This window comes from Rhodococcus shunpengi, assembly GCF_048381395.1.
Classification (GTDB): Bacteria; Actinomycetota; Actinomycetes; order Mycobacteriales; family Mycobacteriaceae; genus Rhodococcus.
In genome coordinates this window covers 637,622-695,292 of sequence record NZ_JBLWIU010000034.1, presented here as the reverse complement: position 1 = coordinate 695,292, position 57,671 = coordinate 637,622, and the positions used below count along the sequence as shown (strand labels likewise).

Here is a 57,671-nt window from a genome sequence, read left to right as displayed (position 1 = left end):
ATGTTGCTGTCGAGCTGATAGAAGATGTGTGCGACGATCGCGGGGCCCGACTGGCGGACGGTCGCACCGATGAGCACCTGCATCCGGGTGGCGCCACCGGCCAGTACCGCCTGCTGAACGCGCACGTCGGTTTCCTCCACCGAGTCGGCGATCAGTTTGGACAGCAGTCCGATGGCACCGACGGACAAGGCGATCGCGCCGGCGGTGGCACCGAGACCGGTGACGACGATGACGATGATCGCGAAGATCAGGTCGGGGATGCCGCGGACCGCGACGATGAAGATACGGAAGCCTTTGGCGATGCCCGGCGTCGGTGCGACGTTGCGGGCGGCGAGCAGGCCGACGGGGACCGCGACCACCAGACCGATGAACGTTGCGGCCAGAGCGATCTGGACGGTGACGAGCAGCTGCTCCCACAGTTCCGACCCGATGCCGCCGGTACCGGGCGGGAAGAACAGCGACAGGGTGTTGAACATGGAGCCGAAACCGTCGGCCATGCGCGACAGGTCGATCTGCGCACCCCACGTCGCGAACACGAGCGCGAGTGCGAAGAGCACCACGTAGATCGTGCGGCGGATACGTTCGCCGGTCCACGGCGGGCTGACCCGGTAGTTTCCGTCGGCGGTGCGGGCGGCGGCCGTGCGTGCCCGGGCCTCGGAAGTGGCTGCGGCGCCGCGGTCGAGCCAGCCGTTCTGCGCGGTGGCGACCTTCTCGCGCATCCGCGTCCAGATGGTGCGGTGTGCCGGTGCCTGATCGCCGAGCACCATCTTCCGCAGCGCTCCGGAGATGAGTTCGACGACGATGCACAGTGCGACGACGAACAGCGCCAGCGCCATGCCGCGCTGATAGTTCATGGTGCGCAACGCACCCGACAGTTCGAGGCCGATGCCGCTGACGCCGACGTATCCGAGGATGACCGACGCGCGCAGGTTGATGTCGAAACGGTGCAGGGCGGTGGCGACGAAGGCCGGCATGGCCTGCGGGAACACTCCGCCCACGATCTGCTGCCACCATGACGCACCGGCCGCACGCAGTGCATCGCGGGGTCCGGGGTCGGTGTCCTCGATCGCATCCGCATAGAGCTTGCCGACCATGCCGATCGAGTGCAGGCCGAGCGCGAGAATGCCGGCGACCGCTCCGAGTCCGAACAACCGCAGGAACAGGATCGCCAGCACGAGTTCGGGAATGGTGCGGGTGACGACGATGATCGCACGGGCACCCCAGCGCAGCGCCGTGCCGGGGGTGGTGTTGTGGGCCGCAGCGAGGGCCACGAACATGCTGAGTATCACCGACAGCACCGTCGCGAGGAGCACGATGCCGAGGGTCTGTGCCGTCATCGTGACGAGTTCGCCGATCGGCGGGAAGTCGAGCGGGAAGATGCGCCCGACGAAACTCACCGCATTGTCGGCACTGTCGATGATCGTGGCCACATTGATCTTCAGGTCCGCCACCGCCCACAGGGACGCGGCGAACAGGCCGAACAGGATGACGTTCACGCTCACCGTCTGCCACGTCGGGCGTGGCAGCGTCGAGCGCGGTGGGTTGGTCAGAAGAGTCATGGAGGCGCTACACCGGCTGTCCGACGGAGACCGGTTCGACGGCCGAGTAGATCGACATCGTCTCGTTCTTGTCGATCTGCGAGACCGGCTTGTCGAGAACCAGTGAGCCGCCGCGCAATCCGACGAGTCGATGTCCCCACGACAACGCGAGGTCGACCTGGTGCAGACTGCACACCACGGTCAGCGAATCCTCCGACGCGATGCGGGAGATCAAGGCCATCACCTGAGCCGAGGATTCCGGATCGAGGGAGGCGACCGGTTCGTCGGCGAGCAGGATGCGCGGCTTCTGGATGAGTGCGCGGGCCACGGCGACTCGCTGCTGCTGGCCCCCGGAGAGGGTGTCGGCGCGCTGGAACGGACGGTCGGCGAGGCCCACACGGTCGAGTTGTTCCATCGCGGCGAGCCGCACCGACTTCGGATAGCTCATCAGCCCGAAGCGCGGGCCGCGCAGCGACCCGAGGGCGCCGGTGCACACGTTCTCGAGCACCGTCATGTTCCCGACGAGATGGAACTGCTGGAAGACGAAACCGACCTTGCGGCGCAACGCCCGAAGTTCTCGTCCGCGGGCGGTGCCGACGTCCTGGCCGAGAACCTGCACCGTGCCCGAGGTGGGCAGGTGCAGGCCGTCGAGCAGACGCAGCAGGGTGGATTTTCCGGAGCCCGACAGGCCCAGGAGCGCGACAACTTCACCCGGGTACACCTCGAGCGACACGTCGTCGAGCGCCCGCAGATCGGGACCGAACTGCTTCGTGACGCCGCTGAGCGAGATGGTGGGCCGGAGGATCTTGTCGATGGATGCGCCGAGGCGCGAATGATCGGAGTCGGTCATGTCGGGCTCCAAGAGGGTCGGGGTTCGTGGGGTCAGCTCGCGCAGGACGGCGACTGGGTGATCTCGCAGACTTTGCGGACGCCGTCGTAGACGTCGTCGGTCACCGGGATGTATCCGTACTCGGCGCTCTCCGGCAGTTCGCACTCCTCCGCGGTGCTGCAGTAGCCGGCCTCGACGAGCGCCGGACGGTTGAGCTTGTTCTGGAAGATGTCGCTGAGCTGGTCGACGAGGTCCTGCGGCAGAGTGCTCAGCACCGCGGTCGGGCTGGACGCGATGGTCTCGGATTCCCAGACGACGTCGAGGTCACCTTCGGCGAGATCGCCCTTCTTCACGAGGGTCTCGGTGACCATCGTGTCGAACGCGAAGCCCGCGTCGCACTGGCCGCTCTTCACGGCGAGCGCCGACGCGTCGTGACCGCCGGCGAAGACCGGGGTGACGTCGTTCTCCGGGTCGATTCCGGCCTCGATGAGACCGGCCGAGGGATACAGGTAGCCGGATGTGGAGGTGGGGTCGACGAAGCACACCGTCTTGCCACGGAAATCTTCGAGCGAGCGGATGTCGGAACCGGCAGGCACGATCGCGTACGACTGGTAGCCGGGCTTCTCGTCGGGGGCATCGGCGAAGCTCGCGAGAGGCTGCACGGGCACACCGCTGTCCCGTGCCGTGACGTAGGAGAACGGGCCGTAGTGGCCGATGTGCACCTTTCCTGCGCGCTGCGCCTCGATGACAGCGGCGTAGTCGGTGGCATTCTGGAATTCGGTCTTCAGGCCGGTCTCGTCCTCGATGACCTTCTGCACCAGCGCGAACTGCTGCTGGAGACTGGAGCTCTCCTCGCTGGGGATGGCGGCGATCACCAGGGTGTCGGGGGCGCCGTCACCGGCGGACGTGCCGCCGGCGGAGTTGTCCTCGTCGGCGCTCGACCCGCAGGCGGAGAGGGCGAGCGCCGCGGCGGCGGCCACGGCGGCAGCCGTCAGGGAACGTGATGAACGAATACGCATGGGAAGAACTCCTTGTCGGGGCGTCGCGTTCAGACTGTCTGCATGGTGTATCCGGGTATCGAACTGGAGATGAACCGTTCATCTCGCCCGAGCGACGATCCGTACGCCTTGTGCGGTAATTCGGATCACACCGCGCGCAGCACGGCGCGGGTGACGGGATGCCCGTGCTCGACGGCGACGAGCACCAGATCAGCGCGCTGACCTGCGTCGAGAGCCCCTCGGTCGGCGAGCCCCACGGCCGTGGCAGGGCCACTGGTGACCAGCGCGACGGCGGCCGGAAGGCCCATCCCCCGCTCGGCGAGGACGAACGCTGCACCCAGCAGCGACGACGGAAGGTAATCCGACGCCAGCGCGGTCACCAGTCCCAGGTCGGCCAGCTCACCGGCGGACACGTTGCCGGAATGCGACTTCCCGCGCAGCACGTTCGGTCCGCCCATGACCACCGACATCCCGCGATCCCGCGCCTCTCGTGCCGCCTCCACCGTCGTGGGGAACTCGGCGACGTTGCCGCCGCGCGCAGCGAGGTCGGCGATCTCCACGGCCGACTCGGGGTCGTGCCCGAAGATGCGGACGAGCCCGGTACGGGACTGCTCGGCGAGCCAGCCCATCGTCGTGTCGCGGATGCCGGCGTTGGCTTCGCGTTCGGCTGCCAGTTCGTCGACGTAGGCGCGGGCGGCCTCCGCGGAGATGCCGCGAACACCTGCGATGTGATTCTCGTAGTAGGCGCGGTCCGCGTACTGCCCGATGCCGGGGGTGTGGTCCTCGTGCGAGATCACCGCGGGCGTTTCGGTGGTGACCGCACCGGTGGCGACGAGCCGCTCGAATTCGGCACGCATGGCCTCGAACCCGGCCTCCGACCGGACGTCCAGGCGGTGCAGTACCCGGTGGTCGACGAGCCCGCAGTCGGTCTCGCGCAGCGACCACTGCTCGATGGACTCGCACATGCGTTGCGCGACGTGCACGCTGCGGCCCGACGTCGCGGTGGCCCGGTCGGAGAACGACGCGCCGTGGAAGACCGTGGTCACGCCGGCGGCGCGAACCTTGCCCTCGAACGACATGAGCGCGAACGACCAGGGCAGTTCGACGCCGGGTCGCGGCATCCGTTCCTTCTCGAGGCCGTCGGAGTGCACGTCGACGAGCCCGGGCAGGCACAGCAGTCCCCCGCCGTCGACGTCGGCGCGGACACCGGGCACCGACGGGCCGACTTCGGCGATACGACCGTCGCGCACCACGATGCGGGCGTCGTCGAGGACCCGGTCGGGCAGCACGGCCCGCACGTGCCCGATCACGTAGTTCTGCGGTGCGCGCTGCAACGTCCAGGGCAGCGCGTCGGTGGTCTCGGGGGCGAGTTCGATTCCGGTCATGCTGCGTGTGCTCCCAATACGTCGGCGGGGGGACCGATTTCGGCGATGTCACCGTCCGCGAACCGGACGACACGGGTGGCAAGGCGGTGCATGGCGTCGAGGTCGTGGAAGACCGCGAGAACGGCGACGCCGGAGGCGGACAGCGAGGCGATCAGCTCCAGGGCGCGCTCCCGGTTGACGGGGTCGAGCGCCGAGACCGGTTCGTCGAGCAGCAGCAGGCGCGGCGGGTGCACGGTGCCCGCGGCGATGTTCACACGCTGACGTTCACCGCCCGACAGGACGCTGCAGTCGACGTCCCACAGTGCCTCGTCGAGGGCCAGGCGCTTCAGCGACTCCGCGGCGGCGTCGCGGGCCTCGGTGCGGCTCATCCCGCGGCGACGAGCGGCGGATGCCACCACCTCGAGCGGTGCGGTGCGCGGCGGCGCCGACAGGAACTGGGAGACGTAACCGAGTTCGCGGCCGCGGAGGCGGGCCATCTCCCGGTCGGGCAGGTCGGTGAGTTCGACCGGGCCGTCGTCGGTGTGCAGCACGACGGACCCGGAGTCGGGCAGGTAGCTGCGGTGCACGCAGCGCAGGAAGCTGGACTTTCCTGCACCGGACGGCCCGGCGAGCGCCACGTGCTCGCCGGCGGCCACGTCGAGGTCGACGCCGTGCAGCGACGTCACCTTCCGTCCGTCGATGGTGTGGAGGGTGAACGACTTTCGCAGGTCGCGCACGGTCAGAACAGGTGTGGTCTGCATGGTCATCTCCGGGCGGCGGCGACGAGCCGCTGAGTGTAGGGGTGGTGGGGGTCCTGGAACAGCTGGTCGGTGAGGCCGGTTTCGACGGCGCGTCCCACGTTCATCACCAGCGTGCGGTCGGTGAGCGCTTCGATGACCGCGAAGTCGTGGCTGACCACCACGGCTGCGGTGTCGCGTTCGGCGAGCAGGTTGCGCAGCAGGTCGAGCACACCCGCGGCGACGGACGCGTCGAGACCGGTGGTGGGCTCGTCGAGCAGCAGCACCCGCGGATCGGTGGCGAGGGCCTTGGCGATCTGCACGCGCTGGCGCATACCGCCGGAGAAGGTGTGGACCGGATCGTCCATGCGGTCGAGGGGAACTTCGACCTTCTCGAGCAGATAGGCGGCGCGGTCGCGGATCTCGTAGTAGTTGCGCCAGCCCGCCGCGGTGAGCCGCTCGGCGATGTTGCCACCGGCCGACACCGTCATGGTGAGTCCGTCGGCGGGGTTCTGGTGGACCAGCCCCAGGGTGTCGATCCGCAGAGCACGACGCTCGGTGTCGTCGAGGGTGAACACGTCGGTGCGGCCCTCGTCGAGCGTGGTCAGGAACATCGAACCGGCCGTGGCCTTCTCGTCGCCGATGAGGCAGCGCAGCACGGTCGACTTGCCGGATCCGGATTCGCCGATGATGCCGAGTGCCTCACCGGGTGCGACGTCGAAGCTGACGTCCCATGCCGCGACGACCGCTCCGGTACGGGGACTGATGGCCGTGCCGGCCTCGGGTCCGGTGCCGGGAACTGCGTCGGCGCCACCGGGGCCGTGCACCTTGCCGACTCCGCGGACGGCGAGCGTCCAGCCTTCGGCATGGGCCGGGACGGGCCGGTCGACGAGTTCCTTCGGGTCGCGGTGATCGGCGGCAGCGGCGACGCGGACGCGACGCTGCGGATCGGGCAGGTACTGCAGCGGGGCGTTGTTCGCGTGCCGGTCGAGGTCGACGTCGGCGTCGGTGACGCGGGTGCACCACTCGACGTCACTGCACATCATGCGGCCGGGGGCGGCCTCGACGAGGAAGGTGTCGGTGGAACCGCACCGCTCGCACTGCTGATCCTTCGAACCCTCCACCTCGAAAGGCACGTCGTCGAACGTCAGCGGGCGCACGTCGGTGTACGGGGGGACGGCGAAGATGCGCTTCTCACGACCCGCACCCAGCAGCGTCAGGAACGGCGAGTCGTGAAGCTGCGGCACGTCCCAGCGCGGGATGGGCGAGGTGATCATCACGTAGCGGCCGTTGACGAGCACCGGGTAGCCGGTGGTCTTGGTGATGACGCCGTTGCGGACGAGGTCCTCGTAGAGGCTCACCCACATCATCGAGTAGTCGGCCTCGGCGTGCATGCGCGCGCACTCGGTGACGGACTTCTGCACGGCGCGAAGAGGTTCGGAGTTGGGGACCTGCAGGACGAGGATCTGGTCCTCCCCCATCGGTTCCTCGGGGATCCGGTGCCGCGACTGGATGATCGTCGCCTCGCGGGTGTCCTTGGTGCTCGCGCACTTCTCGCTGTCCTCGATGAGGCGGCGCAGGTTGGTGGCGTTGACGCCGTCGTCGTCACCCTGGTCGATGACCTTGACGACGTCGTCGGCGGTCACCAGACCGAGCGTGACCTGCAGGCCACCGGAACCCCAGCCACGTGCCACCGGCATCTCGCGGGACCCGAACGGCGTGAGATAACCGGGCACGCAGACCGCGGTGAGGGATGCGCGGCGGATCTCGCGCTTGGAACCTTCGTCGAGGATGCCGCGGCCGGGGGTGGCGGCGTCGATCGCGTCGAGGGTGTGGGTCAGGCGGGACGGCGCAGCGCCGGGAGCGTGCGTCGTGAGGGTGTCGGTCATCAGCAGATGCCTCCGAGAGGTTCGGCAGCGCGGGCCGGAGCGTCGTCCTCGCCGGCCTGGACTGCGAGTTTGCGGTCGATCATCGATCGGAAGGTGACGTAGTGCGGAAGCTTGAGGTGCTCGAGGAAGCCGCAGGAGTCGAGGCCGTCCGTGGTGAGAAGCAGGGTCTGTTCGAGGCCGGTGCTGTCACCGAAGCGACGGCACGCGATGTCGAGGTTGGCCATGGCGATGGCCTTGCGTTCGTTGTGCCCGAAGCACAGGCCGTAGCCGACGTCGAAGCGGCCGCGGTCCTCGTCGGGACCGTTGAGGTCCTCGATCGCTTCGCACTCGCTGGCGCGGATCTCGCCCATGACGAAGGGATTACCGGTGTGCGGGTGCCGGATCCGGACCGGGATACGCCCGTGCCGGACCTCGCCGAGGGTGGTTTCGTGGATGTTCCCGTCGGTGCCGCGGACCGAGCGGTACCAGGTGCCGACGAGCGCACCGGTTTCGGCTCGCGCCATCGAGGCGAGCACCGCCGAGCGCGGCGCCGGGGGAACGGGCAGGTGACGGGAGATGTCGAACGGTTCCAGGTCGGAGCCGTCCTTGGGCCGACTGTCGACCATCAGGTTCATGTCGCGCAGCAGGTCGGAGAAGCGGCGCGGGTGCCGTTCGGCCTCGGTGCGCTCGACGGACGGATCGGTCTCGGACGGCACCGTCACGATGTTCGTGCCCTCACGCACCAGCATGCGTCCGGTGTAATCACTTGTGCGACCGAGCAATTGAGGTCCGTCCGGGGTCCGCCACGCCGGCACGATGCGGCGCAGCACCGTCATCTCGTCGGGGTCGACCGGTTCGCTGGTCGCCAGTCGCGGCAGGGTGGACTGGTGGGCGCGGACGAGGTGGGTGGCTTCGATGACGTCGCCTTCGGCCTGTCGCAGTGCATCGGCGGCGGTGGCCTCGTCGTACAGCGAGCCCTCCCCCATCACGCGGTCGACGGCGAGTCGCATCCGGCCGGTGATCTGCGCGGTGGTCAGCGCGGGCGAATCGTCGGTGTCGCGGGCGGTGCGGACGAGTTCTTCGGCGGCGAGGATCGCGTCGAGTCCGCCGCGTGCTCCCGAGTACCCCATGTCAGTTCTCCTCTGCGATCGGAACGACGCGTGTCGTGCGGGGAATGCCGACCATCGCACCGTCTTCGGCGACGATCAGCAGGTCGATACCTGCGGGAAAATCCGCGGTGGCCTCGTTGCGGGCCCGCCACAGCTGCTCGTCGAATCCGGACGGCGAAACACGTTCGGCTTCCTCGACTCCCGGTCCGGTCAGTTCGACCGGGGTACCGCCGCGCAGCGAGGTCACCTCGACCACGACGGTCGCGGCCGATTCGGGTGACAGGGCGCTGCCGCGGGTCGCGGTGAGCAGATCGTCGGCGGTGGGAGCTCGCAGCACCGTGAGGTAGCGGGCACGGTCGGCCGATGTCGCGGGAGCACCAGTGGCGACGGTGAGCACCTCGAGCCAGTGGCGGCCGTCGGATTCGAGGACCTCGACGCCGGTATCGAGATCGGCGAGGGCGAGCGCCGGCAGCAGCGCCGCCGGGAAATCGGTCGAGGGCAGCATCTGCTCGAGGCCGGGGCGCGTGTACGCGGCGAGGACGTCGCGGTAGATGCGTCCGGCGGTGGCGGGGTCGAGTCCGATACCGACGATCGGGTCTGCGATGGTCACGTGAGCTCCTCGAATTGCACGATGGTGGGGGCGATCCGGGCCCATTCCTCCTGATCGGCGCGGTCGAGGTCCTGCTCGACACGGGCACACAGATCGCGGACGACATGGGCGTGCGGACGATCGGCGGCGACCTCGGCGTCGCACACCGCGGCGGCGAGCACGGCCGCGCGGTCGTCACCCATACGCAGAGCCCAGCCGCGGGTTCCGGCCACGCGCACCTCGGCGTGGCAGGCCAGGACGTTGCCGAGATAGAAGCGGTCGTGGGCGATGGGTTCGCGTACCTGTACCGCAACGCATCCCACTTCGGGAGCGGTCAGGACGGTGAGGTCGGCGCCGTCGGACAGACACGCGTCGGCGGCCGCGACGAGGTCGGGTTCGGGTGCCGCCGCGAGCAGTTCGGCGAGCCGCTCACGCGTGTAGTCGGCTGTAATCATACGAATGTCCCTGTTCTCCTCTGAGATTCGAGTGGGTTCGATACGGAGCGGTCGCCTATTTCCATGACCACGCGGATCATGTCGGCGCGCATCCACGACATGCTGTAGGTGACGGCGACACCGGTGTCGGCGTCCCGATTGATCGATTCGACCGTCCACACGGGCGTCACGAAGTTCATTTCGAGTGCGTCGGCGATCTCCGGTGCCGGCACTTCCGTTCCGATGCGGCACCACGACCGCACGACGTCGACTCTTCCCATCTGACGGAGCAATTCGTCGAGAGACTCTTCGACTCGCAGAGCGGAGCCGAGTTCCGTGAGCGCTTCACGGGTGACCCATTCGTCGCCGATCGCCGCGACGTTGCCGTCGACGAACCGCAGGCGACGCATATGGTGCACCTCGGTTCCGGGCGCGACCCCCAGGTACGCGGCTTCGCGTGCCGAGGCCGGCCGGACGTCGGAGGACAGCACCGTCGACCGGGGCGTTGCACCTGCGGCCTCGACCGTGCGGTGCCACGACGGTCGCTGTTCGTGCGAGATGAGGTAGTCGATGGGCCGGTTGACGAAGGTGCCCGACCCTCGGACGCGCCGGACCAGTCCGCGACGTTCGAGTTCCTGCACGGCGGCGCGGGCGGATGCCCGGCCGACTCCGAACCGGTGCATCAACTCGTGTTCGCTGGCGAGTTTCGTACCGGTTTCGAGCTCGGAGATCTCGTCGGCGAGCACACACGCGATGTCGTGGTAACCGCTACGTTCTGTCACGTCGACGACTGTCGCCGACGGAGTTGTACAGACAACTTCCCTTCAGATAAGCAGAAGGGAAACAAAGCTGAACGACTCGGGTAGTTGTATGGCCGCCAGTACCGCGTGGTACTCCCGCCTCTTCGACACCTCACCCGCGCTCGACGAAGACGACGAACCGGGCGCCGTCCATCATGCGGTCTTCACGCTCGACGGTGGCACACCGTTCGGATTGCGCACCCATTCCGATTCGCCGCCGCAGGCGTCCTTCGACGAGCGGAACACGGGGCTCGACCACATCGCGTTCGAGTTCTTCGCACCACCGAGCTGATCGACCACCCGGTCGGTGGAGCATCCGCGCGCGTGCGTGGCGATGCCCCTCAGGTGCGCGAGGTGCCGATCTCCACCACCTGCGCCCATTCCGGTGGCCGGTCCGGAACGAAGGCGGGGTTCGCTTCGCTCGGGGAAGCGAACCGGGGGAACAGGCCGACCACCGTTCGGCACCTCGGACGGCTGTTGGGCCAGGGAGTCTGCCCGTCGGTGAGGACGACCACCACGTCGGGCCGGGGTGTACTGCGCAGCACCCGGGTGAACCCGGCGCGCAGATCCGTGCCACCGCCCCCGAACAGTGGAATGTCCTCGGCCGTGCACAGCGGGTGCACGATCCGCGCCGCTGCGTCGCAGGACAGCACCGTGACGAGGTCGCGTCGCCCACCTACGGCCCGCACGATGGCGGCCACCTCGAGCAGCGCGCTGCCCAGGTCGGCATCGGAAACCGAGCCCGACGTGTCGACGATGACGCCGACCCGGGGCGGGGTCCGCCGCAGGCTCGGTAGTACCGCCCTGGGCACGGCTGCCGAGCGGCGCGCCGGTCGACGATAGGTGTAGTCGTCCCCGGCGCCGGACGATGCCGTGGCGGAGCGGATCGCCGCGCCCAGCAGGCTTCGCCAGGGCTGCGGCGGGTGCAGCGCCTCCTCCGCCCACCGACGCCAACCTCGAGGTGCGCTGCCCGGATGCCCGATGATGCTGTTCGCGACGCGGAAACGGACGGCCTCCTGTTGCTGATCGCTGAGCGCGTTCGCCCCCTCCGGACCCAGTTCCCATGCCCGAACCAGTCCGTCGGCGCCACTACCGCAGTCGAGCCAGGCCAGCCTGTCGGTGCACGGACCGAGACCCAACTGCTGCAGATAGTCCTCCATGAGCCGGCCTGCCGGCAGCTGCAGGGTCGACGGCAGAACGGCATCGTCGGGTATCGGTAATCCGTCCCCGAACGCGTCATCGTCGATCTCCGCGTCGGCGGCGATGTTCATCCGCAGCCGATCGGCGCGCGAGCCCGCTCCGTGTGCGCGGGCGTAGCGTTCGCTGCGGCCGTGATGATCGCGCAACAGATGCGACACCGCGTGGACGAGGAGCGAGGCCAATTCCGCCACCGGCCGCTGCGCGACGAAAGCCGGTGAGACGTAGCAGCGCCAGTACCGGTCCACACCGATGGTCGGCACCCGGGTGGACTCGACGATGTGCAGCGCGTACAAGGCGGTCGCGAGATACGGCCGGGCGCGAACGGCATACAACCGGGCGGCGTAGACCTTGTTCGCGTCGAATGCCGGTGACGTCGTCATCGACCGGCCTGCGCGGCGGCGTCCGCTGATCGAGCGACCGCGACGACACCGGCGAGTTCGTCGATCGAGGCCGGCAACTCCCAGCCGTCCCGGCGCAGGGCCGCCAGCGTGGTCGCCGGGACCACCACGAGGTCGGGCGGCCCGGAGTGCACCGCGATGCCCAGGAGTGTCCACGCCGCGTTCCAGCGGGATTTCTCCGGCCGTCGGCGGACAGCGGCGACCACCGCATCGAGCACTGCCTGGCGCAGATCCCCGCGCTCGGGAAGCTCGGCAGCCTCCGGATCGGCGAGCAGCGTCTCGGGATCCGGGAGATCCATACGGTCGATAGCGGCCAGCAGTTCGAAGCCGGGCCCGTCACCGACACTTCCCCGGACCAACAGCGACAGCACGTCCTTCGACGACGCGGCCGCGGTCGCAAAAGCGATCAGCCGTACGGCCATGTCCCAGCTTCGTGGCGACGGCCAGGCACTGCCGCGACGGGTCTGGCTGGTGGGCAGCTGGTGAACGAGAGCGGGTCGGGCGCTGAGCAGCTCACAGACCGCGCGCCGGGCGAAGGTCACCGCGGCAGGGAACTTCTCCCGGTCGAGGTGCGGCAGCGTCGCCCGAGGCCACGTCCCGCCGAGGCCTCGCACGACCACGTCGTGGTCGTAGGTCCAGTGCAGGTGCACGAATCGGTTGGCCAGAGGTGGGCTCAGCTCCCAGCCTTCTGCGGCCGAGGACGGTGGATTGGCGGCGGCTACGATGCGGACCTCTGGCGGGAGTTGCAAGGCCCCGATCCGTCTTTCGAGGACGAGGCGGAGCAGGGCTGCCTGCACGGCGGGCGGTGCCGTGGACAGTTCGTCCAGGAAGAGCAGTCCCTTCCCCGCCTGCACGAGCCGGACGGCCCAGTCCGGTGGAGCCATCGGGACACCGTGTGTTGCCGGGTCGTCCCCGAGAACGGGCAGACCCGAGAAGTCCGACGGCTCGTGCACGCTTGCGATGACAGTGGTCAGCGGTAGGTCCACGGCCTCGGCGAGCTGCGTCAAGGCGGCGGTCTTACCGATTCCCGGTTCACCCCACAGCAGCACCGGTAGGTCCGCGGTTACGGCCAAGGTGAGCGCTTCGAGTCGACTGTCGGGGCGAGGCTCGGTGGTGACCGCCCCCAGCATGTCCAACAGAGTTGCGGCACTGTCGAGTTCGTTGTTCGATGAACTACCGGGAAGAGGCGTGGAAGACATGTGCATCACCTGTGAGGTCGTGGAGGAACAGCAGGATGCAGCCCGACCGGCTGCCCTGCGGGACACTGTTTTTCGGGATCGAGACGGGTTCAGCGGAATCGGGTCCGGGGTGACCGTCGGGAACGTCGAGGTCGCGCTGCCGGGGGCGCTTCGACGGGTGCAGTACGGAAGCGGTCGTATGCGTCGCGTCGGTCGACCGACGCACGGAGTTCGTCCAGCAGGGGTCCTTCACGGAGGACGGCAGCGGGACCGAGCAGTCCTTCGACGACTGCCAGCGCCCCGGCGGCGTCTCCATGGTCCAGGCGTTCACGAACGCCCGGCAGACAATCCGGACGGCGATGGGCGTGATCGATGGCCTGAAGGCACGGCAGCGGGATGCCACCCAGGGCGGCGAGCAGTTCCTCGCGCCGGATCTCGGCGGGGTCGTGATCGAGGGCGGTCAGCGCACCGTCGACGAGCCCGAGCCGGTGCCGTTCGCCACGGCAGTCGACCAGGTGAATCCGCTTCTCCCGGCTCGGCATCCGGAGTGTTGTCGGCGGTGGTCGGTCCGGATCCAGAGCGGCGGCGACGAGCGGGTGCAGTCGGTCGGCGGTGATTGCTCCCGACCGGATCAACTCCAGGTCGGGCAGTACCAGAGTCGCCGCGTCCGGCAGCACGGGCAGCGCGGCGAGCCGGCCGCGAGAATAGTGGTCCACGAGTCGAAGCGCCGCGGGATCGTCGCCGCGCCCTTCGATCACGACGTCGAACCGACTCCCGGATCGCACCCGTACGGGACCGTCGCACTGCCCGGCCGCGCGGAGCAGAATGCCGGATTCGGCCGCCCAGCGGTCGACGGCGCAACCACTCGGGATCATCGCGGCCAGGGCGGGGTCGAGCGTCGTTCTGTCCGCCGGTTGTCCTGTACCACTGCGTAATCGCAGTTCTCCGGACCTGCGCGCGTCCCACAGGTGCCGGTGGAGGTCGAGCCGAAATCGTGCATTGGGACGCGGGTGCGGATGGTTCCCGGTATTCGAGCCGTCCCACAGGGTCAATACGACGCGCTGCCCGGCATCCGCCCAGGCAGGAGCAGTGCGGACAACCAGATGAACGGAACCCGTTCCGCGACATCGATTTCCAGGAACGATGTCACCGTATCCGGCCAGTGTGACGGTCAGCGCGGGGCGCAGCAGTCCATCCGGGGCCACACGTGGCAGGTGCCAGCGCAGCAGGTCGGGCGCCAGGTGGTGGAGGTCGTCCGAGACCTGCGCGGCGATGTCGGCGCCGTGGGTGCGGGCCGACACGGACAGATCGATGTCGACATCGAACCCCGCTGCGGCACAAGCGCCACGCCAATCACCCGCAAGACGCCGGTCGGTTGCGGACTCGATCATGGACGGCGGCACGGCGAACTCGCGCACACGCAGCCAGAAGAACAGTCGGGGGTCGATCCCGTTCGCGGTCGGAGGGTGCATCAGCACTCACCGTGAGCGAACTGGGCCCCCAATCTTTGATCAGAGAAGGTTGTCATCGACGCAATCGTAGCGTGTCGCGGCGCTTGCGGCCAGCGCCCGGTCCGGACGGCATGGCGACGGGTGCGAGTCCCTGCCCTCGCGCGGGATGTGGGCGCATAGACTGCCCATTCATGTCCGGAGATCCAGCATTCGACCACCTCATCCAGTCGCTGGTCACCGCGGTGGGTCGTCCTACGTTCGAACGAGGGAGGCGCTACGCCGAATCGGGCGCGGTCGTCGACTGCGGATTCGACGAGGACAATCTCGTCGGTTTCGGACAGATCGCCGGCACGCGGATGTACCAGGCGGTCGTTCGCCTCCACCCCGGGCCACGAGGCCTCGAGTTCGAGTACGGAGAATGTTCGTGCCCGGTGGGCTACGACTGCAAGCACACCGTAGCGCTTCTGCTCACGTTGCTTGTCCCGCAGGAGGATACGACCCCGGCTGCCCCCTCCTGGGAGGAGCCGTTCGAAGCGATGTTCGAGGATCACGTGACCGGTAGCGGAACGCCGCTCGCGCTGCAACTGGCGTTGACACAGCGAGCACACGCTCCCACTCCGGTGCTGTCCGCACGGGTGCTGCGTCCCGGACGCACCGGGTGGGTGTCCGGCAACATCTCATGGCAGAATCTGGCCTACACCTACGACGTGAACAAACAACACCAGCAACTGTTGCTCGAATTCGCGGCGCTGGTACACGCATCGACACGAAGTTACTACAGTTCCGCCTCGACCACCCTCGACCTGTCCGCGGTGTCGCCGCGACTGTGGTCGCTGCTCGACGATGCCCGCCGCCTCGGGATCGAGCTGCGCTACGCGAAGAAGAAGCACGGCGCGGTGCCGCCGCCGGGCGCCGCAGAGGTGCACGTCGACGTCGCAGATGTGGGTGACGGCCTGACCGTCACCCCAGCCCTGCACATCAGCGACGATTCGACCGGGGCCGCGGTCGCGTTCATCGGCGCCCCCGCCCACGGCGTCGTCTACCTCCCGTCCGGGGATCACGACGGCGGCGCGCCGGCAGATCTACCGTTCCGTCTCGCGCAACTCCGCAACCCCGTTGCCGCCGGCATGCAGCAACTGCTGCAGAGCGGCGGTGCGCTCACCGTGCCGGCAGATCAGGTGCCGCGGTTCGCGACCACCTACTACCCGCGTCTGCACCGAGCAGCGACCGTCACCTCCATCGACGGCTCGTTCACGGCACCGACCGTGACGGGGCCGGCGCTGCTACTGCACGTCGCGTTCCGCCCTCAGCATCGCGCCGATTTGCACTGGCAGTTCGTCTACACCGTCGGCGACGGCGAATATACGGTCGAGTTGTACGAACATCTCGGCGACACCGTCCGCGACCGCGACGCCGAGGACGCGCTGCTCACCGAGATCCGGCCGATGGTCGCCCCGTTCGGCTTGGACAACTCCGTCGACCGGCGGCTGGTCCCCCGCGTCGCCATCACCGACCTCGACACCGCACGACTGGTATCCGAACTGCTGCCCCTGCTGACCGGCCGTGACGACGTGCAGGTGCGCGTCGAGGGCACCCCCGCCGACTACCGAGACGTCGGCGACAGCCTGCGCATCGGACTGTCCACCAAGGCCACCGCCGACTCCGACTGGTTCGATCTGGACATCACCATCGAACTCGACGGCACGACCATCCCGTTCCGCGAGGTGTTCACCGCACTCAGCGACGGGGCGGCGTATCTGATGCTGCCCGACGGGGCCTACCTGCCGCTGGACAAGCCCGAACTGCAGCAACTGCGCCGGCTCGTCGACGAAGCCCGCGCGCTGCACGAAGACGACGATCCGGATCGGTTGCAGCTGAGCCGATTCCAGGCCGGAATCTGGGAGGAATTGGCAGCGCTCGGTGTCGTCGACAAGCAGGCCGCGGCCTGGAAGAAACAGGTACAAGGACTTCTCGACGTGAAGGCCACAGCAAAGACCCGGGTGCCGAAGGCATTACAGGCGACGCTGCGGCCGTACCAGCTCGACGGATTCCGGTGGTTGACGTTCTTGTGGACGCACGGGCTCGGCGGAATCCTCGCCGACGACATGGGCCTCGGCAAGACCCTGCAATCGCTTGCACTGATCTGCCACGCGCGCGCGAAGCGACCCGCGGATGCCCCGGTACTCATCGTCGCGCCGACCTCGGTGGTTCCGAACTGGGCTACCGAGGCACGGAGGTTCGCGCCGGATCTGAATGTCGTCGCGATCACCGAGACGTCGGGCAAACGCGGTGCGTCGCTGGGCGAACTGATCGACGGCATCGACGTCGTCGTCACGTCCTACACGTTGCTGCGCTTGGACATCGACGATTATCTCGAACGGGATTGGTCGATGTTGCTGCTCGACGAAGCCCAGTTCGTCAAGAACCACCGGGCGAAGGCGTATCAGTGCGTGCGGCAGATCGAGGCGTCACTGAAGGTCGCGATCACCGGAACTCCGATGGAGAACAATCTGATGGAGTTGTGGTCGCTGCTGTCGATCACCGCGCCCGGCCTGTTCCCCCATCCGACGAAGTTTCAGGACTACTACCGCAAGCCCATCGAGAGCGGCAGCAATCCCGAGTTGCTGGTGCAGCTACGGCAGCGCATCAAGCCGCTGATGTTGCGTCGCACGAAGGAACAGGTCGCCACCGACCTGCCGGAGAAGCAGGAGCAGGTGCTCGAGGTGGAGCTCTCACCGAAACACCGTGCCCTCTACGACCGGCAGTTGCAGCGGGAGAGGCAGAAGATTCTCGGGCTCGTCGACGACCTCGACAGCAACCGCTTCACGATCCTGCGGTCGCTGACCTTGCTGCGGCAAATGAGTCTCGATCCGACGCTGGTCGACGCCGCGCACGGCACAGTCGGCTCCGCGAAGATCGATGCGTTGCTCGAACAGCTCGACGACGTGATCGCAGGCGGGCACCGGGCCTTGGTATTCAGCCAGTTCACCGGGTTCCTCGACCGGGTCCGGACACGGCTCGATGCTGCCGGAATCGACTACCTGTACCTGGACGGCAGAACCCGAGAACGCGGAAAAGTGCTCGAGGACTTCAAGTCCGGGGTGGCGCCGGTGTTCCTCATCAGCCTCAAGGCCGGAGGGTTCGGCCTGAATCTGGTGGAAGCGGACTATTGTTTCCTGCTCGACCCGTGGTGGAACCCCGCGACCGAAGCGCAGGCAGTCGACCGTACCCACCGCATCGGGCAGACCCGCAACGTCATGGTGTACCGGCTGATTGCCCGCGACACCATCGAAGCGAAGGTGCGGGCGCTGCAAGTGCGCAAGGCCGAACTGTTCTCGTCCGTCGTCGACGACGGAGACATGTTCTCGTCGGCCCTGACCGCCGACGACATCCGCGCGCTCTTGGCGTGACCGCCTCGTGCGGGATGCCGGTAAACACCTGTTACCGGCAACCACGCACGGGCGCGTCAGCGCAGCGGCACGCCCAGCAGCGCGTCGACCGCGTCGGCGAACAGGCCCGGTGCCGCAGCATCGTCGCCGCCGCGCTCGACAGCGAAGCTCGCCCACCCGTCCAGGGCGTCGAGGGCCTTCGGGGTGTCGAGGTCGTCGGCGAGGTGCTGACGCAGGCGCGCGACCACGTCCTCGGCCGACGCCGCCGACGACAGCGCGGCCGCCTGCCGCCACAGCGCCAGACGCGCTTGCGCCTGCTCGAGTACCTCGGCCGTCCACGGACGGTCGACGCGGTAGTGGCCCGACAGCAGACCGAGACGGATGGCGGCCGGGTCGACGCCCTCGCCGCGCATCTTGGAGACGAACACCAGATTGCCGCGCGACTTCGACATCTTCTCGCCGTCGAGGCCGATCATGCCGGTGTGCACGTAGTGCCGCGCGAAGCGCCGGTCGCCGGTGACGGCTTCGGCGTGCGCGGCGGAGTACTCGTGGTGCGGGAAGATCAGGTCGCTGCCGCCGCCCTGCACATCGAAGCCGGAGCCGATGCGGTTGAGGGCGATGGCCGCGCACTCGATGTGCCAGCCGGGGCGTCCGTCACCGAAGGGCGACGGCCAGGCCGGTTCGCCGGGACGCTGCGCGCGCCACAGCAGCGCGTCGAGCGGGTCGCGCTTGCCGGGGCGCTCCGGGTCGCCGCCGCGCTCGGCGAAGAACCGCATCATCGTGTCGTGGTCGTAGCCGGATTCGTAGCCGAACTGCTCGGTGGCGTCGGTCCGGAAGTAGACATCGGGGTACTCGGCGTCCTCGACGATGTAGGCGGCACCGGAGGCGACGAGCTTCTCGACGAGTTCGACGACCTCGTTCACCGATTCGACGGCACCGATGTAGTCGCGCGGCGGCAGCACGCGCAGGGCTTCCATGTCCTCGCGGAACAGGGCGGTCTCGCGCATGCCGAGAACGACCCAGTCCTCACCGTCGCGCTCGGCGCGTTCGAACAGCGGGTCGTCGACGTCGGTGACGTTCTGCACGTAGTGGACGTCGTGGCCGGCGTCGCGCCAGATGCGGTTGACCAGATCGAAGGTCAGGTAGGTGGCGGCGTGGCCGAGGTGCGTGGCGTCGTAGGGGGTGATGCCGCACACGTACATCGTCGCGGTGTCGCCCGGGGTGACCGGACGCACCGCTCGGTCCGCGGTGTCGAACAACCGCAACGGAGGCCCCTGACCGGGGACGGACGGGATCGCGACGTCGGACCAAGATTGCATGACTACGAGCCTAATGGAGTCGCGGGAGTGCTCCGCGCGGGCACCCGGGCGTGCGGTAGGCGAACGGCTGGGACGTCAGAAGGCGGGCCAGGGAATGCGCCGGTCGCCGCGCGGATGCGGCATCACGGGATGTTCGAGCAAGCGGGTGATCCTGCGCTGCAGGGCACGCACCTCGGTGGCGGTGACGTGCTCGCACAGCTCCTCGGCGAAGCCGCCGTCGAACCGGCGTAGCAGCTTGTCGAGGTCGGCGAGGAGGACCGGATCGACCGGGTCGCCGCTCCACCCCCACAGCACGGTGCGCAGCTTGTCGTCCTGGTGCAGGCAGATGCCGTGATCGACGCCGTAGACGTGCCCGTCGCGACCTTCGAGGACGTGGCCGCCCTTGCGGTCGGCGTTGTTGAGGACGACGTCGAGCACCGCCATGCGCTGCAGGCGCGGATCGTCGGCGTGGACGAGCACCACCTCGGCGCCGTCCAGATCGCGGGCACGCAGGATCGGCAGCCACCCCTGCGCGACCGCACCGGCCGGACACAGGTCCACCAGATCCAGGCGTTCCGTTCCGCCCTGCGCGGTGTCGACCGTGTCGATCCAGCGCTGCACCATGCCGGGACCGTACGGGCCGTCGCGCAGCACGGTGAACGGGATGACGTCCCAGCCGAGTGCCTCGGAGATCAGGTACGAGGCGACCTCGCGTCCGGCGAGGGTGCCGTCGGGGAAGTCCCACAGCGGCCGCTCCCCGCGGACGGGTTTGTAGACGCACCGCACCTCGGTGTCGCCGAGCTGCGCGTCGCACACGAGGGTCGCGTTGCTCGCGTGCGCGATCTGCCCGACGACGTCGAGGTCGCCGTCGGTCAGCACGCTCCGCACGTCCGGCGTCGTCACGCGGTCAGCTTTCTTCCTCGCCGAACCACGCGGCCGGATCGAATCCGGGAGTGCGCAGGTAACCGTTGGTGCGGACGCAGATGTGTCCGTCGGCGCCGATCGGTTCGCCGCACAGCGGGCACGGCGCGCGGCCGGCCGAGACGACGAGTTCGGAGCGGGCCGCGAATTCGCGGGCCTGCACCGGGGTGAGGAACACCCGCACCGCGTCGGGGCCTTCCTCGGTGTCGTCGAGCACCACCGATTCGTCGAGTTCGGTGTCGGTGACCGCGAGCAGTTCCACCACCACCGAGCCGGCGTCGGCGTCCCAGCCCAGACCCATGGTGCCGACCCGGAACTCGGCTTCGATCGGTGTCACCAGCGGACTGACGTCGACCTCGGGCTCGTCGGGGATCACCGTGCCGAAGCGGCGCTGCACCTCTTCGAGCAACAGTCCCATCCGGTCGGCCAGGATCTGCACCTGCTGCTTCTCCAGAAGCACGCTCACCACACGGGACTCGTGCACGGCCTGCAGGTAGAACACCCGGTCGCCCGGTTCACCGACGGTGCCGGCGATGAACCGATCAGGTGTTCGAAACACGTGTATCGCGCGGGCCATCACACCTCCTCGAGTCCCCACACTCTGCCATGACGGACACTGCCATTATCCGCGTGCCGTCTCCTGTCGGTGCCCCTGCGGTGGGTCGCCGGGTTCCTCGACCGCGCCGGGCACTTCGCCGCCGGGCACGGACTTCGGTTCGGACGGGCCGGCGAGTCCGGACAGGTCCGAACCGGTGTCGTTCACGCGCAGCACGAACGGCCGGGTGTCGGTGTAGCGGACGACGCTGATCGACGCCGGCTCGGCGACGATCCGCTGGAAGCTGTCGAGATGCGTCGCGAGCGCGTCGGCGAGGATCGACTTGATGACGTCGCCGTGGCTGCACGCGATCCACACGACGTCCTTGCCGTGCGCGTCGCGCAGGCGCCGGTCGTGTTCGCGGATCGCGGCCACTGCGCGGGACTGCACCTGCGCGAGCCCTTCGCCGTCGGGGAAGACCGCCGCGGAAGCGTGCTGCTGCACGACCGCCCACAGCGGTTCCTCGACCAATTCCTTCAGTTCGCGTCCGGTCCACTGCCCGTAGTCAACCTCGGCGAGCCGCTCGTCGACGACCGGTTCGAGTCCGCGATCGATCGCCAGCGGCTGCACCGTCTGCCGGCACCGCAGCAGCGGCGACCGCACGATCTCGGTGATCTCGAGACCGGCGAACCGGGTGACGAGATTCTTCGCCTGGACGTGGCCGACCTCGTCGAGTTCGACACCGGGGGAACGACCGGCCAACACGTGCGAGGTGTTCGCCGTCGACCGTCCGTGCCGCAGCAGGATGACCGTCATGCGCCCAGCCTAGAGGTACCGCCTGTCGGCAGCCTCTCAGGTGGCGGAGACCACGCCGGTCGCGAGCAGCCCCAGCACGATCACGCCGAGGATCACGCGGTAGCCGACGAACCAGTACATCGAGTGGTTGACGACGAAGCGCAGCAGCCATGCGATCGCGGCGTAACCGACCGCGAAGGCGATCACGGTCGCGACGAGCAACTGCGCTCCCGAGGCGTTGAGCCCCTCACCGGCCGGTTCGAAGGCGTCCGGCAGGCTGAACAGACCGGAGGCGACGACCGCAGGAATGGCGAGCAGGAACGAATACCGGGCGGCGGCCTCGCGGGTGAGACCGAGGAACAGACCGGCCGAGATGGTGCCGCCGGAGCGGGACACGCCGGGGATCAGGGCCAGCGCCTGCGCCGAGCCCATGATCAGGCCGTCCTTGAGGGTGAGCTGACTCACGTCGCGCCGCTGCTTGCCGAAGTACTCGGCAGCGGCGATGACGATCGAGAACACGATGAGCATGGTGGCGACGAGCCACAGATTGCGGGCGACGGTGCGGATGTCGTCCTTGAACAGCACGCCGAGGATGCCGATCGGGATGGTGCCGAGGATGACGTACCAGCCCATCTTGTAATCGTGGTCGGCGCGGTGCTCCCTGTGGAACAGGCCGCGGAACCACGCGCGCAGGATGCGCCAGATGTCGCCGGCGAAGAACACCAGCACCGCGGCCTCGGTGCCCAGCTGGGTGACCGCGGTGAAGGACGCGCCCGCGTCCTCCCCGAAGAAGATCTCCGACACGATCCGCAGGTGGCCGGACGAGGAGATCGGCAGGAACTCCGTGAGGCCCTGCACGATGCCGAGGACGATCGTCTGCAGCCAGGTCATCGATTCGCCGATCATGCGGCGACTCCCGGCACGGAGGCTGCGGTGGGGACGGATCGGTGGTCGCGGATGCAGGGAGCAGTTCTCACTCGCCGAAGAGTACGTGGAACCCGACCGGTCGGCGCGCCGGACACTGCCGCGCACCTGTCGCGCATTAGGGTGCAGTACCGGGGTCGTGGCCGAGCGCGGCGACGTCCCGTCGTGTCGGGAGGAAACGCGGACGGTTATGGAATACAGGACAGTCGGTGCGAGCGGCCTGCGGGTTTCACGGCTCGGCCTGGGCACCTTGACGTGGGGTCGCGGAACGGACGGCGACGAGGCCGCAGCCCAGTTGTCGGCCTTCGTCGATGTGGGCGGCACGCTCGTCGACACCTCCCCCGCCTACGGAGACGGGGTCGCGCAACGGATCCTCGCCGAACTGCTCGACGACGTGGTGCCCCGCGACCAGCTGGTGCTGTCGGGCAGCTCCGGCATCGACACCTCCACACTCGGTTCCGGCCGGGTGGACTGCTCCCGCTCGGGCCTGCTCAACCAACTCGACGCGACCCTGCGCGAACTCGGCACCGACCACCTCGACGTGTGGCAGGTCGCGACGTGGGATCCGCACACCCCCGTCGACGAGGTGATGGACGCCCTCGAATTCGCCGTCACCAGCGGGCGCGTGCGCTACGTCGGGGTGCGCGGCTATCTCGGCTGGCAGCTCGCGACCGCCGCGGCGGCCGCCCGACGCCCGGCTCCGCTGATCAGCACGCAGGTCGAGTACTCCCTGCTCGCCCGCGGCGTCGAGGAGGAGTTGATCCCCGCCGCGGCCCACCACGGCGTGGGTGTGTTCGCGGCCGTGCCGCTCGCCGGCGGTGTGCTCACCGGTAAGTACCGGTCGGGGGTGCCGGTGGATTCGCGCGGCGCCGACGACGTGCACACCGAGGAGGTGCGCCGCTATCTCACCGAATCCGCGGTGCGCGTCGTCGACGCGGTCGCCACAGCTGCCGACGGTCTGGGCACCTCGCCGCTGGCCGTCGCACTGGCGTGGGTGCGCGACCGGCCGCACGTGGCCTCGACGCTCGTGGGTGCCCGGGATCTCGCGCAGCTGACCGGAGTGCTGGTCGCGGAGGAGTTGGCGTTGCCGCCGGCGATCGCCGCGGCACTCGACGACGTGAGCGCGTGATCTCGGCGACACCGCCCGCACCCTGCCCTTTTCCGGAAGGTTAGGCTAGCCTGCCGAGTACATTCGGTACAGGCAATGTGAGGGGAGGTCGGTCGATGGCCACGACCGAAGTCGTCGGATTCGCCGAGCGCATCCGGCTCGAGACCCAGCAGGCGCACAGCGACACCGAGAACTCGGTGTTCGTCGCGGAACTGCTCGGCGGCACGCTGTCGACCGAAGCCCACGCCGCGCTCATCGCGCAGACGTGGTTCGTCTACGACAGCCTCGAGCGGATCGGCCGCGGCTACGCCGACGACCCGATCGCCGGCCCCTTCCTCAGCGACGAACTGCTCCGCACAGCCGCGCTCGAAGCCGACCTCGACTTCCTCGTCGGCTCCGACTGGCGCGACCGCATCGCGCCGCTGCCTGCGACCGTCGCCTACGTCGACCGGCTCCAGCAGGTCGCGGCAGTGTCCCCGGAAGCCTTCCTCGCGCACCACTATCTGCGTTATCTCGGCGACCTGTCCGGCGGCCAGATCATCCGCCGCATGCTCGAACGCGCCTACGGCTACGAGCGCGACGGTTTGCGCTTCTACATCTTCGACGGGATCCCGAAGACCAAGCCGTTCAAGGACGCCTACCGCGCGAAGCTCGACGCCGCACCGCTCGACGGCGACCAGCAGCAGGCCGTCATCGACGAGGCGAACCTCGTGTACGGGCTCAACGGTGCCCTGTTCGCCGACCTCGCACGCGATATCGATCGTTACCGGGTGCGTGCCTGACCGATGTTCCGTTCCTTCCTCCGCCTCCCGGTCGCGCTGATCGCGGTGCTCGGTGTCCTCGTCGTCGCGGCGTGCAGTGCGCCGACCACCGACGGCACGACCGCCACCGACGTCGCGACCGGTCCGCGCACCGCCGTCGTCGACTCCGAACCCGAGCCGATCACCACCGACCCGGCACCCGTGCTGCCGGCCACGGTGCGTGGCGTGGACGGGGTCGAGACCACGATCACCGACATCTCCCGGATCGTGGTGGCCGACCGCTCCGGCACCCTCGCGCAGACCGTGTACTCGCTCGGTCTCGGCGACAAGCTCGTCGGCCGCTCCACCGCGTCCTTCCCTGCGATCGAGGACGTCCCCAACGTCACCCCCGGTGGGCACGGTCTCAACGCCGAGGCGATCCTCGCGCTGAATCCGACCGTCGTGCTCACCGACACCTCCATCGGTCCGCTGGCGGTGCAGGAACAGGTCCGCGCGACCGGTGTGCCGGTGGTGTTCGTCGACCCGGAACGCTCCCTCGACACCGTCGCCGACGACATCGAGGCGGTCGCGGTCGCGCTCGGCGTCCCCGAGGCCGGTGCGGCGCTCGCGCAGCGGACGCTCGACGAGATCGCCGCGGCAAAGGACTCGATCCCCGCCGATCATCCCGAACCCACCGTCGCTTTCCTCTATCTGCGCGGTTCGGCGATCAAGATGCTCGGAGGCCCCGGCTCGGGGGCCGATGCGCTCGTCGCAGCTGCCGGTGGTCGCGACGCCGGCATCCTCGCCGGCCTGGACTCACAGTTCGTGCCGATCACCAGCGAGGCGATGATCGCCTCGGCGCCCGACATCATCCTGGTGATGACGCACAGTCTCGACTCGGTGGGCGGACCGGACGGGCTTGCGCAGCTCCCGGGCGTCGCGCAGACCCCGGCCGGGAAGACGGGCACCATCGTGGACATGGACGATTCGACCCTGCTCAGCTTCGGCCCGCAGACCGGCAAAGTCCTGGCCGCTCTGGTGGAGGCGTTCTACCCGCCGGACCGGTCGTGATCGCCGGATGTCCGTGAGCGAAGAAGTCACCGAGGCCACCGGACTGCCCGAACGGGCACTGCGGAAGGCCGGACGGGGACGCACCACCGTCGTCCTCGTCGGTCTCGTTGTCGCCCTGCTCGCCCTGGCCGTCGCGTCGGCGTGCCTCGGTCAGGTGCCCACGAGTCCCGCCGAGGTGGTCGGCAGTCTGCTTCACCGCATCGGGCTGGACCTCGGCCCAGTGCCCGCGCACCCCGCCGGGGAGGTGACCCTGTGGGAGGTGCGCTTCCCGCGCGTGGTGCTCGCGATGCTCGTCGGTGCCGCCCTCGGCTGTTCCGGAGCGCTGTTGCAGGGCATCTTCGCGAATCCCCTCGCCGAACCCGGCGTGATCGGGGTGTCCTCCGGCGCCGCCGTCGGCGCGTCCGCGGTGATCGTGCTCGGCGGCGCCTTCACCGCCGGCTGGGCGCTGGCCGGTGCCGCACTCGTCTCCGGTCTGATCACCACTGTGCTGGTCTACGTGCTGTCCCGATCGAACGGACGCACGGAGGTGGTCACGGTGATCCTCACCGGCGTCGCCGTCAACGCCGTCGCCGGCGGGCTCATCGCGTTCTTCACCTTCGTCGCCAGCCCCGCCGCCCGCGACCAGATCGTGTTCTGGCAGCTCGGCAGTCTCGGGGGCGCCACCTGGGACATCGTCGCGGTGGTCGCGCCGCTGACCCTCGCCGGTGTGCTCGTCGCGGTCCTGCTCGCCCCGAAACTCGACCTGCTGGCGCTCGGCGAGAGCGTCGCCCGGCATCTGGGTGTGGACGTCGAACGGGTGCGGCAGCTGTCGATCCTGGCGGTCGCGGTGCTGGTCAGCGGCGCCACCGCCTTCACCGGCATCATCATGTTCGTCGGCCTGGTCGTGCCGCACCTGATGCGCCTGGCGCTCGGCCCCGCCCACCGGGTGCTCGTCGTGGCGAGTGTGCTCGCCGGCGCGGTCGTCCTGCTCGCCGCCGACCTCGGAGCGCGCGCCCTGGTCGAGAACGCCGACCTGCCGCTCGGCATGATCACCGCCCTCATCGGCGGTCCGGTCTTCTTCCTGATGCTGCGCCGCACCCGCGCGAAGCAGGGCGGGTGGGCATGAGGCTGCTCCCCCGCTCCCCCGGATCCCCGGCGACCACCGTCCCGGCCCGATCGGCGCCCGGCACCGCGACGATGCGCGCGGTGGGGGTGCGACTACGGCGCGGCGAGCGGGAGATCCTGCACGGCGTCGACTTCGAGGTGCGCACCGGTGAGGTCGTCGCGCTCGTCGGCCCCAACGGAGCGGGTAAGTCCACCCTGCTCGCGGCGTTGTCCGGCGACCATCCGATCAGCGGTGGCACCGTCGAGGTCGAGGGCCGTCCCCTCGAGCGGTGGTCGTCGATCGCGCTGGCCCGCCGTCGGGCGGTGCTGCCGCAGCAGCACACCGTGGGTTTCCCGTTCACCGCCCGGCAGGTCGTGCGGATGGGGCGGGCAGCGTGGGCGCGCACCCCGCGGCAGGACGACGACGATCGCATCGTCGCCGAGGCGTTCGCGACCTCCGACGTCGCCCATCTGGCCGACCGGCCGTTCCCCGCGCTGTCCGGCGGCGAACGGGCCCGGGTCGCGCTCGCACGAGTGCTGGCCCAGGACACCGAGACACTGCTGCTCGACGAACCCACCGCGGCACTGGACCTCGGCCACCAGGAGGCGGTCATGCAGGTCGTGCGGGCCCGCGCCGACGACGGGCACGCCGTGGTGGTCGTGCTGCACGATCTCGGGCTCGCCGCCGCCTACGCCGACCGCGTCTGCGTGCTCGAACAGGGCCGCATCGTCGCCGACGGCGCACCCGGCGACGTCCTCACCGAAGAGCTGCTCGGCCGCGTCTACCAGTACCCGGTGGCAATCGGCCGCCACCCCGAGACCGGCACCCCACTCGTGTTGCCGCGACGCCCGAACCCCGACAGGTCCGCCCCGGCGCAGACCTGAGCAGCAGGTCACATCCGGCCCGTCGGACGACCCACTGATTTCTTCCCCGCGACCGGCATCAGGAACACTGAAGGTCGGCGCGCCGGGCGCCGGAGCGCGTCCGGCAAGTGCGAATCGAATCCGAGGACGAGGAGCAACGATGGGCAGAGCGGGGATCCGAGCGGTCACGATGGTGGGCGCGATCGCGATGGTCGTGCTGGCCGGCTGCTCGTCGGAGAGCACCCCGGACGTGCTGCAGACCATCGAACCCGCCACTCCCGCGGCCGCCCCCGAGGTCGGCCCGTCCCCCGCCGGCGACGTCCGTCCACTCGACCTGCAGGTCGACGCGCTGGTCGTCGAACCGTCCACGGGCACCTTCGCCGCGCTCGTCGACGACGGCGCACGGCTCGCGTTGTTCGACGACACGGCCTTCGACGGTCCCGGGGTGGAACCGCGCCTGGTCGACCTGCCGTCGTCCGCCGCGACCGTCGTGACCGGCCCCGAGGGCAGTGTGCTCGCCCCCGTGTCCGGGGCCGTGCTGCGCATCGACGTCGCCGACGGCACCATCACCGAGGTCCCGGTCGACGGCAATGCCGCGTCGGCCGCCGTGCTGTCCGATGGCCGCTGGGCGGTCGGCACCGACAACGGCCGCGTGCTCGTCGTCGACCCCGAATCCGGCGAGGTGGCCACCACCGTCGGTGGCCTCGCCTCCGTCGACGCCCTCGCCGTCACCGGTGACGCCGTCGCGGCGCTCGACCGTCGGCAGACCTCCCTCACCGAGCTCGACCTCGCCGACGCCCATCTCGGGCCCGCGCTGCGTGCCGGCGAAGGTGCGACACAGCTGACCACCGACCCCTTCGGACGCGTCGTGGTCACCGACACCACCGGCGACGAACTGCTCGTCTACACCCTCGACGCGATCGTCCTGCGGCAGCGTTATCCCGTCGGCCCCGCCCCGTACGCTGTGACCTACGACGAGACGCGGGACCTGATCTGGGTGACTCTGACCGGCAGCAACGAGGTCGTGGGCTACGATCTTTCGACCGGGATCCCGCGAGAACGCCACCGCTTCGCAACGGTGCGGCAACCGAATTCGATCGCCGTCGATCCGGCCGATGCGGCACTGGTGATCGCGTCGGCAACCGGTGACGGACTGCAACGGATCCCGATCGAAGGACAGTGATGGCGAACGAGCGACTCGGCCGGTTGACCCGGATGCCTGTCGGTTGGGACACCAGCAACGACGAATACGAATACGTGCCGCTCAAGCTGCCCCGGGACGTGTCCCGGGTGAGCGCGTCGATGCGTCTGGCGATCTCCGCCGAATTCCACGGCTGGGAACTCACCCGGGTGCGTCTGTATCCGGACGGGAGCCGGCGGGTGCTGCTGCGCCGCCGCAAGACCGCCCATCACGTCCCCGAACCCACCGTTGGTTGATAACAGATCCCGGACCGTCGTGGACCGGGCTTGCAGGGAGTAGTTCGTGTACCGCTATCTTCTTCGGCTCATGTTCCTGTTGCCGCCGGAACGAGCCCACCACCTCGCCTTCCTCGCGATGCGCTGGTCGACTCGCTTCGGGCCGCTGCGCGCCCTGGTGGCGAAGGTGCTCGTCACCGACGACCCCATCCTCCGCAACACCGTCTTCGGCGTGCAGTTCCCCACGCCGGTGGGTCTGGCGGCCGGTTTCGACAAGGACGCGACCGGTGTCGATGTGTGGGGGCCGCTCGGTTTCGGGTTCGCCGAGATCGGCACCGTCACCGCCCAGGCGCAGCCGGGCAATCCGCAGCCGCGACTGTTCCGACTCCCCGAGGACCGGGCGATCGTGAACCGGATGGGCTTCAACAACCACGGTGCCGGGGAGGCCGCCAACCGGCTGCGGCAGCGTCGGCGCACCGTCCCCATCGGCGCGAACATCGGCAAGACGAAGGTCGTGCCGGCCGAGCAGGCCGCCGAGGACTACACCGAGAGCGCACGGCTGCTCGGCCCGCTCGCCGACTTCGTGGTCGTCAACGTCTCCTCTCCCAACACCCCGGGCCTGCGGGATCTGCAGGCCGTCGAGTCGCTGCGCCCCATCCTGGCCGCGGTACTGGACACCGTGACGGTGCCGGTGCTCGTGAAGATCGCCCCGGATCTGTCCGACGAGGACGTCGACGCGGTGGCCGATCTGGCGCTCGAACTCGGGCTCGCCGGCATCGTCGCCACCAACACCACCATCCGCCGCGACGGGTTGAACACTCCGCAGAGCCGTGTCGAGGAGATCGGCGCGGGCGGCCTGTCGGGCGCCCCGGTCGCCGAGCGGTCCCTCGAGGTGCTGCGCCGGCTGCGCACGCGGGTCGGTGATCGCCTCACCCTGGTCTCGGTGGGCGGCATCGAGACCCCGGAGCAGGCGTTCGAGCGCATCCTCGCCGGCGCGTCGCTGGTCCAGGGTTACACCGGCTTCATCTACGGCGGTCCGTTCTGGGCGCGGCGCATCAACCGCGGCATCGCCCGCAAGCTGCGCGCACACGGCTACCGCTCCATCGCCGACGCGGTGGGTGCCACCGCACGGGTCTGACCTGCAACGGACGGGGCCCGGGTCGTACTCGACCCGGGCCCCGTCCGTCACGACCTGTCAGCGCACCTCGTAGGTGCCGGTCAGCAGACCGCGGGCGATGGCGTGCCCGAAGACGTTGAAGCCGAGGAAGGCCGGGCTCGACTCGGGCGTGACGCCCTCGAGCACCTCGACGTCGAGTGCGTGCACCGCGACGATGTAGCGGTGGTGGCCGTGGCCGGCCGGCGGAGCGGCACCGATGAACCCGTGGGCGCCGCCGTCGTGGCGCAGCGTCACGGCCTGCTCCGGAAGAGCATCCGAGTCGGCGCTACCCGCACCCGCCGGCAGCTCCGTGATCGAGGTGGGGATGTTCGCGACGGCCCAGTGCCAGAAACCCGACGCCGTGGGGGCGTCCGGATCGAACACCGTGACGACGAAGCTCTTCGTCTCGGCGGGGAAACCCGACCAGGACAGCTGCGGGGAGACGTCGCCGCCCCCGGGGATTCCGAACGCACCGCTGGCCTGCGGGAGTTTCCATTCCTCGCCCTCGGCGAAGTCCGCGCTGGTCACCTCGAAGGTGGGCAGCTCGGGCAGGAACTTGTACGGGTCGTAATCGAAAGCCATTCCGGTCCTTTCGTGACGGTTTCGTGTGTTCTAGGCGTGCATGAGGAAGTGTTCCATGACCCGGGTGCCGAAGCGCAGTGCGTCGACGGGGACACGCTCGTCGACACCGTGGAACAGCGCGGCGAAGTCCAGATCGGGCGGCAACTGCAGCGGCGCGAAACCGAAGCAGCGGATGCCGAGCTTGGCGAACGCCTTGGCGTCGGTGCCGGCCGAGAGCATGTACGGCACCGTCCGGCCGATCGGGTCGTGCGCGAGGATCGCGGCGTTCATTGCGTCGACGAGCTCGCCGTCGAAGGTGGTCTCGTACGGCTCGAGGCCGGTGATCCACTCGCGGGTGACGTTCGGGCCGATCAGCTCGTCGACGGTGCGTTCGAATTCGGCGAGCCGACCCGGCAGGATGCGGCAGTCGACGACGGCGTGCGCGGTACGCGGAATGACGTTGGCCTTGTACCCGGCGTCGAGCATCGTGGGGTTCGCGGTGTCGCGCAGGGTCGCGCCCACGATGCGGGCGATCGACCCGAGCTTGGCGAGGGCACCTTCGAGATCGGGCGAGGCCGGGTCGAAGTCCAGCCCGGTCTCCTCGCTCACGACGGAGAGGAACTCGGCGACGGAATCGTTGACGACCAGCGGGAAGGTGTGGGATCCGAGCCGTGCCACCGCGCGGGAAAGGACGGTGACGGCGTTGTCCTCGTGCAGGAACGAGCCGTGCCCGGCGACACCCGTGGCGGTCAGGCGCATCCAGCGCATGCCCTTCTCGGCCGTCTCGACCATGTACAGGCGACGTTCGGTGCCGTCGGGGCGCGGCACGGTCAGGGAGAACCCGCCGACCTCCCCCACGGCCTCGGTGACGCCCTCGAACAGGTCGGGCCGGTGCTCGACCAGCCACTGCGAACCGAACTTTCCTCCGGCCTCCTCGTCGGCGACGAACGCGAACACCAGATCGCGCGGGGGCACGATGTTCTCGACCTTGAAGTAGCGGGCGACGGCGATCATCATGCCGACCATGTCCTTCATGTCGACCGCGCCGCGTCCCCACACGTAACCGTTCTCGACGGCCCCGGAGAACGGGTGCACGCTCCAGTCCGCGGCCTCGGCCGGCACGACGTCGAGGTGGCCGTGAAGCATGAGGGCACCGCGGATCGGGTCGGATCCGGGCAGACGCGCGAAGACGTTGCCGCGGCCCGGCGCTCCGGATTCGACGTAGGTCGTCTCGTAGCCGACCTCCTCGAGCACGGAGGCAACCCACTCGGCGCACTCGCGTTCGCCGCGGGTGGTGGTGGGTTCGCCGGTGTTCGAGGTGTCGAACCGGATGAGGCGGGAGACGAGGTCGACGACCTCCTCCTCCGCCCGGGACGGCTGGTGGGCGCTCGTGTCAATGGCCATGGCCGTATGTCTACCACCGCCCGCCCACCATCTCGACCGTTCGGATCGTCGCAGGTGGAGGTGGCGATTTGGGACCGCGGGCGCGGTGGGTTACTCTTTCACAGCGCCCACGACGAGTGGGCGCGAGCATCAGGTCCGAGTGGCGGAATGGCAGACGCGCTAGCTTGAGGTGCTAGTGTCCTATTAACGGACGTGGGGGTTCAAGTCCCCCCTCGGACACTCTGAGTCGAGACAGACGACGAAGGCCCCGAACATCATGTTCGGGGCCTTCGTCGTTGTGGGGAGAAGATCGACCGGGCGACAACCGCTACCGGTTTCGTCATCCGCTACGGCAATTCGCTGTAGCGGATGGCGAACAAGCGAGCGGATCCGCGCGAGGCCCGGCCCGTCGAGTACCGCGAGCGCGCCTGAAGTGCCGTTTTGGGGATCGGGCGCCCGATGCGCTACTGTTTCTTCAGCGCCCGCGGGAGCGGGTTCTACCGACATGCCCCGTGCGGGCGTCGGTCCGAGTGGCGGAATGGCAGACGCGCTAGCTTGAGGTGCTAGTGTCCTATTAACGGACGTGGGGGTTCAAGTCCCCCCTCGGACACTCCGAAACCCGAAGGCCCCGAACCGATATCGGTTCGGGGCCTTCGGTTCGTCCGGGGTCGGCGCGAGCGGATCGCTCAGTCCCGGCGGCCCTTGCGGAAGTACCGGATCGGGCCGAAGAAGTTCACCGCGATGGTCAGCGCCCAGCGCAACTTGCTGCCGTTGACCTTGTCGGCCGGTCGCCTCGCCAGATCGGCCCAGGCCGCGACGGCGAGCGACAACTGCACCACCGCGAGCAGGACCACCAGCACCTGCTGGGGGCGGCTCAGTTCGGCGAACTTCTTCTTGGACAGGGGTGAGCTCGGGCTCATCGTTCCTCCGGTACCTGCACGGGAATTCGGACACGATCATCCTGCCCGATACGATCGGGCATACAGCAGCACACGGAAAAAGGCAGATGAACCCCCACAGCGACACCACCGCCGAGCCCGCTCCCGACGGCTTCACCCGTATCGACCCCGACGATCTGGCCACCTGTCTGCGGGTGCTCGACCAGGCAGCGGGTCTCGACGCCGAGCATCCCGACGCGATCACCGTCCAGCGGGCCGTGGGGCACATGTTCAAGAAGTTCAAGCGGTTGCGCCGCAACGAGGCCCGCAAGCAACGCGTCGACGCCGACCGTCAGGTGCTGTCCGCGACCGCCACCGCCTCCCCCACCCGCATCGACGACGAGACCGCCGGACTTCCGCTGGCGTCGGCGACTCGCGGCGCGAGCGCGGGAACGCTGCTGCGTCCGCGGCACTGCTACATCTGCAAGGACAAGTACACCCGGGTCGACGCCTTCTATCACCAGTTGTGCCCGACCTGCGCCGAGGAGAACCACGCCAAGCGCGACGCACGCACCGATCTGCGGGGTCGTCGCGCCCTGCTGACCGGCGGCCGCGCCAAGATCGGTATGTACATCGCGTTGCGGTTGCTGCGCGACGGCGCGCACACCACCGTCACCACGCGGTTCCCCAACGACGCGATTCGCCGCTTCACCGCGATGGAGGACAGCGGCGACTGGCTGCACCGGCTGCGCATCGTCGGCATCGACCTGCGTGATCCCGCCCAGGTGGTCGCCCTCGCCGACGACGTCGCCGCGCAGGGGCCGCTGGACATCCTCATCAACAATGCCGCGCAGACGGTGCGCCGCTCCCCCGGCGCCTACTCGGCGCTGGCCGAGGCGGAGGCCGATCCGTTGCCCGCCGGACCGCGTCCCGAGGTCCTGACCTTCGGCAAGCCCTCGGACGCCCACCCGGCCGCCCTGGCCGGGTCGCTGCCGGCCGAGTTGTCGGCGCATTCGCTGACCTCGCTGGCACTGGTGGCCGGGTCGGCGACACCCGAGCGGGTCGCGGCCGGGGTCGCCGTCGACGCCGGCGGATTGCTGCCGGATCTCGTGCACACCAACAGCTGGGTGCAGACCGTCGGCGAGGTCGAGCCGCTGGAACTGCTCGAGGTGCAGCTGTGCAACTCGGTGGCGCCGTTCATCCTCGTCAACCGTCTGCGTCCGGCGCTCGCCGCGTCCCCGGCCCGCCGCAAATACGTCGTGAACGTCTCGGCGATGGAAGGGCAGTTCGCGGGTCGCCGCTACAAGGGCGCCGGGCATCCGCACACCAACATGGCCAAGGCCGCGCTGAACATGCTCACCCGCACCAGTGCCGAGGAGATGCTCAGCGACGGCATCCTCATGACCGCCGTCGACACCGGATGGATCACCGACGAACGGCCGCACCACACCAAGATGCGGCTGGCCGAGGAGGGCTTCCACGCGCCGCTCGATCTCGTGGACGGCGCGGCCCGCGTCTACGACCCGATCGTCCAGGGCGAGGCGGGCACGGACCTGTACGGATGCTTCCTCAAGGACTTCCGCCCGGCACCGTGGTGATCCGGACCCCGAAATTCGGGGAGACCGGTTCCACACCGTCGATCGTGGCCCGCCCTCCGGGCCGCGGCGATAATGGAGGACGTCCCCGCAGGCCCGCACGAGGAGAGTCATGACTGTCGCTGTCGTTCACGCCGATACCCCCGAAGGCCGGATCGCTCTGCAGGCCGCGGTGCGGGAGGCCGCCGACCGGCAGCAGTCGCTGGTGGTGCTCCACCCGCTCGACGAACCCGACGAGGTGGAAGGTGTGCGGGCACAGGTGAGCGAGGTGGCCGGTACCGACGGCTGGGAGTTGCTCTCGGCCGTCCACGACGGCGATCCGGTCGGCACGACCGTCGAACTGCTCGCGCGCAGCGGCGCCGAACGCGTGGTCATCGGCAGCCGCGGGCGCACCGCGACCGGCAAGTTCCTCGTCGAGCGGGCGGTGCAGCGCCTGATCACCGAGTCGTCGGTGCCGGTGCTGGTCATCAAGGCCGGCTGAGCCGCCGCCCGCCCTCCGGCATCCCCGTTCGTTCCGCGGCCGTTCGTTCTACTCTGGGCACATGGCGTTCCGGGTGGTCGCCGACCTCACGGCCTTCGTGCATCTGCTGTTCGTGCTCTACGTTGCGTTCGGTGGTTTCCTCGCGTGGCGGTGGCCCCGCACGATCGTCGCGCACATCGTCGCGGTGGTGTGGGGAGCGGCCTCGGTGGCCGTGGGGTTCGACTGCCCGCTGACCGCGGTGGAGAACTGGGCACGCCGCGCGGCCGGCCAGGAAGGTCTGCCGCCGAGCGGATTCATCGATCACTACCTCACCGGGGTGATCTACCCGGAGTCCGCGCTCGGTGCGGTCCGTGCCCTCGCCGCGCTCGCCGTGCTGATCTCGTGGGTGGTGCTGTGGCGCCGGATTCGTGTGACGAAGGTCGCCCCCGAGACTTACTCCTGAGTAGGGTGGGGGCATGACTGTCTCCCGGGATCTCGACATCGTCGTCTACGGCGCCACCGGCTTCGTCGGGCGCCTCACCGCCGCCTATCTCGCCGAGAACCTCCCCGACGGCGTCGCCGTCGGACTCGCAGGACGTTCACGCACCAAACTCGAGAAGCTCGCCGCCGACCTCGGAACCGACTGGCGGCTGATCGAGGCGAACGCCGACGATCCCGCCTCGCTGACCGCGCTCGCCGAGTCCACCCGCGTGGTGATCACGACCGTCGGCCCCTACGCCACGTACGGGCTGCCGCTCGTGCAGGCGTGCGCCGAGGCCGGCACCGACTACGTCGACCTCACCGGCGAGGTGCTCTTCCACCGCGAGAGCATCGACCGCTTCGACGACGTGGCCCGGCGCACCGGCGCCCGCATCGTCCACTCGTGCGGTTTCGACTCCGTCCCGTCCGACCTCGGCGTCCATGCGCTCTACCGCGCCGCGGAGGCCGACGGTAACCTGCCGCTCACCGACACGACCTTCGTGCTCGGCTCCTTCCGCGGCGGGGTGAGCGGCGGAACCATCGATTCGCTCCGGCAACAGCTCGACGCGATCCGCAAGGATTCCACCGCACGGAAGATCGCCGCGCGCCCGTACTCGCTGTCCCCCGATCGGACTCGGGAACCCGATCTCGGTCGCCAGAACGACTTCGCGTTCGTCGACGGCAAGTCCGTCGCCCCGGAGATCTCGGGACGGCTCGCTCCGTTCGTGATGGCCTCCTACAACACCCGCATCGTGCGACGCAGCAACGCGCTGCGCGACTGGGCCTACGGACGCCGGTTCCGCTACCGGGAGGTGATGAGTGTCGGCTCCTCGCCGCTCTCCCCCGTCCTCGCCGGGCTCGTCGGACTCGGTACGGGCGCCCTCGCCGCCGGCCTGTCGTTCCCGCCCACGCGGTTCGTCCTCGACAAGCTCCTGCCCGCGCCCGGTGAGGGACCGTCGGAGAAGACCCGCGAGAACGGTTACTTCACGGTGGATCTGTACGCCTCGACCGAGTCCGGCGCCCGCTACACCGCGCGATTCTCCGCGCAGGGCGACCCGGGTTACAAGGCCACAGCCGTGATGCTCGGCGAGTCCGCCCTTTCGCTCGCCCTCGGCGGCGCGGCCCTGCACGCCGGTGGCGGTGTCCTCACCCCCGCGGTGGCCTTCGGGGACGTGCTGACCGATCGGCTCCGCGCGGCCGGTTTCGAGATCTCCGCGCGCCGCCTCGGCTGACCTCGCGTCCGGCGCGCCCGATCGGCGCGCCGGGCCCGCCGAGTGTGGTTCCGTCGCCGCGACGGGCTATGCTCGACCGGACCGAACGATCCGTGCGCGGAACGAGACCTGAGGACGTGACCATGGCTGCGACGAGTACCGAGATGGCTCCGGCCGCTCGTCTCGCGCTCATGCCGTTCTGGCCGACCCGTCGCGGCGCCTGCTTCGATTGTCTGTGTTGCACCCGGGAGTGTTGCTGAGCGCTTCGCCGCTCGTCCAGCTTTTCGGGTTCTTCCAGCTTTCGGAGCCAACGCATGTTCAATCTGCTCATCTTCACACTCGTCGGTGTCGGCGCACAGCTCGTCGACGGCGCACTCGGCATGGCCTTCGGTGTGACCGCGACCACCCTGCTGCTGTTCAGCGGTGTCGGTCCGGCGCACGCGAGCGCCGCCGTGCACCTCGCCGAGGTGGGAACCACCCTCGTCTCCGGTGCTTCGCACTGGCGGTTCCGCAACATCGACTGGAAGGTCGTGCTGCGACTCGGTGTTCCCGGTGCCATCGGCGCCTTCCTCGGTGCGACCGTGCTGTCGGGACTGTCGACCGAGGCCGCCGAACCGGTGACCGCCGGAATCCTGCTGGCCATCGGCGTGTACGTCGCGTTGCGTTTCTCGGTACGACCCCCTGCGGTGGCCCATGCCCGTACCTCCCCGCACACCGCGAAATTCCTGTCGCCGCTGGGCTTCTTCGGCGGCTTCATCGACGCGAGCGGCGGTGGCGGATGGGGACCGATCACCACCAGCACCCTGCTCTCCCGCGGCAAGACGGCACCGCGCACCGTGATCGGGTCGGTGAGCGCGTCGGAGTTCCTCGTCGCGGTCGCGGCGAGCGTCGGCTTCCTGTTCGGGCTCGGCCACGAGTCGCTCGGCAATCTCGTGATCGTCGCCGGTCTCGCCCTCGGCGGCGCCCTCGCAGCGCCGGTCGCGGCCTGGCTGGTCAGCCGTGTGCCCGCGACGTTGCTCGGTACCGGCGTCGGTGGCGTCATCGTGCTGACCAACGCGCACAAGCTCGCCAAGACGTTCGAACTCTCCGGCGCGGCACTGGCGGTGCTCTACCTCGCCATCGTCGCCGCCTGGCTCACTCTGCTGATGGTGTCCTGGAAGCGTTCGCGCCTCACCCCCGCGGAGAAGAGCGGTTCGCTCGAACCGCTGGCGCAGCCGACGCCGGCGGCACTGCTCGAAGGTGCCGACGCGACGCCTCTCCCCGGGGCCCGTCCGGAGCCTCGGGAGGTACCCGGACACAATGAAACTCGCCTGAATTCCAGCACGTCACCACGGACTCCCGACGGGGCATGATAATCGCTATTATGCCCGCGTGCGACAAAAGCGAATACATACTGGTGCCTTCGTCTTCCTCACTGCCGGCGCTGCCTTGACGGCCTGCTCCGCCGAGGATTCCACGGTCGGCATCCGCAATGCTGCCGATATCGGCTCTTCGACGTCCGCCTCCGCCGAATCGCCGTATCTGGTGAAGATCGCACAGAACTTCCCCAGCTGCGAGGCCATCGGCGCGACCCTCGAGCGTTACATCGACGGGCTGACGCCCGCCCCCGGCGGTGTCGTGAGCCCCCAGCGCGTGAACTGCGTGTGGGAGGCCGGAGCCGGTGAGCCGCCCTCCGGACTCCGTTCCGTCGAGGTCGTGGTCGAACCCGAGACCGTCACACCCGCCACCGCAGCGAAAACCGGCCTGGTGGTGGTTCCCGATTCCGCCATCGAAGCGGCCGGCGGATTCGCGCACAGCATGCCGATCAACATGGCCGGCACCGCCTTCACCGCGACCGGCGTCGAACTCCCTCAGGCCTCCGTGTCGATCACCGTCGGCGGACGCGATGCCGCGATGGTCCTCGATCCGGCAGGTGGCGTGGCGGTCGCCAAGCAGCTTCTCGGGCTGTAGCGCACGGTGTCGCGACCCTCGACCGCCCGGGCGGAACCAAGATCACATACAACTCGTACGGACGCTACGATGCGCCATGTGAATCTGACCCGATACGCGGTCGCATCCGCGACCCTCGCCGGCGCCCTACTCCTCGGAGCGTGTTCCTCCGGTGACGACGCCTCCTCCGACACCGCCTCGGACGCCGACTCCGCAGCCTCCGACACCACCACCTTCGACGCCGACACCGTCGGCGAACCGACCGGCCTCGGCAGCGACATCCTCGCCCGCTTCGACTCGTGCGACGATGTCGCGCCCGCCGTCGCCCCCTACATCGAAGGCCTGAGCCTGCGTTCGTCGAGCGGCGTGGACGAGTACAGCGTCTACTGCGCATGGGAGACCCCGGACAGCGCCACGAACCTCGACGAGATCCGGTCGGTGGAGATCGTCCTGGCACCGGGCTCCGGCACCGTCCCGGCGGCGAGCGACCTCGAAACCGGCGGTCTCGAATTGCTCCCCGACGCCGCCATCGAGGCCGCCGGTGGCATCGCCTACACCATGGGAGAGGCCGTCTCGGTCGCCGCCGTCTCCGTCACCCAGGTCCAACTGCCCGAGGTGGAGGTGTCCATCACCGGCGGGCAGTGGGGCGACTACCCGTCGCTCGACGCCCCGACCTCGGTGACCGTCGCCAAGGAACTGCTCGACCTGTAGGCCCGTCCGCGCCGATCGTGCGCGGTGAGCACACCGCGCACGATCAGAGCCTGGGCCGCGATGTAGGTGGCCATGATCCACAACCCCACCGCAGGCAGATCCGCGTCGACGAAGGCACGGACGGCGATGAGCGCATCGGAGACGACGAACAGCATCGCGCCGACCGCCACCGTCCGGTTCACGCCGGTGGCGAGCACCGCCATCGCCGCCAGACACGACGCGTAGATCGCCATCGGGACCACGAGAATCCCTGCCGCAGAAGCGCACACGGCGACCATGGCGATGACCGCGAGAGCGTAGAGGCCGACCACCCACGGGCGGGTCCGCAGCACGCTCGACCGCCGGTACGGCCAGAACGCGACGATGTAGGTGAGCTGGGCGCACAGGAAGAAGCCCACCAGCACCAGGAACGAGGCATCACCGTCGACGAGGTCGGGTGTGGCGTCCCCCAGCCACGAGAAGCCCAGTGCCACAAGCGTGCCCACGAACAGCCGGTCGCGCGGTGCGGACGTGACGAGAACGAGTCCGAGCGCGAGCAACGGCATGAGGAACCACTGCGAGACGTCGGTGAACGCCGAATCGGGCGCGAGAACCTGATAGACGAGATGAGCCGCCGCGACGATCGCGAACGCACCGAGAACGGTGACGGCGATCGTGCGGCGGCTCATGGGATCAGGAGTCCTCGCCGGACGTTCCGGGGTCGTCCACCCCGTCGAAGGCGTCGAGCAGACGTTGCGCCGCGAGCGCGGCGGTCAGCGAACCGTCGCGCACCCCGGCCTCGACGTCCTTGCGGATCGCCCGCACGCGCGGGGAGGTCTCGAGACGACGCAACAGCTGGTCGTGCACCATCGTCCACGTCCAGTCCACCTGCTGGCGGCGCCGGTTCTCGTCGAACATGCCCGCCTCGGTGAGCACCTTCTTGTGCTCGAGCACGGTGTCCCAGAAGGTGTCCAGACCGACGCCGGTCATGCCGCTCATGGTGATCACCGGCGGCTTCCAGATCGCGTCGTGCGGATGCACCATGCGCATCGCGCCGGCGAGTTCGCGGGCGGCGACCCGCGCGTCGCGTTCGAACTCCCCGTCGGCCTTGTTGACGGCGACGAGGTCGGCGAGTTCGAGCACGCCCTTCTTGATGCCCTGCAACTGGTCGCCGGTGCGGGCCAGGGTCAGGAAGCAGAAGGTGTCGACCATGTTCGCGACGGTCACCTCGGACTGTCCGACACCGACGGTCTCGACGAGGATCACGTCGAAACCGGCGGCCTCGAGCAGCACCATCGTCTCGCGGGTGGCCTTCGCGACCCCGCCGAGCGTGCCGGCCGAGGGCGACGGGCGGATGTAGGCGTCCCGCTGCACCGCGAGCCGCGCCATCCGTGTCTTGTCGCCGAGGATCGAACCACCCGTGCGGGTCGACGACGGGTCGACGGCCAGCACCGCGACCCGATTCCCCTGCTCGAGCAGATGCATGCCGAGCGCGTCGATGAAGGTCGACTTGCCGACGCCGGGCACACCGGTGATACCGACACGAATCGCGTTCCCCGCCTTCGGGAGCAGGCGCAGCAGCAACTGCTGCGCCTGCTCCCGATGGTCGTCGCGGGTCGACTCGATCAATGTGATCGCCCGTGCGAGGCCGGCCCGCTCGTTGGCGAGCACGGCCTCGGCGAGGGCGTCGACGTCGATCTGCCGTCGGCGGGTCTGCGCGGCGCCGACCGAGGAGTCGCTCATGCCGACGTCAGCCTCCGAGGTGGTGGCCGAGCTGCGCGGCGAGCTTGGTCAGCAGACCGGTCGCCGCATCCGCGATCACGGTGCCGGGCGGGAAGATCGCCGCCGCACCCGCCGCGTAGAGCTCGTCGAAGTCACCCGGCGGGATGACACCACCGACGACGATCATGATGTCCTCGCGGCCCACCTCGGCCAGTGCCTGCTTGAGGGCAGGGACCAGCGTCAGGTGACCCGCGGCCAACGACGACACGCCGATGACGTGCACGTCGTTGTCGGCCGCCTGCTGGGCGACCTCTTCGGGGGTCTGGAACAGCGGTCCCACGTCGACGTCGAATCCGAGGTCGGCGAAGGCCGTGGCGATCACCTTCTGGCCTCGGTCGTGACCGTCCTGGCCCATCTTCGCGACGAGGATGCGGGGGCGACGGCCCTCCTCCTCGGCGAACTTCTCGACCAGTGCGGTCGCGGCGGTGATGTTGGTGGCCTTACCGGCCTCGTCGCGGTACACGCCGCTGATCGTACGGATCTCGGCCTGGTGGCGGCCGTAGACCTTCTCCAGGGCGTCCGAGATCTCACCGACGGTGGCCTTCGCGCGGGCCGCGTCGATGGCCAGCGCGAGCAGGTTGTTGTCGAGACCCTGGCTCTGCGCACCGGCGGCGCGGGTGAGCGCGTCGAGGGCGGTGCGGGTGGCCTCCTCGTCGCGGTCGGCGCGCAGCTGCTCGAGCTTGGCCAGCTGCTCGGCTCGCACACGCGAGTTCTCGACCTTGAGGACCTCGATCTCGTGGTCCTCGGTCACCTGGTACTTGTTGACGCCGATGACCGGCTGGCGACCCGAGTCGATGCGCGCCTGGGTGCGGGCGGCCGCCTCCTCGATGCGCAGCTTCGGGATGCCCTCCGAGATGGCCTGTGCCATACCGCCGGCCGCCTCGACCTCGGCGATGTGGGCGCGGGCCTTGTTGGCGAGCTCGTGGGTGAGCCACTCGACGTAGTGCGAGCCGCCCCACGGGTCGATGGGTCGCGTGGTGCCCGACTCCTGCTGCAGCAGCAGCTGGGTGTTGCGGGCGATGCGCGCCGAGAAGTCGGTGGGCAGTGCCAGCGCCTCGTCGAGCGCGTTGGTGTGCAGCGACTGGGTGTGGCCCTGGGTCGCGGCCATCGCCTCGACGCACGTGCGGGCGACGTTGTTGAAGACGTCCTGTGCGGTGAGCGACCATCCGGAGGTCTGCGAGTGGGTACGCAGCGACTTCGACTTCGGGTTCTTCGCTCCGAACTTCTCGACGAGTTCGCTCCACAGCAGGCGACCTGCGCGCAGCTTCGCGACCTCCATGAAGAAGTTCATGCCGATCGCCCAGAAGAACGACAGGCGCGGCGCGAACTTGTCGACGTCCATTCCGGCGTCGAGTCCGGCGCGGATGTACTCCATGCCGTCCGCGAGGGTGTACGCGAGCTCGAGGTCGGCCGTCGCGCCGGCTTCCTGGATGTGGTAGCCGGAGATCGAGATCGAGTTGAAGCGCGGCATCTTCGCCGAGGTGTACGCGAAGATGTCGGAGATGATCCGCATCGACGGCTTCGGCGGATAGATGTAGGTGTTGCGGACCATGAACTCCTTCAGAATGTCGTTCTGAATGGTTCCGGCCAGCTGCTCGGGCTTGACGCCCTGCTCCTCCGCCGCCACGACGTACAGCGCCAGAATCGGCAGCACCGCGCCGTTCATGGTCATCGACACCGACACCTGCGACAGGTCGATGCCGTCGAACAGCTGACGCATGTCGAGGATCGAGTCGATCGCGACACCGGCCATACCGACGTCACCCTGCACACGCGGGTGATCGGAGTCGTAGCCGCGGTGCGTGGCCAGGTCGAAGGCCACCGACAGACCCTTCTGACCGGCGGCGAGGTTGCGACGGTAGAAGGCGTTGGACTCGGCGGCGGTGGAGAAGCCGGCGTACTGCCGGATGGTCCACGGCTGGTTCACGTACATCGTCGGGTACGGCCCGCGCACGAACGGGGCCAGACCCGGGTAGCTGCCGAGCGGGTAACCCTCGGCGACGACGGCGTCGCGGTCGGCCTTGGTGTAGACCGGCTTGACGTCGATGCCCTCGGGCGTCGACCACACGACGTCCTCGGTGCTGTAGTTGTTCGCCTCGGCGACGGACTCGACGAGCGCGGCGGCCTGCTCCGCGGTGGGAGCGGAGGGCGCCGGCGCGGCCGGGTCCGTCAACGGGACGTCGGCGAAACTGCCGATTTCGTGTTCGATGCTCACTTACGCTCCCAGAGTGTTCAGCAGGTCGGTGAGGGCGGCGACGGCGTCGATGCGCGCGGTGAGGAAGCCGTCCGGACGATCGTCGCCCTGCGCGTCCTTCACGGCCTTCTCGGGTCCGGCCAGCAGCACCGTCGTGATCCCCGCCGCACGCAGCGCAGCGGTGGCCGTACCGGCCTGCTCGCCGTAGCGGGTGTCGGTGCCGCACAGCACGGCGACGGACGTTCCGGTGTCTCCCACCAGGGACGACAGGTCGGCGTCGAGATCGAGCGGTCCGGGATTGACCGCTTCGATTCCACCGGCGGCGAGCAGGTTCGCCGCGAAGGTCGCACGCACGTTGTGTTCGGCGATCGGCCCGAGCGGGGCGAGCAGCACCCGCGGGCGGGCACCGTGCGAGGCCAGGTAGGTGTCGGAGCGGTCGCGCAGCGCCTCGAACGGTGCGGCGTACCGCGCGGCGGACGCGCCGGCCTCGGCGACACCGACCGGCAGCGGCTTCTCGGCCAGGTTCGGGAACTCGTTGACACCGGTCACCGAGAACTTGCGGTGCGCGATGTCGGACTCGCGGCGGGCACGCGTCTGCGCGACACGCTCGGCGATCAGCCCCGACTCGAGAGCGGCGCGGTAGCCACCGGCCGCCTCGATCTCCTGGAAGAAGCCCCACGCCTTCTCCGCGATCTGCGCGGTCAGTTCCTCGACGTACCAGGAACCGGCGGCGGGATCGAGGACACGACCGAGGTTGGACTCCTCGAGCAGCAGCAGCTGGGTGTTGCGGGCGATCCGGGCGGAGAACGCCTCGGACACCTCGAGCACACCGGCCGGCAGCGCGGAGTCGAACGGCAGGACCGTGACGGCGTCGGCGCCACCGACACCCGCGCCGAACGCAGCGAGGGTCGTGCGCAGCATGTTCACCCACGGATCGCGCTGGGCCATCATCGCCGCGGAGGTCACGGCGTGCTGCGGAGCGTTGCCGGCCTCGGGGGCACCGGCGACCTGGGCGACGCGCGCCCACACCTGACGACCCGCGCGGAACTTGGCGATGGTCTGGAACTGGTCGTCGGTCGCGGCGAGACGGAACTCGAGCTGACCGAGCGCGGCAGCGACGGGAACCCCGGCGTCGACGAGTGCTCGCACGTAATCGAGGCCGGCGGCGATCGCGGCACCGAGTTCCTCGGCGTCGGACGAACCGGCGTTGTGGAAGGCGGTGCCGTCCACGGTGAGGGCACGCACCCCTTCGGTGCGGTCGGCGGCGGCCCGTGCCAGCTCGACGGCCTCGTCGAGAGACACGTCGGGACGCTCGGAGAACGCGCTGGTGAGCGGCGCTGCACCGAGGAAGATGCGCACGGCGGCGCGGTCCTCGATGTCGGTGCGGTTGTCGAGCACGGAGTACACGGCGGTGGTCGCTGCGACCACGTCGGCACCGGCGTCGAGACGGACCGGCGCGAGGTCGAGGAGCACACCGCTCAGCGCGGTGTCGAGCGCGTCCACGGGGACCGCGCCGGCGCCGAGACCGAGCCACACCGAGCTGACACCGTTGTTCAGGGCGTCGAGGATGCGCTCGTTGACCGAGGCCGCGTCGGTGCCGGTGAACCGGACGTCGACGAGCCAGCCGGTGTTGACGTCGCGCGTGGACGAGCCGCCGCGGACGAACGGGAACTCACCGGGCAGCGGCGCTTCGTCGCGCTCGTCGCGCACGCCGTACAGCGGCGCGACGGTGACGTCGTCGTAGGTCGTGGTCTCGAGCAGACGCTGCGGCTCGGGTCCGAGTTCGGCCGGGTCGACGCGTCGGGACTTGGCCAGCACCCCCGCCACCGCGTCCTGCCACTGCGCATATGCGCGCGCGGCATCCTCGGCTTCTGCAGCTAATGACACGGGCGATTCCTCCTACTGCGGGTTTGCAGGCTTTGTACGGACGGCGTTGTCGGCCGGAGGTGGACAACCTCGAAAAGGGTAGGTTGCCTTCGGTGTGATGCTATCCCCACACACCGCGCGGTCGTTGTGGGGATCACCACAGTTTTTCTAGCGCTCGATAACGACGTCCTCGACCGGAACGGTATCGTGCCGCCTTCACCACTCTGCTCGCGGGGAAGCAGAGACCGCCCGGCCGGTAATGTGGACGCTCGTGACGAGGCTTGCCGCAGACCGCAGAGTGCTCGGCATCCTGGGCCTGGTGGCGGCGCTCGTCGTCGTAGCTCTCGTGGTGCCGCATCCGACGATCGCCCAGATCCGGGAGTGGTCGGAATCCGTGCACGGCCCGGCACTGGTCCTGGCGTTCTTCGCCGTCCACGCCCTGGTCACGATCGCCCCGATTCCGCGCACGGTGTTCACCCTCAGCGCCGGCGTGCTGTTCGGCAGTGCCGTCGGCATCGGCGTGACGGTCGCCGCCTCCACGGTCAGCGCCGTCCTCGCGTTCCTGCTCGTGCGGGCCGTCGGACGCAAGGCCGTGGAATCGCGTCTCACACACCCGGCGGCGAAAGCGATCGATCTGCGGCTGGCACGCCGCGGATGGCTCGCGGTCGGCTCGTTGCGGTTGATCGCCGCCGCCCCGTTCTTCGTCGTGAACTGTTGCTGCGCGGTCTCGGCGGTCCGTCTCGTCCCCTACACACTCGCGACGGTCGTGGGCATCCTGCCGGGCACCGTGGCGGTGGTGCTCCTCGGTGACGCTCTGACCGGGCAGACCGATCCGCGACTGATGGTGATCACCGGGGTGTGCATCGCGCTCGGTCTCGCCGGGCTGTTGCTCGAGGCCCGACTCCCCGAGCCCGCCGGTTCGGCGCTCGACGCCGTCGTCGATCCGGATCAGGATCCGGCGTCGAGATAGTCGGCCAGGGTCGGGCCGAGGACGGCGAGCACGGCCGGGGTCATCATCTCCAGATGGTCGCAGTCGATCGTGTGCTCGGTGATCGTGCCGGACACCCACGGCCGCCACAGGGCCGGTGACGCACCGTCGCCCGTGCCGAGCGATCGCGCCGCGGCGACGAACAGCAGGTCGCCGTCGAAACATCGCAGGTCGAGCGTCGGCGCGGCCCGATGGACGTGCGCATAGGCGGTGAGGATCCGCTCCAGGTCGGCGGTGGACAGTCCGGTCTCGTGCCCGAGACTGCGGTTCACCGCGTCGAGCAGCTGCTCGCAGGTCATCTCGTCCGGCGTCGCGTGGGTCAGTTCGATGCCCAGTCCCGCCAGCAGCTCCGCGTGGGTGTGGGCACGCCGCTCGCGTTCGAGCGGGTAATAGTCGAGGACGACCAGATCGACGGGCTCCCCCGCGGCACGCAGTTCGACACCCATGTGATGGGCGATCAGTCCGCCCTGGGACCAGCCGAGCACGGTGTACGGACCTTGCGGTTGCACGGCCCGCAGCTCCCCGACGTAGCGGTGTGCCAGTTCGGCGGGTGTCGCGTCGAGGGGTCCGCCCGAGAGGTACGGCAGTTGCAGCCCGTACACCGGCCGATCCGGCAGGTGGCGCAGCAGTCCCGCGTACACCCAGGACAAGCCGATCGCGGGATGTACGCAGAACACCGGTGGGCGGTGACCGTGCCCGCGCAGGGGGATCAGCACATCGAACATGCCGGTCGTCGGAGCAGTGGTCGTGGTCGCCTCGTCGAGGCGATCCGCGAGGCCGGCCGGTGTGGGGTCGAGGAAGACCAGAGACAGCGGAACTTCCCGGCCCAGCTCGCTGCGCAGCTTCGATGCCACGGCGGTCGCGGCGAGCGAGTTGCCGCCGAGGTCGAAGAAGTTGTCGTCGATCCCGATCCGGTCCCGTTCGAGGACGGAGGCGAACGCGCGGGCGACGGCACCTTCGGTCGGCGTGCGCGGCGCCCGGTAGGCAGCCCCGACCGGCGCGGCCGCCGGTAACGCCGACCTGTCCACCTTCCCGCTCGGGGTGACGGGCAGGCCCGGTAGCACGACGATCACCGACGGGACCATGTACCGCGGCAGCCGGGTGGCCGCGAAATGCAGGATCTCGGGCGCCTCGATCGGAACGGTCCCGGTGGGCACCACATATCCGACGAGCCGGTCGCCGCTGCCGTCGTCGCGCACCACGACCACCGCCTGGGCAACGGCCGGATGCCGGAGCAGTGCCGCCTCGACCTCCTCGAGCTCGATGCGCAGACCGCGCAGCTGGATCTGGAAGTCACTGCGCCCGACGTAGACGGGCTCGGCGCCCGCCGCGGTGCGGGTCCAGCGCATCAGATCTCCGGTGCGGTACATCCGGCGCCCCGGGGCGCCGAGGGGGTCGGCGACGAAACGCGTCGCCGTCAGGCCGGGTTGTCCCGCATACCCTCGCCCCAGACCCGGTCCGGCGAGGTACAACTCCCCCACCGCGCCGCCGGCCACGGGCTGCAGATACGAGTCCAGCAGGTACTCGTCGAAACCGGGTATCGGCGGCCCCACGGTGGGATTCTCGCCGGGGACGAGCGGATCGAGCAGGTTCGACATCACCGTGGCCTCGCTCGGACCGTAGCCGTTGACCATGTGACGGCTCCGGGCCCACGTCTCCACCAGGGACGGCGGGCACGCCTCCCCACCGACGCTCACAAAGGTGAGGGCCGGCAGCGCGTCCCGATCCAGCGTCGCCAACACCGCGGGTGTGGTGTACAGGTGCGTGATCTCCTCGTCGGCGAGGACACGCTCGAGGTCGTCACCGGCGGCAATGCCGGGCGGCACCACGACGAGCCGTGCCCCGGCCGAGAACGCGACGATCGTTTCCAGCAGCGAGGCATCGAACACCGGAAGCATCGCCTGCGCGACTCGCGACTCGCGGTCGGCGACCGTCGAGAGCCGATCGACCAACTCGGCGATGCCGCGATGCGTCACGGTCACCCCCTTCGGCGTGCCCGTCGATCCGGACGTGAAGACGACATACGCGGCGTTGTCGGCGCGCACCGGAGCGCGGCGGTTGATGTCCGGCACCGGCGTTGCCGGCGCACCGTCGACGTCCATGTCCCGAACCGGCACGACGGATACATCGTCGGGCACCGCCGGTTCGGGTCCGTCGACGAGCACGCAGAGCGGTGTGACCGTCCGGATCATCGCGGTGACGCGGTCGCGGGGTTGGTCGGGGTCGGCGGGCACGTAGACGGCACCGGCGCGGACGACGGCGAGCATGGCGACGACCCGCAGGAACGACCGCCGCATCGCCACCACGACGGTGGTCTCCGGTGCTGCTCCGCGGGAGACGAGCAGATGTGCGAGCCGCTCGACCCGCTCGTCCAGCTCCGCGTAGGTCCATTGCCTGCCTGCGTCGACGACGGCGACGGACTCCGGGGACCGCGCCATCCAGTCGTCGAGGATCTCCGCCCACGTCCGTGAAGGGGCGGTGCCGGGAGCGGACACGACCGACACCTCGTCCCCGAACAGGCGGAGACGACCGAGCGGCACCTCCGGCCGATCGACGACGGCCTCGAGGACCTGGGCGACCTGCGACACGATCGCGTCGGCCGCGGCCCCGTCGAACAGATCCGGACGGTAGCTCAGTCGCAGCCGCAGCGCGTCGTCGACGTGCGCGATCAAAGTCAGCGGATAGTGGCCGGAGTCGTGTCCGGTGACCTCGCGCACCTGCATGCCCGCGATGTCGACCGCATCGGACAGAGCGGCACGGTCGACCGGGTACGACTCGAACACCGTCAGGGTGTCGAACCCGGCAGCCGGTCCGGCGACCTGCTGGATCTCCGTGAGACCGAGGTGATGCCGGTCGAGCAGTGCGGTCTGCTCGACTCGGATCCGCTCGACGAGCGCTGCGAGGGTTTCGTACGGGTCGAGCCGGACCCGCACGGGAACGGTATTGACGAACAGACCGATCATCTCCTCGACCCCGTCGACCTCCGCGGGCCGCCCGGAGACGGTCGATCCGAACACGACGTCGCGCTGCGAGGTGAGCTTCGCCAGCACGATCCCCCACGCGACCTGCACCACCGTGCCGACGGTGAGCCCGTGGTCCCGGACGAAGGCCTCCAGGCGCCGGGTGTCCGCCGGATCGAGCGCCCAGGTGGTCTCCTCGGACAGAGCCTGCACGAAGGTCTGCTCGGCGTCCGGGGCGACCAGCGTGGGCCGATCCGGACCGGCCAGGTACCGCGACCAGGCATCGCGGGCGGGCGCCGGGTCCTGCTGCACGAGCCACCGCACATAGTCCCGGTAGGGACGTACCGGCGGGAGAACCCCGGTGTCCGCATCGGTGCCGTACAGCACGAGGAGTTCCTTCAGCAGCAACGGCGCCGACCAACCGTCGAGCAGGATGTGGTGGTTCGTGAACACCAGCCGGTGATCGTCCGGTCCCATCCTGACCAGGCTCAAGCGCACCAGCGGTCCGTGCGCCGTGTCGAAACGCTGCGTCCGGTCCTCGGTCTGCAGACGGGCCAGTTCCGACGCACGGTCATCAGGATCCAGGTCGCTCAGATCCCGCTCACACAGCGGCAGTTCGACCGATGCCTGCACGACCTGCACGGGCGGGGACTCCCCGTCGAAGACGAAGTTCACCCGCAGGTTCGGATGCCGCGCCGCCAGGGCGGCCACCGCCCGCCGGAGGCGTCGCGGATCGACGACACCGCCCAGGTGCAGGGTCAGTTGCACCGTGTACGCGTCGAGCGAATCGTTCCGGAGGGCATGGAACAGAAAGCCGGTCTGCAAGGGGGTGAGGGGCCACACGTCCTCGAGGCCGGGATAACGGCGCTCGAGCTCGTCGAGGCGTTCCTGGCTCAACGGGACCAGCGGCAGATCCGACGGGGTGTGCCCTCCCGCGCCCGGTTCGGCGACGTGCCGGGCGAGGCCGCTCAGCATGCGTCGCCACCGTTCGGCCAGATCCGACACCTCCGGGCGGGCGATGACCCCGGTCGCATAGGCGAGATCCGCGCGCAGCACCGGACCGTCGGCGGTGTCGACGACCATGGCGTTGACGGAGATCACCGCCGGTACCGGCTGAGCGGGATCGAGGCCACCGCCGAATTCGATGTCCGTGACGGCGTCCGGCAGCGTGCTCCGGCCGTGGAAGTTGAAGGCGAGCCGGGGTGCCGGCAGGGCTTCGAGCGCGGCGCGGCCCTCGTCGTCGAGATACCGCAGCATCCCGTATCCGATCCCGTGGTCGGGAACGGCACGCAGGTGTTCCTTGACAGTCTTGATCGCGGTTCCCGCTGCGGTGCCGCCGCGTTCCACGGCCTCCACGTCGATACCGGCCAGGTCCAGTCGCACCGGATAGGCCGCGGTGAACCATCCGACCGTCCGGGACAGATCGGCTCCCGGCACGACCTGCTCCTCCCGGCCGTGGCCTTCCAACGCCACGAGCACCCGGGCGAGGTCGATCCCGCGCTCGGCGCGCTGCGCGACGACGGCTCCGGCCAGCGCTGCGAGAAGACCGTCCACGATGCTCCCGTGGAAGGCCGCCGGGAGGACGGTCAGCAGCGCGGTGGTCGTGGGGGCGGGAACCTCGACGGTGACGGTGTCGACGGTGGCCCCGACGTCGACCGCGGGGTCCAGCTCTCTGGCGCCGAGCAGCGCATCCGGACCCGACAGGGTCGAGATCCAGAACGGCAGCTCGGCCGCGCGCGTGCCGCGGCGGGTCGCCTCGACGAGACCGTGCGCCCAGCGGCGCATCGAGGTGCCCGTCGGTGCGGGATCCGGGTCGAGTCCGTGTTCGAGTCGAGCCGCCGCAGCAGCGAGGTCGCCCAACAGGATTCGCCAGGAGACACCGTCGATCACGGCATGATGTGCCACGAGCAACAGCCGCGACGCGGGTCCCGCCTCGAATTGCACCGCCTGCAACATCACTCCCCTGCCGGGATCCAACCGTCCGGTCGCGGCAGCATGCTCGGCAGCGGCGATCGCGGTGAATTCGGGCCCCGTCAGATCGTCCACCCGGACGCGACGCAGCATCGTCGACGCCGAGACGGAGCCGATCGGCCGTGTCTCCAGGCGCAGCTCGTCAGCCGCTCCGGGCTCCGCGTAGAACCGCGCTCGCAGCATGTCGTGCCGATCCACGACCGCCTGCAGGGCCGCGAGAAGGTCGGCCTCGCGGAGTCGGCCCGGCAGCGAAACCGACACCGATTGGCAGAAACCCGGATACGTTCGGCCGCTCCCGACCAGCCACCGCAGTATCGGGGTGAGCGGAACGTCGCCGACGCCGCCACCCGGCAGTTCCTCGAGCGTCGGCGCGGCCGGTCCGGCTGTGGTGAACGCCGCGGCGAGCGCTGCAACGGTCTTGTGTTCGAACACATCTCGGGGCGAGAGCACCAGTCCCGCGGCTTTGGCCCGCGCGACCAGCTGGATCGACATGATCGAATCGCCGCCGAGGGCGAAGAACGAATCCTGTGTTCCCACCCGGTCGACGCCGAGCACGTCGGCGAACACCCGGGCGAGAGCCCGTTCGGTGTCGGTGGTCGGTGCGATGTAGCCCTCGCTCCGCGTCGCGACCTCCGGGGCCGGCAGTGCGCGGCGGTCGAGTTTGCCGTGCACCGTCACCGGGAGGTCGGCCATGTGGACGAACGCGGCCGGAACCATGTAGTCGGGCAACCGTTCCCGGACGAAGCGACGGACGTCGTCGAGTCGCTCCTCTGCGGCGGGGTCGTTGACGTAGCGCGCGAGGCTGCCGACGTCGTCGGCCGGACGGTAGACGTCGGTCAGCGCTGCATCGGCCCTGTCGTCCGGGTCGTCGCGGAGGACGATCACCTCCATCGATCCCGGTTCCTGCGACCAGGTCACGGCGACCCGGTAGCCGAGTTCGGCGCCGAGCAGATCGAAGTCCGCAGGACCGATGCCGTCCGATCGTGGCCGGGGGTCCGGTTCCGGTACGAACGCGTGGCCGGGCATCGCATCGAGGGAGGTCGTCGCGGCCATCACGGACTGCAGGGCGGTGTGCGGTACGCCGGACACGCGCAGGGCGTCGGGACGATCCGTCCGTAGGTGGTCGGCGAGCGCGGCGAGTGTTCCGAATCCCGCCCAGGACCGGCACGGAACGTCGGCGAGCGACCTGGGTCCGGTACCGGTGTGCAGCACCACGCTGTAGCGGTACAAGCCGAGTTCGTTGGCCGTCCGCATCCGGCCGAGTTCGATGTCGACCCCGGTGACACCCGGCAGACGACCGGCCAGGCCGGCGAAGAACTCGGGGGCGAGCAGCAGTTCCCTCTCGGAGAGCGTGGCACGGCGGACGCGTTCGCGGATCGTGTCCGCGGTCTCGGTGCCGTCGGCACGGGCGAGTTCCACCGCGGCAGCGAAGTACGGCAGCAGCGCCTGGTTCCGGACATCGCCGAGATGGACCGATCCGCCGGGTGCGAGCAGCAGCAGGATCTTCCGGAGCACCTCGAGCAGATACGCCGCATCCGGGAAGTACTGGATCACCGAATTGAGCACGACGGTGTCGAAGTACCGCTGCGGCAACCCCTCGGTCGCGTGCGCCGGTTGCGTCCTCAACGTCACCCGATCGGCCCACGGCTGCGATCGCACGGCGGAGCGCAGCGTCTCGATCGTCGGGGCCGAGAAGTCCGTGCCCCAGTACTCGGCGCAGTCGGGGGCCAGTTCTCGGAGCAGGAGACCGGAGCCCACGCCGATCTCGAGCAGGCGTCGGGGCCGGAGCCGCCGGACGGCCCGCACGGCGGCGTCGCGCCAGTCCCGCATCTGCTCGACCGGAATGGGCTGCCCGGTGTCGGTGGCGTTCCAACCCGCGAAGGTGCCGGTGTCACCGGTGTCCTCTTGTGGCGGCGTGGAGTACACGTCGTCGTACAGTGCCCTCCACCGCTCGACGGTGCCGGTCGCGCGGGTCGGGTCGGCGAGCAGTGTCTGCTCCCGGTCGAGCACGACATACGCGACCAGTCGTCCGGTCTCGTGGTGCCCCGGAGTCTCCCGCACGACCACGGCCGTGTGGGCCACCGCCGGATGCGCACCCAGGACCGCTTCGATCTCACCGGGTTCGACCCGGAAACCGCGGACCTTGACCTGATCGTCGCAGCGGCCCACGAATTCCAGGTGCCCGCCCGGGCCCTCGGCATCGCTCGTCGAGCGGATCCACCGCACGATGTCACCGGTGCGGTACATCCGCTCCCCCGGCCCGCCGAACGGGGATGCCACGAATCGCGCCGCGGTCGTGGCCGGACGACCGGGATATCCGCGAGAGACCCCGTCCCCGGTGATGTACAACTCGCCGGGGACACCGGGCGGCACCGGCAGCAGTCCGGCGTCGAGGACGAGGACCGCGACTCCCGGGATCGATGTGCCGATCGGGACCGACGCGCGCTCTCCTCGGGCGAACGCGTCCTCGACGAGGTACATCGTCGCGCACACCGTCGTTTCCGTCGGTCCGTACGCGTTGACGAGCAACGTCGAGGGATGCGATTCGCGGAAGCGACGTGCGACCTCCGGGGACAGCACGTCACCGGCCGTGACCACCTGGTCCACACCGTCCCAGACCCGCGCCGGCACGACGGTGGGGTCGGCGAGGGCGTGGAACAGCGGTGTCGGAACGAACATCGTCGTCACACCGTGTTCGGAGATCATCCGCGCGACGGTCGATGGATCGAGCAGGCCGGGTGGCGCGAGCACCAGTTCGGTACCGCCGATCAGGGCGGGCCAGATCTCGTACACCGACGCGTCGAAACCCGGTGAGGACACCAGCGACATCCGGTGTCGCGGTCGCGAATCGGTCCATCCGTGCTCGACGAGGTGCACGAGGTTCCGATGCGTGACGGCCACTCCCTTCGGGACACCCGTGGAACCGGACGTGTAGATCGTGTACGCGGTGTTCGAGGGGTGCAGGGGCGCGATCCTGTCGTCGTCGGTGAGCGGTCGCGCATCGCCGGGCAGGGCGTGGGACGTCGGGCGGCCCGTCTCGTCGAGGATCACCACGACGGCGGGGGTCGCATGTGAGGTGAATCGACTGTCGGTGACCAGGACGCGGGGCGCGGCGTCGGCGAGGACGAAGGCGGTGCGTTCGCTCGGATAGGCGGGGTCCAACGGCAGATAGGCGCCACCCGCCGCCGACACCGCGAGAAGGGCGACGACCAGTGCCGGGGATCGGTCGAGGGCGACGACCACCACGGTCTCGGGCCCCACACCCAGCTCGACGAGCAGACGAGCCAGCCGGTTGGCCCGGGCATCGAGGTCACGGTACGTCCATCGGCCGACGACGCTGGTCAGCGCCGGTGCGTCCGGTGTCGCCGCGACCCGCTCGGCGAGCACCGCCGGCACCGTCCGATCAGCAGTGATGGCAGCCGGACCGCTCCACGCGTCGAGGAGCAGGTCGCGCTCCGACCGATCGAGCAGGTCGACAGCGTCGACCCGCCGGTGCGGCGATCTCACGAGGGCATCGAGGACACGGAGATACCGGTCCGCGAATCGTTCGACGGTGTCGCGCTCGAACAGATCGCTCGCGTATTCGATGCTGCCGAGCAGCCTGCCGTCCTCGGTGGACACGCGTTCCGACACGCTGATGTACAGGTCGAACCGCGCGATGTCGGTCGCGACGGGCAGCATCTCGACGTGGATGTCCGGATGGTCCAGGCTCGGCAGCGGGTTGTTCTGCAACGCGAATGCGACCTGGAACAGCGGATGATGGGCGGTCGAGCGCGCCGGGGCGAGCAGCTCCACCAACCGTTCGAAGGGCGCGTCCTGGTTCTCGTAGGCGGCCAGCGCCTTGGCCCGCACGCGGTCGAGGACATCGGCGAGCGTCCATCGTCCGGTGATGCCGTCCACGCGCAGCACCCAGGTGTTGACGAAGAATCCGACGAGATCGACGAGAGCCTCGTCGGTCCGCCCGGCCACCGGACCACCGATCGTGATGTCGTCTCCCGCACCGAGCTTGTGCAGGAGCACCACGAGTGCCGACTGGAAGACCATCGACGCGGTGGCCCCGTGCTCGGCAGCCAGGTCGTCGGTCGCGAGGCGCAGCTCCGCGGGGATCGTGAACTCCACCCGGCCACCGCGGAAGGACTGCACCGCGGGGCGGGGACGGTCGAGCGGAAGAGAAAGGCATTCCGGGACCTCGGCGAGTTCTTCTCGCCAGTAGGAGAACTGCCGGTGCAGGATGCTTCCCGTCTCGTCCTCGTCCCCCAGCACCTCCCGTTGCCACAGGGTGTAGTCGGCGTACTGCACCGGCAGCGGATCCCATCGCGGTTCGGTCCCGGCCGATCGGGCCGCGTATGCCAGCAGCATGTCGCGCACCAGCGGCACCATCGACGCGCCGTCGCCGGCGATGTGATGCAGCACGAGCACCAGCACGTGGTCGTCGGAACCCGTCTGCAGCAGGGTGGCCCGCACCGGGATGTCGGTGGACAGGTCGAAGGGCCGCCGCGCCTCGGCGCGCACGGTGGCCTGCTCTTCGTCGGCGGTCACTGCCCGCACAGGCAGCGACAATGAGGTCCGCTCGACCGGCAGGATGCGCTGGAAGGCGACTCCGTCGGATTCCTCGAAGACCGTGCGCAGGGACTCGTGGCGCCCCACGACATCGGCGAACGCCGCCCTCATCGCGTCGATGTCCACCCGTCCGGTCAGGCGTGCCGCCATGGGGATGTTGTAGGTCGGCGACGGACCTTCGTAGCGGTGGATGAACCACAACCGGGACTGCGCGTAGGACAACGGGATCCGGTCCGGTCGACGTCGGGGTGTCAACGGCGTCCGGGCGACACCGCAGTCCGCGAGTCGCGGTGCCAGCTCGGCGATCGTCGGTGCTTCGAAGAGCATCCTGATGGGTGCTTCGACGTGCAGTGCGGACCGGATCCCCGCCACGACACCGGTCGCCGACAGGGAATCGCCTCCGAGTTCGAAGAAGTTGTCGTCGACGCCGACCCGATCCGGGGACAGATGAAGAACGTCCGCGAAGACCCCCGCGAGAGTCCGTTCCAACCCCGTGCGCGGAGGACGATGGAGCACGCCCCGGCGGTCCGGGGCCGGCAGCGCGGCACGGTCCAGCTTGCCGTTGGCCGTGATCGGCATAGCTGCCAGCGGCACCACCACAGCCGGGACCATGAAATCCGGGAGTTCCGTCGCGAGCGCATCACGAATCGCTGCGGGAGCCGGCGCCGTACCGGTGCGCGGCACGACGTACGCCACCACCCGGTCGGATCCGGTCTCGCGCCGAACCACCGCCGCGGCCTGCTCGACGTCGGGGTGGCGGAGCAGTGCTGCTTCCACTTCGCCGAGTTCGATGCGCCGCCCCCGCACCTTGACCTGGAGGTCGGCGCGCCCGGCGTAGATCAGGCGCAGATCCGAGGCGATCTCTGCGGTGCTCTCGTCGCACGTCGACCACCGCACGAGATCGCCGGTGCGGTACATCCTCGACCCCGGTGGCCCGAACGGGTCCGCGACGAACCGCGTCGCCGTCGTCCCTGGCCGCCGGTGGTAACCCCGCGCCAGGGCACGTCCTGACGGATACAGCTCGCCGATCACCCCGGGCGGCACCGGATTCAGGCGTGCGTCGAGCACGACGGAACGGAATCCGGGTCCGAGTGTGCCTGCGGTGACCGGTCTGCCGGGCACGAGGTCCTCCGAGGCCATCTGCACGGTGATCTCGCTCGGCCCGTACCCGTTGACCATGCGGCGGCCCGGCGCCCATTTCTCCACGAGCCAGGTCGGGCAGTCCTCACCGCCGACGCTCACGAAGGACAGGTCCTCGGGGACCGCCGGATCGATCGTTGCGAGGACCGCAGGAGTGGTGCAGAAGTGGGTGATCCGCTCGGCGCGCAACGCATGTGCGAGGTCGTGACCGGCGGACGCGCCGGGTGGGCCGATCACCAGGTGCGCCGCCGAGCCGAACGCGACGAGCAACTCCAGTACCGCCAGGTCGAAGCTCGGGGATGTCCCGTGCCAGACCCGCGCGTCGTGGCCGGCGAGCGTGCGGGTGTGCGCGACGAGGTTCGACAGTCCCCGGTGGGTGACGACCACGCCTTTCGGCTGTCCCGTCGATCCGGAGGTGTAGATGAGGTAGGCGGGTTGATCCGAACGCGCGGGCGCGCACCGGTCCGTATCGGTCACCGGAGACCCGGTGTATCGCTTCGTCTCCGTGACCACCTCCGGATCGTCGACCACGGTCCACGGCACGGTGCCGGGAAGCAGGGACCGTTCGCCGATGGTGGTGAGTCCGAGCACGGCGCCGCAGTCGCGCAGCATGTACTCGATCCGGGCGGGCGGATAGGCGGGGTCCACCGGGACGAAGGCCGCGCCCGTCTTCGCCACGGCCCAGATCGAGACGATCGAGTCGACGGACCGGGCCATGCCGATCGCGACGAAACGTTCCGGTCCTGCGCCGCGCTCGATGAGCATGCGGGCCAGCCGATTCGACCGCTCATCGAGTTCCCGGTAGTCGATCCGGGTCTCGCCGCACGACACTGCGGTGGCCGCGGGGGTGCGGAGTGCAGCGTCGGTGAGGATTTCCGGCAGCAGACGTTCGGTCACCGGCGGCGGACCCGTCACGGGAACGAGTGCGGTCCGTTCGGCTGCGTCGAGCAGATCGAGGTCGCCGACCCGTATCTCCGGATCCTCTTCGACGGCCAGGAGGATCCGTTCCAGTCGGCGGGCGATGCGCTCGACGGTCGGCGCGGTGTAGGCGTCCGTGGTGTATCGGATGCGGAGCACGTCCGCGGACGTCGACTCGCGTCCGGCACCGTCGCCGGATTGCGGACGCTCCAGATCGATACGCAGGCCGACGTCGCCGAGGACGGTGTTCTCCACCTTCCTGTCCGCATCGCCCCGTCCTTCGACGGTGATGCGGAAGAGTGGGGTGTGCGA

43 protein-coding genes, 2 tRNA genes and 1 pseudogene (2 of these 46 running past the window's edge) are annotated in these 57,671 nt (G+C 69.4%); 20 read left to right on the top strand and 26 right to left on the bottom strand.

Annotated elements, in window-relative coordinates; translation table 11 throughout:
* The 10 genes from phnE to ACNJ7K_RS23420 form a co-directional block, all read right to left on the bottom strand.
* Positions 1-1,559: the 5' portion of a phosphonate ABC transporter, permease protein PhnE gene (gene phnE, locus ACNJ7K_RS23465; RefSeq protein ID WP_159418369.1), read on the bottom strand. Its footprint begins 172 nt before the window's first position; the window shows 1,559 of its 1,731 coding nt (coding positions 1-1,559); it begins with the start codon at positions 1,557-1,559; its stop codon lies off the left edge, out of view.
* Positions 1,560-1,566: 7 nt separating this feature from the next.
* Complete coding sequence (gene phnC / locus ACNJ7K_RS23460; protein WP_174247041.1) at positions 1,567-2,388, bottom strand: phosphonate ABC transporter ATP-binding protein; 822 nt, start codon at positions 2,386-2,388, stop codon at positions 1,567-1,569.
* Positions 2,389-2,420: 32 nt separating this feature from the next.
* A complete protein-coding gene (locus ACNJ7K_RS23455; RefSeq protein WP_039958034.1) occupies positions 2,421-3,386 on the bottom strand; it encodes a phosphate/phosphite/phosphonate ABC transporter substrate-binding protein in 966 nt (321 codons plus the stop codon).
* Between the two features lie 125 nt (positions 3,387-3,511).
* Positions 3,512-4,750, bottom strand: a complete 1,239-nt coding sequence (locus tag ACNJ7K_RS23450; protein ID WP_006551980.1) for an alpha-D-ribose 1-methylphosphonate 5-triphosphate diphosphatase — start codon at positions 4,748-4,750, stop codon at positions 3,512-3,514.
* Positions 4,747-5,490: a phosphonate C-P lyase system protein PhnL gene (locus ACNJ7K_RS23445; RefSeq protein WP_100167913.1), complete on the bottom strand. Its 744-nt coding sequence runs from the start codon at positions 5,488-5,490 to the stop codon at positions 4,747-4,749. Before ACNJ7K_RS23445 ends, ACNJ7K_RS23450 begins: the two co-directional genes overlap by 4 nt.
* 2 nt (positions 5,491-5,492) lie before the next feature.
* Entirely contained in the window at positions 5,493-7,355 is a 1,863-nt protein-coding gene (locus tag ACNJ7K_RS23440) for an alpha-D-ribose 1-methylphosphonate 5-phosphate C-P-lyase PhnJ (protein ID WP_120282544.1), read from the bottom strand.
* A complete protein-coding gene (locus ACNJ7K_RS23435) occupies positions 7,355-8,464 on the bottom strand; it encodes a carbon-phosphorus lyase complex subunit PhnI (RefSeq protein WP_487042243.1) in 1,110 nt (369 codons plus the stop codon). Before ACNJ7K_RS23435 ends, ACNJ7K_RS23440 begins: the two co-directional genes overlap by 1 nt.
* Position 8,465: 1 nt before the next feature.
* The gene (phnH, locus tag ACNJ7K_RS23430) at positions 8,466-9,053 is read right to left on the bottom strand and encodes a phosphonate C-P lyase system protein PhnH (protein ID WP_487042242.1); all 588 of its coding nucleotides are present in this window, start codon (positions 9,051-9,053) and stop codon (positions 8,466-8,468) included.
* Entirely contained in the window at positions 9,050-9,487 is a 438-nt protein-coding gene (locus ACNJ7K_RS23425; RefSeq protein WP_006551975.1) for a phosphonate C-P lyase system protein PhnG, read from the bottom strand. Before ACNJ7K_RS23425 ends, phnH begins: the two co-directional genes overlap by 4 nt.
* Complete coding sequence (locus ACNJ7K_RS23420; RefSeq protein ID WP_487042241.1) at positions 9,484-10,248, bottom strand: GntR family transcriptional regulator; 765 nt, start codon at positions 10,246-10,248, stop codon at positions 9,484-9,486. Before ACNJ7K_RS23420 ends, ACNJ7K_RS23425 begins: the two co-directional genes overlap by 4 nt.
* Before the next feature lie 88 nt (positions 10,249-10,336).
* Between ACNJ7K_RS23420 and ACNJ7K_RS23415 the strand changes: the two are divergent.
* Positions 10,337-10,534, top strand: a pseudogene (locus ACNJ7K_RS23415) (VOC family protein); the annotation flags it as partial.
* A 73-nt stretch (positions 10,535-10,607) separates the two neighbouring features.
* Here the strand turns inward: ACNJ7K_RS23415 and ACNJ7K_RS23410 are convergent.
* From ACNJ7K_RS23410 to ACNJ7K_RS23400, 3 genes are all read right to left on the bottom strand, one after another.
* Positions 10,608-11,846: a vWA domain-containing protein gene (locus tag ACNJ7K_RS23410; protein WP_487042240.1), complete on the bottom strand. Its 1,239-nt coding sequence runs from the start codon at positions 11,844-11,846 to the stop codon at positions 10,608-10,610.
* Positions 11,843-13,069: an AAA family ATPase gene (locus ACNJ7K_RS23405; protein ID WP_487042295.1), complete on the bottom strand. Its 1,227-nt coding sequence runs from the start codon at positions 13,067-13,069 to the stop codon at positions 11,843-11,845. Before ACNJ7K_RS23405 ends, ACNJ7K_RS23410 begins: the two co-directional genes overlap by 4 nt.
* Positions 13,070-13,152: 83 nt before the next feature.
* The gene (locus ACNJ7K_RS23400; protein WP_487042239.1) at positions 13,153-14,514 is read right to left on the bottom strand and encodes a hypothetical protein; all 1,362 of its coding nucleotides are present in this window, start codon (positions 14,512-14,514) and stop codon (positions 13,153-13,155) included.
* A gap of 170 nt (positions 14,515-14,684) precedes the next feature.
* Between ACNJ7K_RS23400 and ACNJ7K_RS23395 the strand changes: the two genes are divergently transcribed.
* A complete protein-coding gene (locus ACNJ7K_RS23395) occupies positions 14,685-17,903 on the top strand; it encodes a DEAD/DEAH box helicase (protein WP_487042238.1) in 3,219 nt (1,072 codons plus the stop codon).
* Between the two features lie 56 nt (positions 17,904-17,959).
* Here the strand turns inward: ACNJ7K_RS23395 and mshC are convergent, their stop codons facing one another.
* From mshC to ACNJ7K_RS23370, 5 genes are all read right to left on the bottom strand, one after another.
* Positions 17,960-19,201, bottom strand: a complete 1,242-nt coding sequence (gene mshC, locus ACNJ7K_RS23390) for a cysteine--1-D-myo-inosityl 2-amino-2-deoxy-alpha-D-glucopyranoside ligase (protein WP_487042237.1) — start codon at positions 19,199-19,201, stop codon at positions 17,960-17,962.
* 75 nt (positions 19,202-19,276) lie between these two features.
* Complete coding sequence (locus ACNJ7K_RS23385; protein ID WP_487042236.1) at positions 19,277-20,083, bottom strand: SCO1664 family protein; 807 nt, start codon at positions 20,081-20,083, stop codon at positions 19,277-19,279.
* A gap of 4 nt (positions 20,084-20,087) precedes the next feature.
* Positions 20,088-20,678: a DUF3090 domain-containing protein gene (locus tag ACNJ7K_RS23380; RefSeq protein WP_120282535.1), complete on the bottom strand. Its 591-nt coding sequence runs from the start codon at positions 20,676-20,678 to the stop codon at positions 20,088-20,090.
* A 45-nt stretch (positions 20,679-20,723) separates the two neighbouring features.
* On the bottom strand, positions 20,724-21,452 hold the full coding sequence (locus ACNJ7K_RS23375) for a histidine phosphatase family protein (protein ID WP_487042235.1): 729 nt from the start codon (positions 21,450-21,452) through the stop codon (positions 20,724-20,726).
* Between the two features lie 36 nt (positions 21,453-21,488).
* Positions 21,489-22,334 carry an undecaprenyl-diphosphate phosphatase gene (locus ACNJ7K_RS23370; RefSeq protein ID WP_487042294.1) on the bottom strand — a complete coding sequence of 282 codons (846 nt, stop codon included), beginning with the start codon at positions 22,332-22,334 and terminating at the stop codon, positions 21,489-21,491.
* Between the two features lie 211 nt (positions 22,335-22,545).
* Between ACNJ7K_RS23370 and ACNJ7K_RS23365 the strand changes: the two genes are divergently transcribed.
* From ACNJ7K_RS23365 to ACNJ7K_RS23330, 8 genes are all read left to right on the top strand, one after another.
* Positions 22,546-23,484, top strand: coding sequence for an aldo/keto reductase (locus tag ACNJ7K_RS23365; RefSeq protein WP_159418380.1), 939 nt, complete (start codon positions 22,546-22,548; stop codon positions 23,482-23,484).
* A 95-nt stretch (positions 23,485-23,579) separates the two neighbouring features.
* Positions 23,580-24,245, top strand: coding sequence for a biliverdin-producing heme oxygenase (locus ACNJ7K_RS23360; RefSeq protein WP_159418381.1), 666 nt, complete (start codon positions 23,580-23,582; stop codon positions 24,243-24,245).
* 3 nt (positions 24,246-24,248) lie between these two features.
* Positions 24,249-25,274, top strand: coding sequence for a heme/hemin ABC transporter substrate-binding protein (locus tag ACNJ7K_RS23355; protein ID WP_159418382.1), 1,026 nt, complete (start codon positions 24,249-24,251; stop codon positions 25,272-25,274).
* Positions 25,275-25,281: 7 nt separating this feature from the next.
* On the top strand, positions 25,282-26,379 hold the full coding sequence (locus tag ACNJ7K_RS23350; protein ID WP_487042234.1) for a FecCD family ABC transporter permease: 1,098 nt from the start codon (positions 25,282-25,284) through the stop codon (positions 26,377-26,379).
* Positions 26,376-27,242 carry a heme ABC transporter ATP-binding protein gene (locus ACNJ7K_RS23345; RefSeq protein WP_230791700.1) on the top strand — a complete coding sequence of 289 codons (867 nt, stop codon included), beginning with the start codon at positions 26,376-26,378 and terminating at the stop codon, positions 27,240-27,242. The genes ACNJ7K_RS23350 and ACNJ7K_RS23345 overlap by 4 nt, the downstream gene beginning before the upstream one ends.
* Positions 27,243-27,381: 139 nt before the next feature.
* Complete coding sequence (locus ACNJ7K_RS23340) at positions 27,382-28,404, top strand: NHL repeat-containing protein (RefSeq protein ID WP_230791702.1); 1,023 nt, start codon at positions 27,382-27,384, stop codon at positions 28,402-28,404.
* Positions 28,404-28,658, top strand: coding sequence for a DUF5703 family protein (locus ACNJ7K_RS23335; RefSeq protein WP_006551956.1), 255 nt, complete (start codon positions 28,404-28,406; stop codon positions 28,656-28,658). Before ACNJ7K_RS23340 ends, ACNJ7K_RS23335 begins: the two co-directional genes overlap by 1 nt.
* A gap of 46 nt (positions 28,659-28,704) precedes the next feature.
* Positions 28,705-29,775 (top strand): quinone-dependent dihydroorotate dehydrogenase, encoded by a 1,071-nt coding sequence (locus ACNJ7K_RS23330; RefSeq protein WP_192378851.1) that lies wholly within the window; start codon positions 28,705-28,707, stop codon positions 29,773-29,775.
* Between the two features lie 57 nt (positions 29,776-29,832).
* Here the strand turns inward: ACNJ7K_RS23330 and ACNJ7K_RS23325 are convergent, their stop codons facing one another.
* Together ACNJ7K_RS23325 and ACNJ7K_RS23320 are read right to left on the bottom strand one after the other, a co-directional pair.
* On the bottom strand, positions 29,833-30,375 hold the full coding sequence (locus ACNJ7K_RS23325) for a YbhB/YbcL family Raf kinase inhibitor-like protein (protein ID WP_159418387.1): 543 nt from the start codon (positions 30,373-30,375) through the stop codon (positions 29,833-29,835).
* A 30-nt stretch (positions 30,376-30,405) separates the two neighbouring features.
* Positions 30,406-31,758 (bottom strand): M20/M25/M40 family metallo-hydrolase, encoded by a 1,353-nt coding sequence (locus tag ACNJ7K_RS23320; protein ID WP_230791704.1) that lies wholly within the window; start codon positions 31,756-31,758, stop codon positions 30,406-30,408.
* Positions 31,759-31,891: 133 nt separating this feature from the next.
* Here ACNJ7K_RS23320 and ACNJ7K_RS23315 point away from each other — a divergent pair.
* Both ACNJ7K_RS23315 and ACNJ7K_RS23310 read left to right on the top strand, forming a co-directional pair.
* Positions 31,892-31,977 (top strand) — tRNA-Leu (locus ACNJ7K_RS23315).
* Positions 31,978-32,261: 284 nt separating this feature from the next.
* Positions 32,262-32,347 (top strand) — tRNA-Leu (locus ACNJ7K_RS23310).
* A gap of 76 nt (positions 32,348-32,423) precedes the next feature.
* Here the strand turns inward: ACNJ7K_RS23310 and ACNJ7K_RS23305 are convergent.
* A complete protein-coding gene (locus ACNJ7K_RS23305; RefSeq protein WP_159418389.1) occupies positions 32,424-32,657 on the bottom strand; it encodes a PLDc N-terminal domain-containing protein in 234 nt (77 codons plus the stop codon).
* Between the two features lie 86 nt (positions 32,658-32,743).
* Here ACNJ7K_RS23305 and ACNJ7K_RS23300 point away from each other — a divergent pair, with 86 nt between their 5' ends.
* The 7 genes from ACNJ7K_RS23300 to ACNJ7K_RS23270 all read left to right on the top strand — a co-directional run bounded on the left by ACNJ7K_RS23300 (position 32,744) and on the right by ACNJ7K_RS23270 (position 39,001).
* Positions 32,744-34,213 (top strand): SDR family NAD(P)-dependent oxidoreductase, encoded by a 1,470-nt coding sequence (locus ACNJ7K_RS23300; RefSeq protein ID WP_159418390.1) that lies wholly within the window; start codon positions 32,744-32,746, stop codon positions 34,211-34,213.
* Positions 34,214-34,322: 109 nt separating this feature from the next.
* On the top strand, positions 34,323-34,691 hold the full coding sequence (locus tag ACNJ7K_RS23295) for a universal stress protein (protein WP_006551545.1): 369 nt from the start codon (positions 34,323-34,325) through the stop codon (positions 34,689-34,691).
* Between the two features lie 61 nt (positions 34,692-34,752).
* Entirely contained in the window at positions 34,753-35,133 is a 381-nt protein-coding gene (locus ACNJ7K_RS23290) for a DUF2784 domain-containing protein (protein ID WP_159418391.1), read from the top strand.
* Positions 35,134-35,146: 13 nt separating this feature from the next.
* The gene (locus ACNJ7K_RS23285) at positions 35,147-36,382 is read left to right on the top strand and encodes a saccharopine dehydrogenase family protein (protein WP_268655677.1); all 1,236 of its coding nucleotides are present in this window, start codon (positions 35,147-35,149) and stop codon (positions 36,380-36,382) included.
* A gap of 293 nt (positions 36,383-36,675) precedes the next feature.
* Positions 36,676-37,713, top strand: a complete 1,038-nt coding sequence (locus ACNJ7K_RS23280; RefSeq protein WP_159418393.1) for a sulfite exporter TauE/SafE family protein — start codon at positions 36,676-36,678, stop codon at positions 37,711-37,713.
* Between the two features lie 19 nt (positions 37,714-37,732).
* On the top strand, positions 37,733-38,311 hold the full coding sequence (locus tag ACNJ7K_RS23275; protein WP_230791708.1) for a hypothetical protein: 579 nt from the start codon (positions 37,733-37,735) through the stop codon (positions 38,309-38,311).
* 69 nt (positions 38,312-38,380) lie between these two features.
* Positions 38,381-39,001, top strand: coding sequence for a hypothetical protein (locus tag ACNJ7K_RS23270; RefSeq protein WP_159418395.1), 621 nt, complete (start codon positions 38,381-38,383; stop codon positions 38,999-39,001).
* Here the strand turns inward: ACNJ7K_RS23270 and ACNJ7K_RS23265 are convergent.
* Genes ACNJ7K_RS23265 through mutA form a run of 4 tightly spaced genes read right to left on the bottom strand, consistent with a single transcriptional unit; the run spans position 38,941 to position 44,843 of the window.
* Positions 38,941-39,669 carry a lysoplasmalogenase gene (locus tag ACNJ7K_RS23265; protein WP_159418396.1) on the bottom strand — a complete coding sequence of 243 codons (729 nt, stop codon included), beginning with the start codon at positions 39,667-39,669 and terminating at the stop codon, positions 38,941-38,943. The genes ACNJ7K_RS23270 and ACNJ7K_RS23265 overlap by 61 nt on opposite strands.
* Positions 39,670-39,673: 4 nt before the next feature.
* A complete protein-coding gene (gene meaB / locus ACNJ7K_RS23260) occupies positions 39,674-40,723 on the bottom strand; it encodes a methylmalonyl Co-A mutase-associated GTPase MeaB (protein ID WP_230791712.1) in 1,050 nt (349 codons plus the stop codon).
* Positions 40,724-40,730: 7 nt separating this feature from the next.
* Positions 40,731-42,977, bottom strand: coding sequence for a methylmalonyl-CoA mutase (gene scpA, locus ACNJ7K_RS23255; protein WP_487042233.1), 2,247 nt, complete (start codon positions 42,975-42,977; stop codon positions 40,731-40,733).
* Positions 42,978-44,843, bottom strand: coding sequence for a methylmalonyl-CoA mutase small subunit (gene mutA / locus ACNJ7K_RS23250; RefSeq protein WP_268655675.1), 1,866 nt, complete (start codon positions 44,841-44,843; stop codon positions 42,978-42,980).
* A gap of 277 nt (positions 44,844-45,120) precedes the next feature.
* Here mutA and ACNJ7K_RS23245 point away from each other — a divergent pair, with 277 nt between their 5' ends.
* Positions 45,121-45,792: a TVP38/TMEM64 family protein gene (locus ACNJ7K_RS23245; RefSeq protein WP_487042293.1), complete on the top strand. Its 672-nt coding sequence runs from the start codon at positions 45,121-45,123 to the stop codon at positions 45,790-45,792.
* On the opposite strand, the gene ACNJ7K_RS23240 is transcribed toward ACNJ7K_RS23245, so the two are convergent.
* On the bottom strand, positions 45,771-57,671 hold the 3' portion of the coding sequence (locus ACNJ7K_RS23240; protein ID WP_487042232.1) for an amino acid adenylation domain-containing protein. Its footprint extends 1,824 nt past the window's final position; only the last 11,901 of its 13,725 coding nucleotides appear in the window; the start codon falls outside the window, past its right edge — the gene reads right to left on this strand; its stop codon occupies positions 45,771-45,773. The two genes, ACNJ7K_RS23245 and ACNJ7K_RS23240, sit on opposite strands and share 22 nt — an antisense overlap.

Coding starts and splice junctions, on each gene's coding strand:
- ACNJ7K_RS23350 (WP_487042234.1), top strand. CDS start 25,282: ATGTCCGTGAGCGAAGAAGTCACCGAGGCCACCGGACTGCCCGAACGG.
- ACNJ7K_RS23340 (WP_230791702.1), top strand. CDS start 27,382: ATGGGCAGAGCGGGGATCCGAGCGGTCACGATGGTGGGCGCGATCGCG.
- ACNJ7K_RS23395 (WP_487042238.1), top strand. CDS start 14,685: ATGTCCGGAGATCCAGCATTCGACCACCTCATCCAGTCGCTGGTCACC.
- ACNJ7K_RS23425 (WP_006551975.1), bottom strand. CDS start 9,487: ATGATTACAGCCGACTACACGCGTGAGCGGCTCGCCGAACTGCTCGCG.
- ACNJ7K_RS23455 (WP_039958034.1), bottom strand. CDS start 3,386: ATGCGTATTCGTTCATCACGTTCCCTGACGGCTGCCGCCGTGGCCGCC.
- ACNJ7K_RS23305 (WP_159418389.1), bottom strand. CDS start 32,657: ATGAGCCCGAGCTCACCCCTGTCCAAGAAGAAGTTCGCCGAACTGAGC.
- ACNJ7K_RS23300 (WP_159418390.1), top strand. CDS start 32,744: ATGAACCCCCACAGCGACACCACCGCCGAGCCCGCTCCCGACGGCTTC.
- ACNJ7K_RS23405 (WP_487042295.1), bottom strand. CDS start 13,069: ATGCACATGTCTTCCACGCCTCTTCCCGGTAGTTCATCGAACAACGAA.
- meaB (WP_230791712.1), bottom strand. CDS start 40,723: ATGAGCGACTCCTCGGTCGGCGCCGCGCAGACCCGCCGACGGCAGATC.
- ACNJ7K_RS23410 (WP_487042240.1), bottom strand. CDS start 11,846: ATGACGACGTCACCGGCATTCGACGCGAACAAGGTCTACGCCGCCCGG.
- ACNJ7K_RS23325 (WP_159418387.1), bottom strand. CDS start 30,375: ATGGCTTTCGATTACGACCCGTACAAGTTCCTGCCCGAGCTGCCCACC.
- ACNJ7K_RS23380 (WP_120282535.1), bottom strand. CDS start 20,678: ATGGCCCGCGCGATACACGTGTTTCGAACACCTGATCGGTTCATCGCC.
- ACNJ7K_RS23450 (WP_006551980.1), bottom strand. CDS start 4,750: ATGACCGGAATCGAACTCGCCCCCGAGACCACCGACGCGCTGCCCTGG.
- ACNJ7K_RS23400 (WP_487042239.1), bottom strand. CDS start 14,514: ATGCACCCTCCGACCGCGAACGGGATCGACCCCCGACTGTTCTTCTGG.
- ACNJ7K_RS23290 (WP_159418391.1), top strand. CDS start 34,753: ATGGCGTTCCGGGTGGTCGCCGACCTCACGGCCTTCGTGCATCTGCTG.
- ACNJ7K_RS23295 (WP_006551545.1), top strand. CDS start 34,323: ATGACTGTCGCTGTCGTTCACGCCGATACCCCCGAAGGCCGGATCGCT.
- ACNJ7K_RS23365 (WP_159418380.1), top strand. CDS start 22,546: ATGGAATACAGGACAGTCGGTGCGAGCGGCCTGCGGGTTTCACGGCTC.
- ACNJ7K_RS23440 (WP_120282544.1), bottom strand. CDS start 7,355: ATGACCGACACCCTCACGACGCACGCTCCCGGCGCTGCGCCGTCCCGC.
- ACNJ7K_RS23375 (WP_487042235.1), bottom strand. CDS start 21,452: ATGACGGTCATCCTGCTGCGGCACGGACGGTCGACGGCGAACACCTCG.
- ACNJ7K_RS23320 (WP_230791704.1), bottom strand. CDS start 31,758: ATGGCCATTGACACGAGCGCCCACCAGCCGTCCCGGGCGGAGGAGGAG.
- ACNJ7K_RS23335 (WP_006551956.1), top strand. CDS start 28,404: ATGGCGAACGAGCGACTCGGCCGGTTGACCCGGATGCCTGTCGGTTGG.
- ACNJ7K_RS23280 (WP_159418393.1), top strand. CDS start 36,676: ATGTTCAATCTGCTCATCTTCACACTCGTCGGTGTCGGCGCACAGCTC.
- ACNJ7K_RS23445 (WP_100167913.1), bottom strand. CDS start 5,490: ATGCAGACCACACCTGTTCTGACCGTGCGCGACCTGCGAAAGTCGTTC.
- phnC (WP_174247041.1), bottom strand. CDS start 2,388: ATGACCGACTCCGATCATTCGCGCCTCGGCGCATCCATCGACAAGATC.
- ACNJ7K_RS23285 (WP_268655677.1), top strand. CDS start 35,147: ATGACTGTCTCCCGGGATCTCGACATCGTCGTCTACGGCGCCACCGGC.
- ACNJ7K_RS23345 (WP_230791700.1), top strand. CDS start 26,376: ATGAGGCTGCTCCCCCGCTCCCCCGGATCCCCGGCGACCACCGTCCCG.
- ACNJ7K_RS23265 (WP_159418396.1), bottom strand. CDS start 39,669: ATGAGCCGCCGCACGATCGCCGTCACCGTTCTCGGTGCGTTCGCGATC.
- mshC (WP_487042237.1), bottom strand. CDS start 19,201: ATGCAATCTTGGTCCGACGTCGCGATCCCGTCCGTCCCCGGTCAGGGG.
- ACNJ7K_RS23270 (WP_159418395.1), top strand. CDS start 38,381: ATGCGCCATGTGAATCTGACCCGATACGCGGTCGCATCCGCGACCCTC.
- ACNJ7K_RS23360 (WP_159418381.1), top strand. CDS start 23,580: ATGGCCACGACCGAAGTCGTCGGATTCGCCGAGCGCATCCGGCTCGAG.
- ACNJ7K_RS23355 (WP_159418382.1), top strand. CDS start 24,249: ATGTTCCGTTCCTTCCTCCGCCTCCCGGTCGCGCTGATCGCGGTGCTC.
- ACNJ7K_RS23435 (WP_487042243.1), bottom strand. CDS start 8,464: ATGGGGTACTCGGGAGCACGCGGCGGACTCGACGCGATCCTCGCCGCC.